We start from the raw sequence: 57,671 nt of genomic DNA, 5'->3' as shown, positions 1-57,671 counted from the left end.
TTAAATCTTCGCCTGTTACATCTTTATTATTTCCCGGCCTTGAATCATCCATCTGACCTCTATACACCAAATCCAGTTTATCATCAAAGAAATAAAAATCCGGTGTGCAAGCGGCATCGTAAGCTTTAGCTACCGCCTGGCTTTCATCAAATAAGTAAGGAAAATCAAATCTTCTTTCAATCTGGAATTCAATCATTTTTTCCGGAGAATCTGCCGGATATTTTTCAACGTCATTGGCATTGATTGCTATGAATTCAATTCCTCTTTCGTTATAATCTTCATATAATTCATTAATCTTATCAATCACATGAAGAACAAACGGACAGTGGTTGCACATAAAGATAACCAATGTTCCTTTTTCTCCTTTCAGTTCTTCCAAAGACTGAAGTTCGTTCGTTTTTGACGGGTTAGGAAGTTCAAAAAACGGTGCTTTTGTTCCTAATGCCAGCATATTTGATGGAGTATTCATATCCTTTTTTTCTTTACTGGCAAAGATAATTATTTCTTTTGTTAATTGAGCCGGGTTCTGAAACAGACATTTTATTTTTGTAGGGTAAGGAAACTGGAAGTTGGAGAAGGGAAGATTTTTAAGCCTCAAAAATAGTTATAGCCAAATTCTATTATTAGATTTATTGACCTCTGAAATAACTTCCAGCTCCCATTCTTTCAGCCTCCAGCCTTTCATTTATTTTTCATCAAGTAGTAGTCCAATCTATAAAAATCATAATATCCTTTGGAAGTTATATCAAAAAGTTTGTAGTTTTGCTAACGCTGTTAGTAAAAAAATATCATGGGTCTACATGAACGCCGTCAACGAGAAAAAGAATCCATCCGTGCAAATATTTTGCAGGCTGCTTTTACTTTGGCTAAAACCGAAGGCTGGGGTTCACTTTCTATGCGTAAAATAGCAGATGCTATTGAGTATAGTGCCCCTGTAGTCTATGATTATTTTGAAAATAAAGATGCCATTCTGTTTGAAATTTCATTAGATGGCTTTCACAAGTTACACATAGAATTGTTAAAAGCTCAGCAGAAACACGACACTCCGGAAGAGCAGCTTGTTGCCATTGTGGATGCGTACTGGAACTTTGCTTTTAAAAATAAGGAATATTACCAGCTGATGTTTGGTCTTGGAATGCAATGTTGTGGAAAAGGACAGATGAAAAAGGAATTTTCATCATTCCAGGAACTGATCTATGAATGTACTTATGAGATTATTAAGAAAAACGGATCCAATCCCGACAATGCCTGTCATATGTCTCATGCTCTGTTTTCTGCCGTTCACGGAATGATCTCTATTATGATGATGCGTACTGTTGATATCCCTTCAACAATGAATAAGACGACTTTGGACGAAACTGTTTCGGCTTTTATTAAGTCTTTGTAAATTTTTTTTGAATTAAAAATTAACACCGTTAGGAAATTTAACACTGAATTAATGTAAATTATTCTGTTATCCTGACTAAAAAATGAAATTATTATGAAGCCATTCATAACATTCAGCTGTTAAAAGTAATCATTTTTTGCTTATCAATTAACACTGTTAGTAAAATTAACACACATACACCTTATCTTATATATAAAAGCAACATTAAAAAATTCAGCTATGGAAACGATTAACCTCATTGCACATTAAAAATTCTGTAATTTTTTTTTGAACTAACCATTAACACTGTTAGGAAAAAAAACAGCATTTATCAAAAGAACTTTACTTAAATCTAACACTTCATTAAAAATTAAACTAACAATGAAAATACCTGGAAAAACAAGGTTTATTGTACTTATTGCAAGTATAATTCTTTTACAGAGCTGCACCAAGGCCGCAGAAGGCACCAATGCCGCGCCGCCAGCTCCGGAACTTCCGGTTTATACCGTTATTACATCACCCGCTACTACATATCAGGAATTCCCTACTGCTTTGGAAGGAAAAAATAATGTTGAAATCAGATCTCAGGTAGACGGTTATCTTGACAGAATCTATGTAGAGGAAGGCTCTTATGTAAGAGCAGGACAGCCATTATTTAAAATAGATTCCAGAAGCTATGGCGAACAGATGAATATGGCACAGGCCAATCTGCAAGCTGCCAATGCCAATATCCAGAAAGCAAAAGTGGAAGTAGACAGACTACAGCCATTGGTTGCTGCAAAAGTAGTTTCTGATGTACAGCTTAAAACCGCAAAAGCCAATTACGAAGCTGCCGTTGCTGCTGCTGCACAAGCCAGAGCTTCTGTAGGAAGTGCCAGAATCAATGTAGGATTTACAACCATTACAGCTCCTGTAAGCGGATATATCGGAAGAATTCCTTACAAAAAAGGAAGTCTGATCTCCAGAACAGATCCTAATCCATTAACATTATTATCTGACATCAGTGAAATCTATGCCTATTTCTCTTTAAGTGAGCTTGACTTTATTGCTTTCCAGAATAAATATCCGGGAGCTACTTTGGAAGAGAAACTGAAAAATATGCCGATGGTAGAACTGGTGATCGCTGATAACAGTACTTATCCTGAAAAAGGGAAACTAAGCATTGTAGACGGGCAGTTTGATAAAACGACAGGAGCCATCAGCGTACGTGCCATATTTCCTAATGCCAACGGAACTTTAAGAACCGGAAACACCGGAAGAGTGCGTATGCCTCAATTGATTTCCAATGCTGTAGTAATTCCGCAGGAATCTACTTTCGAAATCCAGGATAAAACCTATGTCTATGTAATGGGTAAAGACCAGAAGGTAACCGGAAGACCGATCAAAATATCAGGAAAAACAGATAGCTATTATTTTATTTCTGAAGGGCTTAAGCCTGGAGAAAAAATAGTTTACACAGGAATCGGAAACTTAAAAGACGGTGCTTCTATCAAGCCGAAAAATATTTCTTCTGACAGCTTATTAAAAGCGAAACCATTATAATCCTTTCCGAATACAGAAGACTTAAAAAAATAAACTTCTTATGTTAAAACAATTTATAGAAAGACCGGTCCTTTCAACGGTCATCTCCATAATACTCTTATTATTGGGAGCTTTGTCTCTCTTTAATTTACCGATTGCCCTCTTCCCGGACATCGCTCCACCGAGTGTACAGGTAACGGCATTCTATCCGGGAGCCAACGCGGAGGTTGTAGCACGTTCGGTAGCTACCCCGATTGAGGAGGCTGTGAACGGAGTAGAGAACATGACGTATATGACCTCAAACTCCAGTAACGACGGAACCATGACCCTGAGCGTCTTTTTCAAACAGGGTGCTGATGCGGATAACGCCGCAGTTAACGTACAGAACCGTGTATCCAAAGCGATGAGCCAGTTGCCTCAGGAAGTGGTACAGGCCGGAATTTCCACACAGAAGGTACAGAACAGTATGATCATGTTCATGGGATTAACCAGTGAAGATGCAAAACAATATGATGAATTATTCCTTCAAAACTACCTGAAGATTAATGTTATTCCACAGATACAGCGTATCCCGGGGGTAGCACAGGCTCAGGTATTCGGAACAAGGGATTATTCGATGAGAATCTGGCTGAAACCGGATCGTCTGGCTGCTAACAATCTTTCGCCTCAGGAAGTTTTGGGAGCTATTAAAGATCACAACCTTGAAGCTGCTCCGGGCCGTCTTGGACAGGGAAGTAAGGAAACTTACGAATATATCCTTAAATATAAAGGAAAACTGAACAAGGACGAAGACTATGAAAACATCGCCATCAAAGCAAACAGTGACGGTTCTTTCTTAAGATTAAAAGATGTGGCACGAGTAGAATTCGGTTCTTATACGTATACTGCTACCAACAGAGTGGATGGAAAACCGGTTGCCGGATTCGCGATCTTACAGACAGCAGGATCCAACGCCAATGAAATCCTGACAGAAATTGAAAAGCAGGTGAAAGTAATGGAAACCACCCTTCCCAAAGGAGTAAAACCCATCATCATGTATAACTCCAAAGACTTTTTGGATGCCTCTATTCATCAGGTTGTGGAAACTTTAGTAATTGCCTTCATTCTGGTATTTATCGTGGTATACATCTTCCTTCAGGATTTCAGATCTACGTTAATTCCTGCCATTGCAGTACCTGTAGCAATTATCGGGACATTCTTCTTCCTGCAGTTATTTGGTTTCAGTATCAACATGCTTACACTGTTTGCATTGGTTCTGGCCATTGGTATTGTAGTGGATGATGCGATTGTGGTGGTGGAAGCCGTCCACTCAAAAATGGAACAGACAGGAATGCCTGTAGAACATGCTACAATGAACTCAATGAGTGAAATCTCAGGAGCTATTATCTCCATTACACTGGTCATGTGTGCTGTGTTTATTCCGGTTGGTTTCATGCAGGGACCTGCAGGAGTTTTCTACAGACAGTTCGCATTCACATTAGCCATCGCGATTTTAATTTCAGCAGTAAACGCATTGACATTAAGTCCGGCATTATGTGCAATGTTCCTGAATGATCCTCAGGGAGAGCATGGTGAACATGGTCATAAAACAGGTTTTGGAGCAAGGTTCTTTAATGCATTCAATGCCAGCTTCAACAGCATGACCAGAAAATACATCTACAGTCTTAAGTTTTTAATCAAAAATAAATGGGTAGCAATTGGCGGTCTTGTTGTGATTACGGCAGCAAGTATCTTCCTGATCAAAAAAGCACCATCAGGATTTATTCCTACTGAAGACCAGGGATTCGTGTTATATGCGGTGAATACTCCTCCGGGAAGCTCATTGGAAAGAACACACAGAGCAACGGCTCAAATCGACAAGATCATCAATGGTGAAAAGGCAACGAATCACCTTTGGGTAGCCGACGGGATGAACTTTATCAGTAATGCTAACGCTTCTCCATATTCTGCAGGTTTCATTAAGCTTAAAGATTATGACAAGCGTGGTGAAATGAAAGATCCCGATCTGATTGCAGGAACTTTAACAGGAAAGGTAAGCCAGGTAAAAGATGCCAATGCATTCTTCTTCAACTTCCCTACTGTACAAGGTTTCGGTAACGTTTCCGGATTTGAGTTCATGCTTCAGGATAAAACGAACGGTTCTTTCGAACAGTTGGGAACAACCACTCAGCAGTTCATTGGTGAGCTGATGAAAAGACCTGAAATTGCTTTTGCCTTTACCACTTATGCAGCAGGAAACCCTCAGTACACTATTGATGTGGATACGGATAAAGCCAATCAGCTAGGTGTTTCGGTAGCAGAACTGATGCAGACTATGCAGATTTATTTCGGAAGTAGCTTTGTATCGGATTTCAACAGGTTCGGAAAATATTACAGGGTAATGGCTCAGGCTGATATTCCTTACCGTACAGACATCAATTCACTGGAAGGTATCTATGTGAAAAATAAATCAGGAGAAATGGTTCCGGCCAAAACACTGGTTACGTTAAAAAGATCTTTCGGACCTGAAACGGTAACAAGAAATAACCTTTTCAACGCAGTAACGATCAACGGAACTCCAAAACCGGGATACAGTACCGGAGATGCTATCAAAGCGGTAGAAGAAGTTGCCCAGCAGTCGTTACCAAGAGGATATGGATATGAATGGACAGGAATTACCCGTGAAGAGATCAAAACAAGCGGACAGACTGCTTTTATCTTCTTCTTAAGTATTCTGTTTGTATACTTCCTGCTGGCTGCTCAGTATGAAAGTTATGTGCTTCCTTTTGCTATTATTCTTACCATTCCAACAGGGATTTTTGGAGTATTTGCCTTCACAGGGCTGGCAGGAATTGATAATAACATTTACGTTCAGGTAGGATTGATCATGCTTGTCGGACTATTGGCGAAGAATGCCATCCTGATCGTAGAGTTTGCCGTTCAGAGAAGAAAAGCAGGTAAATCATTAATTGAATCTGCACTCCAGGCATCAAGATTACGTTTAAGACCGATCTTAATGACCTCTTTCGCCTTCATCGTGGGAATGCTTCCATTGATCTGGACGCAGGGTGCATCCTCAAAAGGTAATCACTCTATCGGTTATAGTACTGTAGGAGGAATGCTTACGGGAGTACTATTCGGAATCTTTATCATCCCGGTAATGTATGTTATATTCCAGTATCTGCATGAAAAAATGCCGAGCAGAAAAAAGAAAAGACTTCTGAAAAAACAAATGGAGGAAGAACTTTTAGCTGCCAGTCACTAATAAAAAATGAAATACAAAAACTTAGAGAAAATTTTAAGACTATATAAGGATTAACTATTCACCTGCCTGTTCTTAATGGTTTACAAAAGCTAACTATTTTCTCCTACTAAAGACAATTTTGCATCAATAGAAACCTCTCTAAGTTTTGTATTCAATTAAAAGTTTAAAAACTATGAAACGAGTAAAAAATATTATTCTAACTTTTGCGCTGGCTATAGGCTCTGTATCGTGTGTGTCAAAACTGGCATACACGGAGCCTGAGCTGCCGCTTCCTGAAAAGTTTCAGTATACTGCAACTGCCGACACTGCTAGCATCGCCAACCTGGAGTGGAAACAGTTTTTCAGCGATCCTATTTTACAGGAACTGATTGAAAAAGGAATTAAAAATAATTATGACCTTCAGATTGCCTTAAAGCAGGTTGCGGCTTCACAGGAAAAGCTGAAACAGGCAAAATATATGCAATATCCGGATGTAGGTTTCGGAGTAAGCGGACAGATCTCAAGGCCTTCCAAAAACAGCATGAACGGGCAAAGCTTAAATTTATTTTTAGGCTCAAGCCATGTTGAAGATTATAACGCAGCCTTCAACCTTTCATGGGAAGCGGACATCTGGGGAAAAATCAAAAACCAACAGGAGGTTTCAAGAATGCAGTATCTTCAAACGTATGAAGGATCAAAAGCAGTTCAGACTCAGGTAGTAGCTGCCATTGCACAGGGATATTATAACCTGCTGATGCTTGACAAACAACTGGCTATTGCAAAATCCAATCTGGAACTCACCAGCAATACCTTATTAATGACCCAAAAAATGTGGGAAAGCGGCGATAATACTTCTTTGGGAGTACAGCAGGCTGCAGCACAGAAACAGGCAACAGAGCTTCTTATTGCCCAGCTGGAACAGAATATTGCCATCCAGGAAAATGCACTGAGTATCCTGGTGGGAGAGCTTCCCAATAAAGTAAACAGGACGCTCGAAATGTCTGATACGTCATTACCTCAAAACATTTCTGCCGGACTTCCTGCAGCAATGGTAAGCAGAAGACCGGACGTCCGTCAGCAGGAATTGGTTTTATTAGAATCCAATGCCATGGTAGGAATTGCACAGGCCAATATGTATCCGGCATTAAAAATTACGGCTAATGGTGGTGTAAATTCCTTCAAATTCGATAACTGGTTCCAGATCCCGGCTTCGTTATTCGGATCGGTTTTAGGAGGAATTACCCAGCCGATTTTCCAGAAAAGACAATTGAAAACAGATCTGGAAGTAGCTAAAATTCAAAGAGAGAAAAATGTTCTCGCGTTCCGTCAGTCTGTATTGAATGCGGTGGGCGAAGTTGCTGACGCTTTGGTTTCCAATGAGAATTTAAAAGTTCAGGAACAGAAAGCTACAGAACAGGCCACTACACTGAAAGACGGAATTAAAAGTGCACAGCTTCTTTATAAAGGAGGTTCAGCCAATTACCTGGAAGTGATTACAGCACAGGGGAATTCCCTACAGGCAGAGTTGAACCTGGCTTCCATTAAGAGACAGAGATTAAGCAGCATTGTAGATTTATACAGAGCTTTAGGCGGCGGTTGGAAGTAGTAAATTAAATTATATTTGTTTTAAGATGCGGTTCTTTTCAGAGCCGCATTTTTTTGTATGTTTCTGTTTATTACAATATGAATTTAAACTTAGATTCCTACGGAATGACATAGTGTATGGATAAACTAAGCGCCTAGTTTGTCATTCCGTAGGAATCTATATTTTCAAAGCTTCTAAAGTCGTTTAATAATGTAAAAGTATTTACTTTTCAAACTGCTCCGCAATCCATTTTAGCAAATCTTCAAAGTCTTTTTCAGAATATCCTAATTGTAAATAATGAATATCATCTGCCTTTCTGTACCAGGTCAGCTGGCGTTTCGCATACCTGCGGCTGTTCTTTTTAATTTCTGAAACCGCAAAATCAAGATCCCACTCTCCATCAAAATATTTGAACAGTTCAGCATAACCTACCGTATTCAAAGCCGTCAGACCTTTAAATTGTTCAAGCCCCTTCACTTCATCCAGCAATCCGTTTTTCATCATAATATCCACTCTGCGGTTGATTCTGGCATACAGTTCTTCCCTTGGAGCTTCAATTCCGACCCTGATCACATTAAAATCTCTGGAATCCTGTGACACCGCAATTAGTTCTGAATATTTTGTATTGGTTTGCCAGATTACATCAATGGCCCGCAGAAGTCTACGATGATTGTGAATATCCACCACACTGAAATATTCCGGATCGAGCTCCTGTAAAATTTCCTGGAGTTTTTCTATTCCTTCCTGCTCCATCACAGCCTGAAGCTTTTCCTGGTTTTCAGCATTGGCTTCCGGAAGATCATGCAGACCTTCAATTACAGCTTTTTCATACATCATGCTACCTCCAACAAGGATAACAGTGTCATGAGTCCTAAAAAGTTCATTGAGTTTCTGAAGTGCATCTTCTTCATACTGCCCGATGGAGTAATATTCTTCCACAGAAAGGTTTCCTATAAAATGATGAGGTGCGGCAGCCAGTTCTTCTTCTGAAGGAGCAGCTGTTCCTATTTTCATTTCTTTAAAAAACTGACGGGAATCACAGGAAATAATCTCGGTATTGAAATGCCGGGCTAAATCAATTGCCAGCCTCGTTTTACCAATTCCGGTGGGTCCTACTACAGAAATTAAATTTTTCTTTTTCACTGCGCTAATTTACGAAAACATGCTTATTTGAATTTTTATTTTTAAATACAAAAAATTTGCGGATTGTTTTGAACCATTAAGAACATTTAAGCTGTTAAGTTTAATTAAGAAAAAATCCGATAGATTTTCCTTAAGCATTATGCTAAAAGTGAAGCTCCTCTTAATATTCTTAACTTCTTTATCCAAAACTTAATGGTTAAAATAAATTTAAAATTGAATAATCATATATTTTATGTTGAAGTTTCATGGTATTATAGTATAGACTTAAATGTTTATCTTTGTAGAACAATAAAAAACTATGATTTTATCAATGACCGGATTCGGTAGAGCCGAAGATGTTTTTGAAGGAAAAAAAATTACAATTGATATTAAATCTCTGAACAGCAAGAGCTTTGATTTGAATATAAAAATTCCTTTACGTTATAAAGAAAAAGAATTTGAAATCAGAAAAATTCTTAACGATAGAATTATCCGTGGAAAAGTAGACTGCTACGTTAATATTGAGAACCTTGAAGAGTCCAATGATGTAAAAATCAATAAAAATTTAATTGACTCTTATATCAACGAACTTAAAAACATAGCTTCTGACGGTCCCGATTTTGAATACCTGAAAATGGCAGTAAGACTTCCTGATGCCATTACCTCAAGACCTGATGAGCTTACAGAAGGTGAATGGGAAGCGTTGGCAAAAATTGTCAATAATGCCGTTGACAGATTTGAAGAGTTCAGGAAAACGGAAGGCGGTATTTTACATGAAGAATTAAACAGGAATATTCAGAATATTGATAAGTATCTTGGAGAAGTGATTCCTTTTGAGGAAGAAAGAATTGTAAGCGTAAAAGAACGCTATCAGAAATCTTTGAAGGAATTTGAAAATGTTGACGAAATACGTTTTTACCAGGAAATGGCCTATTTCACTGAAAAGCTTGATATTTCTGAAGAAAAGGTAAGACTTGCCCAGCATTTGAAATATTATAAAGAAGTAATGGACAATGAGTCTTTCAACGGAAAAAAACTGGGTTTCATTTCTCAGGAAATCGGAAGGGAGATCAACACACTTGGGTCTAAAGCCAATCATGCAGAAATCCAGAAACTGGTAGTAATGATGAAAGATGACCTGGAAAAAATAAAAGAACAAACGTTAAACGTATTGTAACGCAGGCACGGATTATGAGATACGTGGTTCTTTCTAAGAATGGAACACAAGTCTCCGAACCCGGAACCCGAAACTCAAAAAAATGGATAAAGTAATTATATTTTCAGCACCATCAGGGAGCGGAAAAACTACATTGGTAAAGCATTCACTGAAAACATTTCCAGAACTGGAATTTTCAATCTCATGTACTACGAGACAACCGAGGGGAAGCGAAGTTCATGCGGTAGATTATCATTTTCTGACACCGGATAAGTTCAGACAGAAAATTTCCGAAGATGCTTTTGTAGAATATGAAGAAGTATATACTGACAAATATTACGGTACTTTAAAATCTGAAGTGGAAAAAATCTGGAATCAGGGAAAAGTTGTTATTTTTGATGTAGATGTAAAAGGAGGTATTTCATTAAAAAAATACTTTGGCGAAAAGGCCTTGTCTATCTTTATAGAACCACCTTCCATTGAAGAGTTGGAACGAAGATTGGTTTCCAGAAATACAGATGATGCAGAAACTATAAAAACCCGTGTAGCGAAGGTAGCAGAAGAAATGACCTATGCCAGCGGGTTTGACAAGATCGTGATCAATGAAGATCTTGATACCGCTAAAAAAGAAATAGAAAGTTTAATAAAAAGTTTTATCAGTAAGTAATGGCTGGAAGATAGAAGCCAGAAGATGGAAGTAATCAATACTCTCAAAATCTAACTTCTAATTTCTAACCTCTAGCTTCTGATAATAAAAAATTGAGGTTGATATGAGTACCGAAACATTAGAAAAAGCTAAATCTGCAATTCCTGTAAGAGGATTTCTGGATATAAAAGATATCACTATTCCTCAGGGAGAAGAATTGGTGAAAGCCATTCTTAAACTTAAAGAGGAAAAAAATGCTGTTATCCTGGCCCATTACTACCAACCGGGAGAAATTCAGGATATCGCTGATTTCCTGGGAGATTCTTTACAGCTCGCAAGACAGGCAAAAGAAACCAATGCAGACATGATTGTATTCTGCGGAGTACATTTCATGGCAGAAGCCGCTAAAATTCTGAACCCAACTAAAAAAGTAGTTCTTCCTGATACCATGGCCGGATGTTCACTGGCAGACGGTTGCTCAGGAGAAGGGCTGAGAAAGATGCGTGAGCAGCATCCAAATGCTTTAATTGCCACTTACATCAACTGTAATGCGGAAACCAAAGCAGAAAGTGATATTATCGTAACAAGCTCCAATGCGGAAACAGTTATTGAAGCTCTTCCGAAAGACAGACCAATCATTTTTGCACCGGACAAAAACCTGGGAAGATATTTATCTAAAAAAACAGGACGTGATATGATCCTTTGGGATGGAAGCTGTGTAGTACACGAAGCTTTTTCAATGGAAAGAATTGCACAGCAATTGGCAGACAATCCGGATGCCAAACTGATTGCTCACCCTGAAAGTGAAGAAGCTGTTTTAAAGCTGGCTCATTTTATCGGGTCTACTTCTGCCCTGCTGAATTATGTGGAAAAAGATGATTGCCAGAAATTTATTATCGCCACAGAAGAAGGAATTCTTCACGAAATGAAAAAACGTGCTCCTCACAAAGAACTGATCCCTGCGTTAGTTTTTGACGAAAGCTGTAACTGTTCAGAATGTTTCTACATGAAACGTAATACCATGGAAAAATTGTATCTGTGCATGAAGTATGAACTTCCTGAGATTCTAATCGATGAAGAACTAAGATTAAAAGCATTAAAACCTATTGAAGCCATGCTTGATCTTTCTAAGAGTATAAAATAATTTTTGGTTCATTCCAGACAATTGTTAAAAAAATAAAGCCCTGTTTTTCGCAGTACTTTTTTATTATCTTATTAATACAAATATTAGTTTAGGATACTCCTCCATCCACGCATTCTATGCTTACCAGAACACACATCTTACAGTAATCTGGAAGTCCCTGATAAGCAGCACAGGAATACTGATATCCCGGACCATCTCCGAATGTAGCATTCTGTGGGCATCCAGCACATCTTGACGGGCCTGCTCCATTTATTCTTTCAAGCTCTTTTCTGTTTAATTTCTTTGTATTTTTCATAGTTGTTTTAATTTTTTAAATGATTTAACATACCGATACTTACAGCATGGGTGCATAGCAGGTTCCTCCCGGTTTCAGCCAGCAGCCCCATTGTCCACCTCCGCGGAAACATACAAACTGTTCACCACCACAAGCTTCAATCTGGATATCAGTGAATCCTCCTGTGATGTTTTTCTTTTGTTCACGTGATAATTTTTTAATTGTTTTCATAATATTTTAATTTTAAGATTAGAAATAAGGTTATTATTGTTTATTGATTAAAAATCAATACGGATCAGAACATTCAAAACTGACCAGTACTCTTCCTTTACAGCATTGCGGTAAGGCGTGATAATCGGCACATGATTTGGGCTCACCTGGTCCGTATGGGCCCGGAGGACAATACTCAAAACAATCATTCACATCTCCTCCACTGATGGACTTCAAATTCTTACGGTCTACTTTTTTTAAATTTTTCATGCTTAATTTTATTATGGTTAGAATCCTAAATATAAGATTTTTAATCAATTACAACAAATATATCTCTAAAAAAGGAAATAAATTTTATAGTATTAAAAAGTTGGCCGTTTCAAAATAATTTGTACATTTGTTCCGTTACAATGAATTTTCTAAGAAACATATCTGATATTTCTGCCCTGAAATCACTTATTTCAGGCATATCTACTGTTTCTACATTCACAACTACAACAACTACCCCATAACGGGGTAAATTTTCACATATTATTTCCGGTACCTGTACTCTTTTTTCAAAGAGTAACCACTTCTTTTTATCCAACTTCAAATAAATAATTGATGAAAGTTTTAAAATTCGGCGGAACATCAGTCGCCCATTCTCAGAATATCTTACTGGTGGAAAAAATTATAAAAAGTGAATCTGTAAAAAACAGGGTTGTTGTAATTGTATCAGCGCTTCATAGTGTCACAGATCAATTGATCAAAGCAGCTGAAAATGCTTCTGTAAAAGATGAAAACTATATTCAGATCATTCAAAACATTGAAGAAAAGCATATTAACTTAGTGAAAGAACTTTTTCCAATTGCGGAACAAAGTCAGTGGCTGAGCTTTGTAAAAAAACATTTCAATGATATTGAAGATCTTTGCAACGGAATCTCTGTTCTTGGTGAGCTTACTGCCAGAATCAAAGATAAAATTGCATCTTACGGAGAATTTCTTTCTTCAAAAATTATTGCAGCAAGATTACAGCATGAGGGGTTAGACTGCATTTGGATGGACTCTGCAGACCTTATCAGAACAGACAGCAATTTCACTCATGCCAAAGTAGATTTCAGTTTTACTGAAAAGAATATTGTCAGTTTTCTCAGTGAAAATCAGAACCGTATCATCGTAGGCCCTGGTTTTATTGCCAGTGATGAAAAAAATAACGCCACAACACTGGGAAGAGGCGGTTCAGATTACACGGCTTCTATTATTGCAGCTTCTGCTCATGCGGAAGAGCTTCAGATATGGACGGATGTAAGCGGAATGATGACTGCAGATCCCCGTCTTGCTTCCAATGCCAAGCCTATTTCAGAAATATCTTATCATGAAGCAATGGAGCTGTCACACTTTGGGGCAAAAGTGCTTTATCCACCTTCCATTCAGCCTGTCATGGTGAAAAATATTGACCTGATCATCAAAAACACTTTTGACCCTGATGCTCAGGGAACTTTAATTTCTCATCAGCTGAAATCTTCTGAGAACGGAAGGCAGGTTGCAGTAGGAATTTCAAATATGAACCATATTGCCCTGCTTACACTGGAAGGCAGCGGAATGGTTGGAATTCCCGGTATTTCGCCCAAATTATTCCAATGCTTAAGTCAGGAAAAAATAAATATAATTCTGATTACCCAGGGATCTTCAGAACATTCCATCACTGTTGCTATTGAAGAAAAAGATGCTTTACGTGCTGAATATTCGATCAACAGTTCCTTTGCTGATGATATCAACCTGAAAAGAGTTTTTCCTGTAAAAATTGAGACCGGTCTTTCCATTGTGGCTTTAGTAGGAGAAAATATGAAAAGCAGAAGCGGAGTCAGCGCAAAGATGTTTGGATGTCTCGGAAATAACGGGATCAATATAAGGGCTATTGCACAGGGATCCTCAGAAAGAAATATCAGTATTGTCATTTCAGAAAAAGACAGCAAAAAAGCGGTGAATGTACTTCATGAAGAATTCTTTGAATCTGAAATCAAGCAGATCCATCTTTATATCTGCGGAACAGGGAATGTAGGTTCAAAACTGGTTCAGCAGATTTATAACCAGAATGATTATTTAAAGGAAATTTTTTTAATCAATCTGAGAATTGCAGGAATTTCCAACAGTCGTCATATGCTATTTGCGGATCAGGGGATATCTCAGGAAAATTACCTCACATGGAATCAGCAGGGACAAAAAGCTTCTGCCGGAGAATTTGCTGAAGAAATCATCCGCAGGAATCTGAGAAACTCTGTTTTTGTTGATGTAACGGCAAGTCCTGATGTTCCGGAAATTTATGAAAGCTTATTAAAGAGAAGTGTGAATATTGTTGCCTGTAATAAAATTGCGGCTTCTTCAGATTTTAAACAATATAAAACATTGAAAGATACTGCAAGAAACCACAACTGCAATTTTTATTTTGAAACCAATGTAGGTGCCGGACTCCCGGTTATAGGAACCATTAACGACTTAATCAAAAGCGGAGATAAAATCCAATCTATTAAAGCTGTATTAAGTGGAACATTGAATTTTGTCTTTAATGAGTATGACGGCAGCAGAACATTCTCTGAAGTGGTAGCACAGGCCCAGAAGGAAGGATACACAGAGCCGGATCCGAGGCTTGATCTTTCCGGAAAGGATGTGGCAAGAAAAATTTTAATTCTGGCAAGAGAGGCAGGATATCCGCTTCAGTTTGAAGAAATCGAAAATATCAGTTTTCTGCCGGAGGAATGCATGCAGGGAAGCGTTGACAATTTTTATGAAAAGCTTACAGCGTATGAAGATCATTTTAAAAACTTATTGAATAAAGCCAAAAACGAAGGTAAAATACTAAAATATGTTGCAGAATTTGAAAATGGAAAAGCCAAGGTTGGATTACAGCATATCGCTCCGGATAGTGATCTGTTTCACCTTTATGGCAAAGATAATATTGTCATTTTCAAAACCTTGAGATATTCTGAGCAACCACTGGTTGTAAAAGGAGCTGGCGCCGGAGCTGATGTAACAGCAAGCGGAGTTTTTGCAGATATAATACGTTCTATTTAAAATAATATTATGAAAAAAATAAAATTAAAAGTGCCGGCTACTGTAGCCAATCTGGTTTGCGGTTTCGATATTCTGGGAATGGCCGTACATGATCCTTATGATGAAATGGAATTCAGATTGCTGGACACTCCGGACATTATCATAAAGCATACCGACGCTTTCGGACTTCCGGAAATGTTGCAGGCATCGTCCTGTTAAAAATCCAGGAATATTTTAATCTGAAAACCGGTTTTGAAGTGATCATCCATAAACATATAAAGCCTGGAAGCGGGCTCGGCTCCAGTGCGGCAAGCGCCGCCGGAGCCGCCTTTGGAGCCAATTTGTTATTGGGAAACAAATTAACAAAGGAAGAAATGGTTCATTTTGCCATGTTTGGAGAAGAGCTCGCTTCAGGTGTACGGCATGCAGATAATATTGCACCCTGTATCTATGGAGGGATTACCCTGGTAAAATCAACAAACCCGATTGATATTATTCCGCTGAGCTGTCCTGATCTGTTTGTAACTGCTGTACATCCGCAGGTGGAAGTTAAAACATCAGATGCCAGACAGATTTTAAAGAAAAATATCACTCTAAAAAGCGCTGTTGAGCAATGGGGGAATATTGCCGGACTCATAGCTGGAATTCAGAAAAATGATATCCCGTTAATTGGACGAAGTCTCAACGATGTCATTATAGAGCCTATCCGCAGTATTCTCATTCCGAAATTTGACGATATCAAAGAAATGAGTTTACAGCTGGGTGCTTTGGGAGGAGGAATTTCCGGTTCCGGCCCTTCCATTTTCATGCTGTCAGAACAAAAAGGAACGGCAGAAAAAATGGCTCAGATGATGAAATCAGTCTATGATGAAATTGAAATAGAAAGCTTTGTATATGTCTCAAAAATAAATCCGGCAGGAATTCAAATCATTGAAGAAAAATAAACAGAAATGAAATATTATAACTTAAAAGATTCTCAGGAAAAAATAAATTTCAAAGAAGCAACCATAAAAGGTCAGGGAAAGGAAAAAGGATTATTTTTCCCGGAAAGCATTCCTCAGTTTGACGAAGAATTTATCCGGAATCTTCATCAGTATTACCATGAGGAAATTGCATACAGATGTATGAAAGACTTTGTCGGAGATGAAATTCCATCAGAAATACTCAAAGAAATTGTAGCGGAAACCGTCAGTTTTGAGATTCTCTTGGTAAAGATCAGTGAACAGATAGCCATTTTAGAATTGTTTCATGGTCCTACCCTTGCCTTTAAGGATATCGGAGCAAGATTTATGAGCCGCTGTCTGTCTTATTTTCTGAAGGATGAGCAGAAAAAAGTTACTGTTCTTGTAGCCACTTCCGGAGATACAGGAGGTGCTGTTGCGCACGGTTTTTATAAAATCCCACAAATCAATGTAGTCATTCTTTATCCTAAAAACAGGGTAAGTCCTGTTCAGGAAAAACAGTTGACAGCATTAGGAGAAAATATTTCTGCATTGGAAGTAAACGGAAGCTTTGATGACTGTCAGAACCTTGTTAAACAGGCATTTTCAGACGAAGAAATCAATAGTCAGTTATTTTTGACCTCTGCCAATTCTATCAATGTTGTCAGATGGCTTCCCCAGCAGATTTATTATTTAATCGCCTTAAAACAATGGATACAGCAGTATAAGGAACAGCCCGTAATCTGTGTACCCAGCGGAAACTTCGGAAATATCTGCGCCGGACTTCTGGCTCATTTCAGAGGTTTGTCAGCAAGCCATTTCATTGCTGCCTGTAATGCTAACCAAGTCATTCCGGATTATTTTAAAACTCAGAATTACCAGCCACAAAAAACTGTAGCTACCTTATCCAATGCTATGGATGTAGGCAACCCAAGCAATTTTGTAAGAATTTTAGAACTTTTCGGACATGAATTTGAAACCTTAAAAAATAAAATATCTGCATATTCCATTAATGATGATCAAACGATGAACACCATCACGGAAGTTTATGAGAAATATGGTTATATTCTGGAACCCCACAGCGCGGTTGCCTATGCTGCTATGGCACAGTATCTGCAAGAAAATCCGGAACAGAAGGGATTTATCCTCGGGACGGCCCATCCGGTAAAATTCCCTGCTGCAGTGGAAAAAGCAATCCATACCCGGATTGAAATTCCGGAGTCATTGAACGATTTGATGAAAAAGGAGAAAAAAACTGTAGAAATAAATTCAGATTTTGAAGAATTAAGACGATTTTTGCTTCATAAAATCTGAAACAATGAGTAAGATATATCTTGAAGATGTAAGAATATATGCGTACCATGGCGTACTTCCGGAAGAAAATATTATCGGAACCTATTATATTCTGAACGTAGAACTTCATACCGATCTGTGGAAAGCAGCAGAATCCGATGATTTGCATGACACCATAAGTTATGCCGACATCAACGATATCCTTCATGGCGAAATGAAAATAAAATCCAGGCTACTGGAAAATGTAGCCGGAAGAATGATCACAAAGATTCACAGCAGCTTTCCACAGGTTGATTATATTAAATTAAAAATCACCAAAACAGCTCCTCCTATGCAGGGAGAAATGAAAGGAGCCAGCATTGAGCTGGAAAAGAGTTTTAAACCGGAAAATTAAAATTCTTATTTTCGTTGATTAAAAAAACATACAAATTGAAATTCTTCAAAATATTATTTTTAGTGGCAGGGATCAGCGCTTTTGGTCAGACAGGCGTTGATAATCAGTTGGCGGCTTACAACTTTCCAAAGATAAAGTCCAGCATCACGATGCCCGTGACTATCCCTCTTTCGGAACTGAGCAATATGATAAATGCTTCTGTGAAAGACCTTGTTTATCAGGATGACTCTTATACAGACAATAATAATGATCAGTTTAAGGTAAAAGTCTGGAAAACAAGACCCATCCGCCTGGTAGGTGGAACAAGTCAGAATTTACTGATTGAAATTCCATTAAAAATATGGGCAGAAAAAGGAATTGGTACATTAGGAGTATATACGTATCAGAATACCACTTTTGAAACGGTAATGTCTTTCAATACAACAGTTACTTTTAAAAATAACTGGACTATCACTACAAACACCCGTCCCAATGGCTTCAGATGGGTAACCAAACCTGTTCTTGATTATGGAAGAATACAGATTCCTATTACCGCTCTGGTTGAAAAAAGCTTAAAAGAGCAGCAGGAGAAATTCTGCAAAACAATAGATCAGCAAATGGCGACACAGCTGAACTTCCAGCAATACGCCCTAATGGCCTGGAATACTTTTCTGCAGCCTTTCAATATCTCTGAAGAATACAATACATGGCTGAAGGTAAGCCCGGTAGGAGTTAATATTACCCCTCTGAAATTTTATGGAAATCAGATCAATGCTACGCTTGGTGTTGATATTTACTCCGAAACTTTCACGGGAAGTAAACCGGCTGCCTCTTCCCCTGTAACCAGCGTTGCCAATTTTAATACAACACCTACTGTTGCGGATAAATTTATCTTGCAGACCACAGCCAATATTCCTTTTACAGAAGCAAGCAATATGGCTAGAAAAACTTTCCTGAACAAAGAGTTTGACGTACGTGACTCTAAAGTAAAAGTAACGGATATCAGGGTTTATGGTGTAGATAACAGAGTAGTCATTGAAGCCCAAACAGACGGCTACATAAAAGGAACGTCCATTATTTCAGGAATTCCGGTATATGATGAAGCAAAAAGAAAAATTGTTTTATCAGAAACCAAATTTAAGCTGAAAACCAACAATATTCTGCAGAAAACGGCATCTCTTCTCTTCCAGGGGAAAATCGTAAAAATGATTGAGGAAGAATATGGCATTCCAACCCAGGAACTGGAAGAAACTTCAAGAAAAAGTATTGAAGAAGCCTTTAACAAAGAATATTATAAAGGTTTAAAAATGAACGGAAAAGTTTTTAATCTTAAACCAAGTAAAATTCTACTCAGCAATACAGGAATCACCGCCGTTATTGATACGAATGCTTCATTAAAACTTCTTGTCAACGGATTTTAAAATATCAATAAAAAACAAAACTAAAAAACTAATAATCAACCATGAAAAGAATTCTAAATGTTGTTTAATACAATAAAGCTTCGTCATTGACTAGGCTTGCAAATTATTTTCTTGATCTTATAATACTATATGCTGTTAATTATCTCCTTTCTATCCTTGCTTATTTTCTTTATGAAGTAACTTCAGTTGAGTTTTTCTACTTATATTGTAATGGAAATATATTATGGCAGCTCTTTATTGGAAATTTCAATTATTTTCTTTATTACTTTTTGATGGAAAACAATTTAGATGGAAGAACCGTTGCAAAATATATTACGGGTACTCAAGTAATCAGCACAGACGGTACAAAACCAACCACCCAGCAAATTATTTACAGAAGTCTTTCCAGAATTGTTCCCTTTGACGGCTTATCATTTCTTGGTGTAAACGGATGGCATGACAGCTGGAGTGAAACAAGAGTAATTAACCTCAAAAATTATCAGGCTGAAATTCAAGCAAAAAGAGAAATTGAGGATCTTGGAAAGAAAGAAATTGCTTAAAAGCTTTTGTTCATAAAGAAAATTTACTATATTTGCACACCTGAAAATGGTAAAAATGGTACTTTGGCCGAGCGGCTAGGCAGTGGTCTGCAACACCATCTACAGCGGTTCGAATCCGCTAGGTACCTCAGAAAAAACCTCTAATCATTTAGAGGTTTTTTTGTTTTTTATCCTTTTAATATTTAATTCTCTTTTTCCCAACAATATTATTATGAAAAAACGCATCCCTTTCTTTCTGATTTCATTTGTCTTAGCAGTTTTAAACGGATATTTTTTCAATTATATTAATAATGCTTATTTACATTTTGATGTAAATAACAATAAGTTTCAAAATATCTCAAAAAACGAATTAAATTTTATTGCAATCTTTGTTGCTCCTTTTATAGAGACTTTTATATTTCAATATCTCCCCTACCTGATTTTAAGCAAATGGATAAAGATCAATAATAAAGCATTCTGCATCATCATTATGAGCATAATTTTTTCATCAATGCATTATTATAACTGGCTCTATATTGTTATGACATTTTTTGGCGGCATTATCTTAAATAACCTTTATATTTATTATCACAAACATACTTATAAATACAGCTTTATTCTGACTGTACTTTTCCATTCGCTATTCAATCTGTATGGGTTTCTGTTTATCATGTAGCATTCTTTTTAATAATACAAAACAAGCTCTCCGTTAAAATTGGAAGAGCTTGGTAAATAATGCAAAAAGTGATGATGGATAGAAAATTATCTGATTCAAAGATAGAGGATTTACCAGGGTACGTTTATGAGCAGCGTCATAATCAGGACAAAAAAAATCCCCGGAAATTCCGAGGATAAAAACTAATAACCATGAAAACTCAAATTAAACATGAGTTACATTTCTATATTGAAAAATCGTGCCAAGAATTTCGATTTTAAGAAAAAAAGTTCAATTCTTTACCTGGCACCATTTTTATCAATTCAGCATTTTAAACCAATTATAATGATACTTTAAAAACAGCTTCATAATTACCCATAATAATTTCAGATAAATCTAAAGCTCCCGCAAAAGTATTAAAAAAAAATAATTTACATTTTAATAAAATAAAATTTACATTCAGGACATAAATTTTTTTTAAATAACTAATCGGCCATAAAAAAAATTTTCAGTACCAAATTGGCACACTTTTGTTCTTTAACTAAATAAACCCACCTAAAATTAAATCATCATGGCACAAAAAATTTTTAATAAAGAAGATTTCACAAAGACCAATGAAAAAGAATATCAGTTGGAATATACAATTGGTGAAATAGGTGAAGGGGTTAATCTTATTGTGGAAAGACTAACTGAACAAGGAAAATATGAAATTGTTCAGGCGCCATTACGAAGATCTGACAACAAAATATTTATCATTTGGGATTCCCCGTTTGATGGCAGAATACTCTTTGACATATAAATTAAAGGATCGATTATTATTAAAAAAGCCCCCAGAAATGGAGGCCTCAAAAAACACAAATGATGAAAAAAAATTTTATATCAGAGATAAAAATTATTTATCTATTAATTCTTTATCAAAGATAAATCAGTCTTTTTTTTAATTTTATGAGTACAGTCATAAAATTATTATTTCTTTTAAATATAGGACTTCCGTTATTTATCAAAAAGAGACAATAATCAAAAGATGGAACGACCATTCTCATCATTGGTAATATTTTACAAATTTTCTCCTATTGCTCACCCTATTTAATTCCCCTCGGATAGATACACAGATATAATAAATGGCTTCCCTAAACAAGAAACCATTTTGATAAATATGGAACGAAAATGCTTACAGTAAAAATACGTTTTCCGGACAAACATTTATATGCGTAGAATCATAAAAGGCTATAAAAGAAAAGCCTCCGTTAGGAGGCCTAAAAAACACAAATGATGAAAAAAATCTATTTAGAAAAATCCAAACAGAATATTGTAGAATCATTGCAACACATCTTTATTATTACATTTTCCAATACTGAAAACATATACAATAAGTAAATTGAATGATGAATACTTCTCTAAGAACCAGACTTCATCCTGAAGAAAAACAAATTACATAATTAAAATATATTAGTATTTATTTAATACAAAATATAATCAAATAGGATAAACTAATAGTAATTATGCAAATGAATTAATAATCTTCATTTAAGAACAGGTAAATTTAACTAAATATTTTGGGGTTCACAAGGTCTATTCCTCCCAAATGATCGGAATATACACTGTAATATATCCATCCGAATCTACCTGCGCATCCGAAACAGTAGCAACTACCGTTCCATAGCCTACCCAGCCACCTTGCCCCTGCATGGCAGAAAAAGTGTAGGTTCCTGCAGGAAGACCATCATAGTACTGCGGAACCGATTGGAACCCACCACTATAATAAGTATCATACACTTCTCCTGTAGCCATATTTTCAGCAAGAAAATTTCCTACATCATAATTGCCTGAAAGAATTTTGGTGCCGCTTTTTGAAAGAAGTCCATAGCGGATCTTATAAGTCTGCGTTTTTGGTGCTGTATCAGATAATTCTGCACCGTTTTTATTGTTATCGACTATTTCCGCAGAGGAAAACGAAGTTGCAACAGCCAGCAATCCGATAAATGCTGAAACTGTAAAAATTGATTTTTTCATATTAAAAGTAATTTGGTCTTCAAAAATAAACAACTTATATGAATTTAATAAAAACTATCAGTGAATTAAAATTTACAAATAAGCCTGAAACCCTGCATCAGCAGTACAAAATCAATTACATTCATGAATTATTTCCCTTTTCCGTTATCAATTTTAACATTTATTAACTAAATTTTGGCTTCATAATTGAAAATAGAATTAAAATCAAAGTCATTTGACTTTATTGTTTAAAATTTGAATTATGAGAAAGATAGTATTGGCAGGGTTTTTATCCGTCTTCTTAATGACGGCCTGCAAGAAAGATGACAGCGTTGCCGAGTACGCCAATAACGGAAGCGGTACTTCACAGGGAACTACTCAGAAAAAAGGATGGAGTAAAGCGGCTAAGGGAACTGTCATTGGAACCGTAGGTGGAGCTGCTGTAGGAGCCCTTGTTGCTAAGAAAAACAGAGGCTTGGGTGCTGTAATTGGCGGTGTTGTAGGTGGTGCTACAGGATATACTATTGGTAGATCTCAGGACAGAAAAGACGGAAGGGTACAACCTCGTTAATAATATTTTCACAATAAAGATAAAGATTGCTTATTTTTAAGCAATCTTTTTTTATGTTACTGATTCTGTTTTCTTCAATTTTCATTATTCCGGTCTTAATGGGCTGGGGGAAAATCATGGAAAATTTATCGGGGATTTTATTCCAGGGAATCACCGGGAAGATCCTGTCCGGAATTCTTGCAATAAGCCTGACATGGACAATTATCTCTTTCTTTTTTCCTTTAAACATTTATATAGAAACAGTTTCTATACTCCTGGGGTTACTCATATTCTTTAAGAATAAACTCTACCTGCTCCCTTATCACTTTTCAAAAAAAGATTTTACATTAATTGGGGTTGCAAGCCTCGTCATTCTATTCGCCGGAGCTTTCTATCCTTATATATCGGATCATTTCGGGTATTACATTCCAACGCTTGAATGGCTTACAGAATATGGATTGGTAAAAGGGATTTCCAATGTAGACCTCACCTTAGGCCAGATGTCTGTCTGGCATATTTTTCAGGCTGGATTTTCAAATTTTTCAGATCCGTTTCTAAGGATCAACACAGTACTTCTGATTATTTATGTATTGTATACTGTTGAAAGAAAAAACTGGATCCATCTCTGTTTTCTTCCGGCATTGCTGCTGTTTTCACAATCTCCAAGCCCTGACCTTCCCGGTATTATTTTATCATTGATTATTTTAAATGAACTCATAGCAGGAAATAAAAACACCTCTCTCCTTTTTGCATTTTCAGTATTTGTTTTTGCAGTAAAACCAACGATGATATGGCTGCCGGTTCTGGTTCTCTTAAGCTCTGTCTTTATTTTTAAGAGTACTTCCAAACATCTTCTTTTTGGCATTTTTATTCTTTTTTTATTTTTTATTAAGAATCTGTGGACATTCGGGTACCCCATCTTTCCTGTGGCGATAGGTGATTTGGGACTGTCCTGGAAACCTAATCCGGAAGTTGTAAAAATATCTTCAAAATTTGCAGTCATGAAAACCTATGATATGCAGTATTCTTATGAAGAAATTCAAAAATTTTCTGCTGTGGATCATATTAAAAACTGGTTTTCTCTTAAAGGGATTAAATCAAAAATCAATATCCTTTTTATTCTGAGCCTGGTTATTTTCATACTATTTACAGCGATAAAAAAAAGAAAATTCATCACCTTCATCTGTATTTCAATATTGATAAAAAGTATCTTGGTTTTAGCTTTTTCAGCCCAATACAGATTTTTTCTGGATGTTTTTTTTGTGATATTCTTTGTTCTGTCCTATGAGTATTTTAATCAAAAAAAATCCATAGTTGTTTTTTCTGTGCTCAGCTTATCTTTCATTTCAATGCTCTCTTTTCCGGAAATTATGCAGAAATATATTCCGAGTTTCCGTTCAGGGAGTTTGGCGGCCGGATTTGAAAAAGAACAGCTTTACAAGCCTTCAATCTACAAATACGAAGAGTTTAATACCTTTAAAGTAGGGAATTTCAACTTTAATGTTGTCCATAATTATCCTTATAGCTTTGACACTCCGGTTCCTGCTATAACACCGGCTTATCTTCTGGATGATGCAAAAGCAGGTATTTTTCCACAGCTTTCAGACAAAAATAATGTGAAGAAAGGATTTATCTGGAAAAAAATGTCTTCGGATGAAAAAAGAGAAGTCCAAAAGATTATCAATACTATCAAAAACACATATAAACAGAACTAATCCTGAAACTTTATTATCTGAAGAAAAAACGGTAATTTTGTATCATGTTCAATACATTAGGTAATCTTCTTAGTCTTACAACATTTGGAGAAAGTCACGGAGTGGCTTATGGCGGTATCATCAATAATTTTCCGGCAGGTTTAACGGTAGATCTCGATAAGGTTCAATATGAGCTGAACCGAAGAAAACCTGGCCAGTCAGCAATCGTTACACAAAGAAAAGAAAGTGACACAGTAAAGTTCCTTTCGGGGATCTTTGATGGAAGAACAACAGGTACTCCCATCGGTTTTATCATTGAAAATGAAAATCAAAAATCAAAGGATTATGACCATATTGCAGGCGCATATCGTCCGAGTCATGCTGATTTTACTTATGATCAGAAATTTGGTTTCAGGGATCATCGCGGCGGTGGAAAATCTTCTGCCAGAGAAACTATGAACTGGGTGGTTGCCGGAGCTCTTGCCAAGCAGCTTTTACCGGATATTGAGATCAATGCTTATGTTTCTTCCGTAGGGGATATTTTCTGTGAAAAACCTTATCAGGCATTAGACTTTTCCCAGACAGAAAGCAATGATGTACGTTGTCCGGATGCCGAAACGGCAGAAAAGATGATAGCAAGAATCAAAGAGATCAAAAAAGAAGGAAATACTATAGGAGGAACAATTACATGTGTGATTAAAAATGTTCCTGTAGGAATCGGTGAGCCTATTTTTTCAAAGCTTCAGGCAGAACTGGCAAAAGCAATGCTTAATATCAATGCCTGCAAAGGTTTTGAATATGGAAGCGGCTTCTGTGGAGCTAAAATGACAGGAAAGGAGCATAATGATGCTTTCAATACAGATTTCACTACAAAATCTAATCTTTCCGGAGGTATCCAGGGAGGCATTTCCAATGGAATGGATATTTATTTCCGGGTAGCCTTCAAGCCTGTCGCTACTATTCTGAGACCTCAGGACAGCATTGACAAGGATGGAAATCCTGTAGTGGTAGAAGGAAAAGGACGCCACGATCCTTGTGTAGTTCCAAGAGCGGTACCTGTGGTGGAAAGTCTTGCCGCATTTGTATTGGCAGACCTGTTTCTGATCAACAAAACAAGAAATATCAATAATTTTTAATATAAATCTTTTTGGTAATGAAAAATTACTGGGATAAAGGAATTTCTTTTGAAGAATATCTTCAGATTGCAAAAGAAAGATTAGAGCATCCTGCCAATCAACAGGAAGCTGACTATAAACAATATTATGAGCTGGGTCTTCAGAGAATGGACAGAACGGTAAAGAAATACATTCCGGATGAAGATCAGCTGAAAGAACTTGCTGCCAAAAACTTTGACGGAAAGATTTTAATCATTTCCGAAGCATGGTGCGGAGATGCAAGTGCAACCGTTCCTGCTGTTTTCAGATTTTTTGAAGGGCATAATGAAGTAAGGGTTTTCCTGAGAGACAGTGATAAGAGCTTAATCAATCAGTTTCTGACCAATGGCACGGAATCTATCCCGAAAGTCCTTATTCTTGATAAAGACCTGAATGTAAAAAATTCCTGGGGCCCGCGTCCAAAATACGGATATGAGCTTTTGATGAAATATAAAGCAAACCCTGAAGCGTATCCAAAAGACACGTTCTATAATGATCTGCAGATATATTATGCTAAAAACAGAGGAAAAGATGCTGTTCAGGAAATTTTAGAACTGCTATAAAAAAGAGGTATGAAAAAAAACATCATTTATCTTGTATTAATCGTCATTATCGCTGGTATTGCTTTTATACCGGGAGTAAGAAACTTTCTAAAGGATACATTCTTTCCTGTCGCAACTATTGAAAATGCCGTACATATAAGTGAGGAAGATTATGATATAGAGCTTAAAGGCATTAATGCACCCAGTACAAACCTGAAAAATTTTAAGGACAAAGGTATTTTCCTGAACTTCTGGGGAACCTGGTGCCCACCCTGCAGAAAAGAATGGCCTTCTATTCAGAAACTGTATGATTCCAGAAAAGATCATGTAGATTTTGTACTGATTGCTATGAATGACAAAGAAGAAGATGTAAGGAAATTTTTGAAAGAAAATAACTATACCGTTCCTGTATATATTGCCCAAAGCCCGATTTCTGAGAAAATTCTTCCAAAGGTGTTCCCAACCACTTTCCTGCTGGACAAACATGGAAGAATCCTTATTAAAGAGGATGCTACAAAAGACTGGGACACAGAGACTGTGCATCAGTTCATTGACAATATTATCAAATAATACTTTAACTAAATTTTATAATTTATTGGTACAGGATTTGCGAAATTTATAGCGTTGAAAAATTTATTAAATCCAAACACAAAATGAAATATTCAAAATTAAATCTTGCAAAAGAAGCCATCAGCCACAAGGGCTTTGTAAAAAAAATCCCTGATATTTTCAGAATGGTCAGAATGTGGAGAAAAGGAATTTATCCTATGAAATCCATAGACATTATTCTTCCCTTACTCGGAATTTTATATGTCATCTCTCCTATCGACCTGCTTCCTGAATTTGCCATACCGGTACTTGGAGTAATGGACGACCTGGCAGTATTGTCACTTACCATTCCCAAGCTCATCAAAGAGGTTGACAAGTTTTTGTTATGGGAAGCCGAGCAAAAATACAGAGGCACTCAAGTTATCGATGCTGAGATCATAAAATAATAGTTTATTATATTTTTCACGCCATCCTGGTACATCCGGGATGGTTTTTTATTTACAAATGACCGATAAATTTTTAAGCCTTATTTCAATTCCTTAAATTTGCAACATCTAATAAAAAATAATGGAAAGTAAAAAAGAATTCTTCTTAGAGTGCTACAAACTAGGCATCATCAAATTCGGAAGGTTTACCCTGAAAAGCGGTATTGAAAGTCCTTTTTATGTAGACCTGAGACCTTTGGCTTCAGATCCTAAAATTTTAAAAAATCTTGCTAATTATTTATTGGAAATGCTTCCGTTGGATAATTTTGATTTAATCTGTGGAGTTCCTTATGCTGCTCTTCCTATGGCAACTGCGATGTCTCTGGAAAGCTATATTCCATTAATTATTAAAAGAAAAGAGGCTAAAAGCTACGGTACAAAAAAACTGATTGAAGGAATTTATCAGAAAGGGCAAAACTGTCTGCTGGTAGAAGATGTGATCACTTCCGGAAAATCTTTGCTGGAAACCATTCCTGAAATAGAACAGGAAGATCTTAAGGTTTCAGATATCGTTGTGGTATTAGACAGAGAGCAGGGAGGAAAACAATTATTGGAAAGCAAAGGATATAGAGTACACACTCTTTTCAATATTTCAGAAGTATGCAATATTCTTCAGGAAACCGGAGAATTATCGGATGAAGAAGTAAAAAGAATTCAGGACTTCCTTCAGGGGAACCACATCCAGTTCGAAGAAGAAACCAGATCTTCTTATGAGCAAAAACTTCAGGCTGCACAGCATTCAGTTTCAAAGAAATTACTGGAGACAGCTTTGGCAAAAAAATCAAACCTTATTGCTTCTGCTGACATTACCACAACTCAGGAGCTATTGGAGTTTGCTGAAAAAGTGGGTCCGCATGTGATTGCCTTAAAAACGCATATCGATATTATTTCTGATTTTGAATATGAAAAAACAATCACTCCTTTGAAAGCAATTGCTGCCAAGCACCAGTTTTTACTGATGGAAGACAGAAAATTTGCAGACATTGGAAATACCCAGGAGCTTCAGTTCACAAGCGGAGTTTTCAAAATTACAAACTGGGCAGATTTCGTTACTTCTCAGGTTATCGGAGGTTTTGAATCTTTAGACTGTTTCAAAAATGTAGGAGTCGTAGCGATTGTTGGAATGTCCTCCAAAGGAACATTAACAACAGCAAGCTATCGTGAAGAGGCTTTAAAAGTAGCTTTATCTCATCCCAATGTAATCGGTGGGGTTTCTCAGAATAAACTTCCCGAAGAACTTTTATTATTCACTCCAGGTATCAATCTTGCAGATTCTGGAGACGGAAAGGGACAGCAGTATAACACTCCTGAACATGTTTTCAAAACGCTGCACACCGATTTTATTATTGTAGGAAGAGGAATTTACAAATCCGATGATCCTGAAGCCTCTGCGATCACCTATAAGACAGAGGGATGGAATGCGTATATTAATTCTTTGGAAAAAAAAGCAATTCAGGGTTAAAATGCTATAAAGTAAATACAAAATAAGTTATATTTGGGCTTTATCACGAATATTTGAAAAAGATCAGCATTTGCCTTATTTTGTTATGGGGAGCCGTACAGGTTTCTGCACAGACAGACAGTATATACATTGAAGCTAAACTGTCTGCTGACAAAAAGAATCTTGAAGTCAGCCAGGAAATTGTTTATTACAATCATTCCGGAAAAGACCTGCAAACCATAAAACTTCTGAATTGGGTTTCCGCATACAATAAACGGGGCACCTCTTTAGTCTACAGAAAACTGGAAGACCGTAATAATGATTTGCATTTTGCGAAGAGCAGTCAATTGGGAAAACTTCTTGAACTGAATATTAAAGATTCTGAAAATGAAGTTACCCCTATCAATACGCTCTCAGATGAAAATCTTTTTATTCCTCTGAAAAGTGCACTAAAGCCTGGTGAAAGTGTTTCTTTAAAGTTGCAGTACAAAATGCAACTTCCCGATAAAACTTTTACGGGATACGGAACTTCCGCTCAGAATACTTTATTAAAATATTTCTTTATTGTTCCGGATCATTTTGATCCGGACAATATTTCCAAAAGAAACTACCATGATATTGAAGAACAGGTAAGTTTCAATACTTTCTGGACCATCAACTTTGATATTCCTGTTGATAATTTTGTAGAAGGCAATCTTCCACAGGTTCAGATGAATTCATTTAAGGGATACCTTGATTCAGACCCTGAATTTTTGGTTTCCACAACAGCCTTTCCTTCTATAAAAACCAATGTTGACGGAGAGGAAATAGATATCAAATTTGGATATAATCTGAGACCTGAGGAAAAACAAAACCTGGAATTTTATCTTCCTTTGCAATTAAAGTTCATTAAAGAACGCATAGGATTCCTTCCGAAAAGTATTTTCATTTCAGATAAATTCAGAGCAAAAGAAGACTTTTTCGGAAACAATGATATTACTTTCTGGAAATTCAGGTTCCGTCTATTTACCGATACAGAAAATACAGATCTGGATTATTTTGGGATCATGGCTAAGAAAGTTTTGGATGAAAAGGTAATTGCAGATAAAGAAAAAGATCACTGGTTTAAAAATGGTTTAAAATCTTATCTGGAAATTCAGTATCTCAAAAAATTCTATGCTGATACAAAACTTCTGGGCACACTTCCTGAGACCAGAATATTTGGCCTTAAACCATTAAAATTATTCCATGCTTCCAAGGTAAAGCTTCTTGATCGTTACGGACTTTCCTATCAGTATATCATGCTGCAGAATCTTGATCAGAAGATTGACGAGCATTTTCCTGTTTTGAGTAACTTCAATGATATGGCTGTCAGCAGCTTTGAAACCGGAAGCCTTTTCAACTATTCAGCTGACAAAATGGGATATGACAGCTTTAATGAGATTGCAAAAAATTATATCTCCCGAAACTCAGGAAAGAAAATCAATCCTGAAGAGTTTCTGACAGATCTTTCTGAAAAAAATAAATCAGCGGCCTATCTTTCAGGCTTTTTCAAGCAGAAAAACAGGGTTGATTTTAAACTGAAAAATATCAGAAAAGAAAACGATTCCCTGCAAATAAGAATTGTAAAAAATACAGATATCTCTATTCCGGTAAAATTACAGACAGAAACCAGAGAAGGAGAAAAGAAGGAATACTGGGTAGACACCGAGGAAAATGAACGTATTTCCACTTTATCCCTGCCTGCATCAGAAAATATCTATAAAGTCACTTTAAATAACGGTTATATTTTCCCTGAATCCAATTACCGGGACAACTTTCTGTATGCAAAGGGGCTGTTTTCCAATGCAAAAAAAATTAAACTTAAATTAATAAAAGATATTCCTAACCCGGAATACAATGAAATTTACATCAGCCCAAGAGTACGTTTCAACAATACCTACGATAAATTTCTTTTGGGAATTAATTTAAAAAATCAGTCTTTATTTGATCAGAAGTTTCTGTACTCCGTTACGCCAACCTACAGTACCGGAACAGGAAAATTAACAGGTTCCGGAGCTGTATCCTACTCTTTTCTGCCTGCAGAAAGCATCATCCGGAGTCTGACATTCGGTGTTTCCGGTTCATACTTTCATTATGATTATGATCTGGCGTATAGAAAAACATCCATATCTTCCTCTATCAACTTCAGAAAGAATCCTAGAAGTACGGTAAGCAGAGGTATCGGAATTTCCTATAATTATTTTGAAAGAGACCTGAGTCCTCAAATGATCGCTAATAATGACTACAGCAAATATAATCTCTGGAGTATCGGATACGGCTATAGCGACAGCCAGATGATTCATGAAAAAAGTTTTAGCCTGAGCACCCAGGGAATGGAAGATTTCAACAAAATAACTGCTGAAGGCTTCTACAGATGGGAATTTGCCCCTAAGCAAAAACTCAGTTTACGTTTGTTTGCCGGATATTTCTTAAGAAACAATACCCGGAACAACCTTTTCAATTATGGAATTTCCAGGGTTTCCAACTATTCCTTCTCTTATACTCTTTTAGGGGAAAGTGCCAGCAGCGGCCTTCTTTCACAGCAGTTTATACTGGCTGACGGTGGTTTTAAATCTTTTCTGCCCGGATCGGTAAACCAATGGATCACTTCTGCCAACGTAGATTCTAGTGTATGGAAGATATTCCATGTGTATGCTGATGCGGGAGTGTATAAAAATAAAGATCTTCCAGCCAAATTTATATGGGACACCGGAGTTAAAGTAAGAATCATTCCGGATTTTCTGGAGGTGTATTTCCCGATACAGTCTTCTTTAGGATTTGAGCCTTCATTCAAAGATTATGGAAAACGCATCAGATATACATTGATTCTCAATCTTGGTTCCATTATTAACGCAGCAAGAAGAGGTTGGTATTAACAGTAAAATTATTGCATATTCTGTTGTACATTAAATTAGCAGAAAACACTTATATAAAATAAAAGAACAGCTTATAAATATTTGCTGTTCTTTTTATTAAAAACTAATCTTTTATAATTTTCTGTGAAATCGGAATATTATTAATGGTTCCTGTGACAATGTAAGTTCCTTTTGGAAGCTCTGCAATATCAAGTGCTGAAGCCAGCTTTGTAGGTGATTTTTTAACAACCCGCCTGAATGTATCATATACTTTCACGTCTTTCACCTCAGTTCCGAACACTACTTTACTGTCTTTTATAAAAGGATTCTGTACAAATCCTGATTTTACACTTCCTTCAAGGGAAAAGTCAGCACTGTTATCATCATTTCCTACCAAACTTCTTTTAATAGCAGTGGTAGCAGTAGGGGAAGGAGCCGGCCCATCTCCTTTAAACTGATCTGCATTTGCTCCATATCCCACAAAATCCAGTACATTGGATGCAGAAGGCCCTGTCACCTGTACTATATTTCCAGCCAAAGCAATTTTTCCTGATACACTGGAAATTCTGAGTCCGGAAGATTTATTGGGAGTTCCGTCAAAATTTATAATTGTGGTGGCAATAAAATCCGGGGTCGGAAGATTTTCCACTCCTCCATCGATAGCAGATTCCTGAATCAAATAAGTTTCATCAGGTCCCAGAGTAAGATCCGGCAATGTATGATATTCGGAGAAAGGTCCTATCGCCGGTGCGTATTGAATACTGGCGCCCGTAAGAGAAACCAGGGTATTTCCGATATTTTTAAGGACAATATAATTATTTTTCAATACAGCACCTGAGTTTGCATTACCACCATAGATCTCGTTGATCACAATCTGGGCATTTGAAAAAGAAGTTAATAATGTAAGTCCGAAAAGAGTAAAGATTTTTTTCATCGTTATTATTTTTTAGAATGGGTAATTATAAAACATCAAAAACAATACCACCAAATTAAGAAATATACATCATACAAAAATCTAAAAATCAGTGAATAATCATATAAAAAAACAGCCACTTTATTGGAGTGGCTGTTTTTATTTTTATCTGAAAGAAATTAGTCTTTAAGAACTTTCTGAGAAACCGGCTGGTTGTTTACTGTACCTGTTATGATATAGTTTCCTTTTGCCAATTCAGCAACGCTTACCGCTTCGTTTTGTTTTACAGAAGCTTCTTTTACAAGTTGTCCGAACATATTGAACACTTTTACGTCTTTTATATCAGATCCGAAAACAATTTCGTTGTTTTTAACGAAAGAGTTCTTTACAAAGTTGGCGGATTTTACGTTTTTAGTATCAAGAACAGCTAGAGAAGCAGTAGACGAAGTAACAGTTAAAGAAATATCATCTATCCTCCAGTTAGCCGTACCAGCAGATGGGGTACCTGTACCAGGACTATCACTTCCATAGATTCTTAACATTACCGGAGCCGATTCCGCACCTTCTAAATTAGAACCTGAAAAAGTGATGTTACTTAATGCCCATGTACTGTTGTTATTAACATTTACAGTTCCTATAGCAGTAGCATAGTTATCAATGCTGGAATATACTGTAATCTTTCCCGGACCGGTTGACGTTCCTCTGGATCCTAAGCTTATAGAATTCAAAGTTACTTTATTACCAGCAATAGGGGTAACTGTTACACTAAAATAAGTGCTTGTAGCAGTAGAAAGAGGTTCTTTAAAAGCAGCAGCACCAAAATTACTGGATCCGCTCGCTCCTGTATAACCGGAAGACACTGAAGACGAAGAAATTAAAGCTGTAGTACCATTATTATTACCTTGAGTTGCACTGAATACTACACTTGAAATATTAGCATTTGTTCCGGAAATAGGATTTACAGAAGTACAGTCCCAAAGATATGTTGTTTGTGCAAAGGCAAACGCGCTCATCGCTACTGTTGCGAAAAGAGAATAAAGTTTTTTCATGATTCAAATTTTTTGTTGTTAATAAATTGCTTGCATGACAAAACTACATCTAATTTTTTATTTGGGACAATAAAGAAGTTAAGTTTTTGTTAATTATAGTTGAGCTCTTAATGTTAACATTTTTTAATTATTTTTACGAATTATTTTTAAAAGTTGCGGAATTTTGTCATTCTATTCGTTGTATTCTTCTTAGGCATATTTTCAGGAAATGCTCAGGTATTTTCATGGAAAAATCCCAACGTCCCTGAAGACAGCATCAAAAGAGACAGTATTCTTGCTGCAAAACTGGAACAGGATATCTTCGCAAAAGACACCCTGGATTTTATAAGAACGCACAACAAGATCGTTATTGATGAAGCTGTACTGGCCAAGAATGATAAAAAGAGATTTTTAGGGGAGCTTAATTCAAAAGGTTCCATTATCCGTGGGATTACTTTTGGTAACAACCAGGGACAGTCTGTACAGAGCTCCATGGACCTTCAGATTTCAGGACGATTATCAAAAGACGTTACCATCTTGGCGAGTATTTCAGACCATAACCTTCCTATTCAGGCTGATGGTTATACCCAAACTTTAGAGGAGTTTGACAAAATCTATATGCAGCTTAATATTAAGGAAAAGTCTATCCTCAGAGCTGGCCACCTTGATCTTATAGAAGCCAAGAATTATTTTGCCAAATACCAGAGAAGGAGTATGGGACTTCAGTTCCAGACAGAATTCGGGAAAGAAAACAAGACTTTGGTAGATATTTCTGCCGGAGTTGCCCGAAGTGAATTCCACAGGATCCGTTTTCAGGGGGTTGAAGGTAACCAGGGACCATACCGTCTGACAGGTAAAAACGGTGAACAGTTTATCACCCTGATCTCCGGATCCGAACAGGTCTTCATAGATGGTATCCTGATGAAACGCGGTGAAAACCAGGATTATATTATCAACTACAACACCGGTGAAGTTACTTTTACCAGTTTCCGTCCTATTTTCCAGCAGAATTTCATCACAATTTCCTATAACTACGCCAACAGGAATTATTCAAGATATCTGTTTACAGGAAAACTGGAACATCAGAGAGAAAAATTCAAGGTAGGATTAAACTGGTTCATGGAAAATGACAATAAGAATGCCCCTCTTTCTTTAAGTCTTTCTAAAGAAGACGAGCAGATTTTAGCTGAGGCAGGAAATAATCCTGACCTGATGTATGCCCCTTCAGGAGTGGTTACCGAATATGATGTCAATAAAATCTTATATAAACTAAACCCTGCCGGAAATTTCTATGAATACTCTACTGATTCAAGCTTAACACTTTATCAGGTTTCTTTCACTTATTTCGGAGCTAATCTGGGGGATTATAAAATAGCACAAACCACAAATAACGGACGTGTTTTTCAATATGTAGGGCCTAACGCCGGAGATTACAGAGCTGTAAGAAAACTTCCTTCTCCCCAGAAATCACAGGTATACTCTGTGAATTCCGAATATTTGCTGAATGAAGGTAAAATAGGAGCTGATATTTCCCTGAGTAATTATGATGTCAATTTATTTTCGTCAAAAGATTCTGATCAGAATATAGGATATGCATGGCGTATTTTCGGGAATAAAAGTTTTACAAAAAATACATGGAAAGGGACACCTAGCTTTGAATATCAATACATAGACAGGCAGTTTCATATCCTTGACCGAATTAATGATGTGGAATTCTCCAGGGATTTCAACCTTACACAAGAATTCAATAACAGAACCCAAAACAGATTTATTTTCAGCTTCCTGAATAAATGGAATAACAAGTCTACATTAAATTACCGTATCAATTATCTGAATGAGCAGGATTCTTACAAAGGGATTAAGAATGACCTGGATTTCGGATGGATCACTGGAAAATTTTTCACCAAGGGGAATTTATCGTATCTGAGTACCAATGCTACCCTTCAGGATACTAAATTCATCCGTGGTGGGGTTTCAACGGAGTTTACCGGTAAGAAAGGCAGCTGGGCCATTGGTGGAAGCATGGAGCATAATGAGAAGAAATATAATGACACCCAGCTTATGGATGTGACGAGCTTCAGCTGGAAGGAAATCTTTTTGCAAAAGAAAATCGGAGACAGTACCAGGACCAAATTATTAACAAAAGTATACATGAGGGATAATGATTCGGTACGTGACAACAGACTTCAGAATATGAACAATATCCTGGGGATCATGGCCGAAAGTCAGGTCATTAAAACGGAAAGAACTACCTTAAATGCTTTAATTCATTACCGAAAGTTCTTTTACTCGGGTGCAGAAGGTGAAGTAACCCGAAATAATGATTTCGTGGTCGGGAACATCTTATACAATCAGCAGCTTTTCAGAAACGGGATGCGTCTTCAGGCTTTCTATGAACTTGGAAACGGGCAGGAAGCACAGAGAGAATTCCAATACATTAAAGTGACTGACGGACAGGGTGTCTATAAATGGACCGATTACAACGGGGATGGTGTTCAGCAGCTGGACGAATTTGAAATTGCCGAATATTCCGACCTTGCACAGTACATTCGGGTGTATACAAATTCTGTGAGATACCTGCCATCCAATAAAAATAAATTACAGCTTGCACTATTTGTGAATCCGGCCATTGTTTTTAATTCAGAAAACGGATTTTTAAAGCGATGGAATTTCATTATTTCATTAAATTCCCAAAACTCTTTCTATAAAAAGGATAAGGTTCTTGTTCTGAATCCTTTTGAGAAGAACAGTGACCAGATTCTTAAAAATCAGAATATTCTTGCTTCCGTACAGTTTAATCCAACCGATAAATCAGGCTGGAATGGTAATTACAGGTTTATTACCAACGATAATCTCATCAATGCCAATTTCAGTAATGAAGAACGTGAGCAAACTTCTCATTTCCTGAATATCGGATATTGGTTCAATAAAGAATTTAGGGTAGATTGGGAAAACTCGGTTCACGATATCAAAAACTCTTCACAGTTATTTACAACGAGGGATTACCGACTGAATAATTTTGAGACCAAGCCTAAGGCAACTTATAAGTTTACAGACGCCATTCAGGCTGAATTATCATCTGCTTTCCGACAGAAACAGAGATTGGACGGAGAAGAGCTTCTTAAAGCTTTTGATGTCACGGGAACCATCCAATGGGAACGCAGAAAGACTTCCATTCGCGGAAACTTCTCATTCATCAGCAACAATTTTACAGGGAACAATTTCAGTATTGTAGGAAACCAGATGCTGGATGGTCTGAAGCCTGGAAAAAACCAGGTTTGGAGCGTATTTATTCAGCAGGCTATCAACTCATTTATCCAGCTGAATCTTAATTATGAAGGAAGAAATTCTGGTGACCGTACCATTCATATCGGAAGCATGCAAGTAAAAGCGAGCTTCTAATAACAATAATGATTTTCAAAATAAAAATCCCCGATATCACTATCAGGGATTATTTATTGGTAATAATCTCAATATTATTTTTTAATAATTTTCAGGGACTGTGATCCTTTTTCTGCATTCACTTTTAAGATATAAATACCTGCAGGAGCCCGTCTCATGTCAACAGAACCTTTTTCAGCATTAATTGTCTCAGTAAGAATTCTTTGTCCTGAAACATTATATACTTCAACATCTTTGATTCTGTTGTCATTATTGATATAAAGGTAGTCTGTAACAGGGTTTGGATAAACATTTACCGTATTCTTTTTTGCAGCTTCATTTACTGCTAATACAGTTGCTGTAAATTCGAAGCTTCCAAGATCCGGTGTTACCGCGTTCCTTGTATTGCCATCAGCATCCAATGTTACTTCAGCAACGGGAGTTCCTTTATTGTCAAGCGCTGTATTTCCTGTAGCAGATAAATGGAAATCAGTTGCTGATACAAATACAGGTATTATGTTCAGAGAGTTTACATTTCCACCGAATCCTGCCTGGATATCTGCAAGTGTCGCTTTTGCTGCCCCGCCGATATAGCCAAGATTCGTACCGGTAGAATAGAAATTGTTATAGTTAATAGTGGAAAAAACACTGCTGGCGGCTCCTGCGTAAATAGCGTATCTGTCTCCCGCCTGAGTTTGGGTATTAACAAAAATATTATTTCTCACATCGATACCTCCGGCACCGGTTACTCCACTTGTAATATTTAAAGCAGACGGTCTCCCTGCCACAGTCTGGCTGACGTTCATTACCACAGTGTTATAATAAAGCTTATATCCGCCTCCTGAAGCAATAACAATTCCGTTTCCGTTGTCATTTACCCCTCCGGTTGTTGCATATCCATAACCCGCCACACCACTCACGACATTATTGGAAACTAATGTATTGGAAGTAAGACTTGTTGTTGCAAGATAAATACCCTGGGCGCCATATCCTGATACATTGGTATTTTTAATCCCGTTTATTTTATTGTTATTAATGGTCATACCGGATGTTAAGGTACCTCCTGCATAAATTCCGGCAAAAAGACTTCCCGTCCCACTGGAAGTAAAATTGGAAATCGTATTTCCGCTTACATTAATATTGGCAACAGCGGAAGCACCTGTATTACCAGAGGTTATTGTTATCCCTGAAGCTCCTCCGGCACCAGTTCCTGTATAACCAAGATTGGTAATGGTATTGGAAGTAATGGAAGAATTTACGGTTGCAGTTGCAAACCACACTCCTCTCTTAATCTCAGCATTTGTAGTTTCAAAATTGCCAATTGTATTATTGCTTACAGTTACTCCGTCTGCTCCCTGTACATAAATTCCACAAAGACGAACGGCATCTGTTCCGGCGGCACTCACATCATTTCCTGTCACCAGAGTGTTGCCTCCGTTACCTGCAGCTATTGCAGCAAGCAGATAAATTCCTATGTAAGCTTTCTTCACAGAATTATTCTGGATTGTCACATTATTAAAGAAGCCCCCTGTAGGAGTTGCAGCTCCATCATACATTATAAAAGCAGAAGAGGTATTGATACCGTTTACTATATTCAGGTTTTTAACCGTAATATTCGTATTGGCAGCAGCAGCTGAAGTCGCTATAAATGTAAGTACCTGCGGCGCCGTAACGGAAGTATTGGTAAGGGTAAGATCTCTTGTGGTTCCTGAAGCGGCATTGCTTCCATCCAGGGTAATATTACTGCCCAATATTCTCACTAAAGGTACACTGGCAATATCACCGGAAATAGTAGCCGTAACTCCTGCTGCAGGCTTTATTGCAACGGAGGTATAACTAGCTGTTCCTCCGCTGGCATTCAGACTGGCAGTTGCCGTTTCTGTTGTATTGCCTGTAATACTGATTGTAATGGCGCCCTGATGTGTTCCTGCGTTAATAGCATCAAATGCTCCTTTTAACGTAGTATAAGTTCCTGTAGTGGTTCCTGCCGTTGCAGAAATACTGACTTGTGAATAAAAAGTTGATGAAACCAAAATTGCCATCAAACAAAATAGAATTTTTCTCATGACATTAATTTTTATTATACTAAATATAAAAAATAATTATCAATAAATACTGATAATCAGTTAAATATATTCAATAAAAATCAAACAAAATATCATAAAATCCCTTAAATAAAACAATACAAGTAAAACGCAGTACCACATCTTACTTATAAAAATTTTGTTTTTTAAGAATTTCGTAAATTTGCACCATGATAAAAATAGGCAACATAGAACTGCCGGAATTTCCACTTTTGCTGGCTCCGATGGAAGACGTAAGTGATCCTCCGTTCAGACGTTTGTGTAAAATGCATGGCGCAGATTTAATGTATTCGGAATTTATTTCTTCCGAAGGATTGATTCGTGACGCTATCAAGAGCCGTAAAAAGCTTGATATTTTCGATTATGAAAGACCGGTTGGGATCCAGATTTTTGGTGGAGATGAGGAAGCTATGGCCATGTCTGCAAGAATTGTTGAAACGGTAAATCCGGATCTTGTAGATATTAATTTCGGATGCCCTGTAAAAAAAGTAGTTTGCAAAGGAGCGGGAGCCGGTGTTTTGAAAGATATCGACCTGATGGTTCGTCTTACAAAAGCGGTGGTAAGCTCTACTCATCTGCCGGTAACAGTAAAGACCCGTTTAGGATGGGACAGCACCAGCATTAATATTGATGAAGTGGCAGAACGCCTGCAGGAAACAGGAATCAAAGCCCTTACGATACATGCCAGAACACGCGCCCAGATATATAAGGGTGAGGCAGACTGGGAACACATTTCAAGAATCAAACAAAATCCGAATATTGAGATTCCGATTTTCGGAAATGGTGATATAGACTCTGCTGAAAAAGCATTGGAATACAAGCAAAAGTATGCATGCGACGGTATTATGATCGGACGTGCCGCTATTGGATATCCATGGATATTTAATGAAATCAAGCATTTCTTTAAAACAGGTGAACACTTACCTGAGCCGACAATTTCAGACAGATTATTAGCAGTTCGTCAACATGCGGAATGGAGTGCTGAATGGAAGGGAGAAAGATTAGGATTAGTAGAAATGAGACAGCACTACAGCAACTATTTCAGGGGCATTCCTCATTTCAAGGAGTTCAGAAAAAAATTCCTGGAAGTTTACACCATGGAAGAAATGGACAGTTTGATCAAAGAGACCCAACAATTCTACGAAGAATATCAGGCACAGCTATAAAATAAAAACCATCAGCAAAACTGATGGTTTTTTATTATTTAGAAATATCTACTAATATCCTTCTGATGAAGATTCGTTTTTAATTAATGCCAATGCTGAGGAGGTCCCGATCCTTTTTACTCCCATATTGATCATTTTTTCAGCATCTTCAGGAGTTCTTACTCCACCTGCTGCTTTTACGGGAAGTTTCCCTGCGTTATGGAGCATAATGGCTATTCCTTCAAAAGTAGCTCCGTTTGGTTTTCCCTCAGCAGTCTGGTAGAATCCTGTTGATGATTTTACAAAAATTTTCGACAGTTCGTTTTCAGAGAAGTTCTCTTCTGCCCAGGTAGAAATATTTTTAGTAAGATCTGCAATCTGTGCATCAGTCAAAGCTGCAATTTCAATAATCCATTTTGCAATTTTATGATGCTCAAGAGCTAATCTTGTACATTGTACAAATTCGTCTTTTACCAGTTGTATATTTCCCTGCAGATATGCAGTATAATTAATCACAAAATCAAGTTCGTCAGCTCCATCTTCTATTGCTTTTGAAGCTTCTTCAAGCTTCTCGTCAATAGAATAGGTACCTTCATGAAAGCCTATTACAGTTCCTACTGCAACATTTGAATTTCTTTCCTGGATATATTTTTTGATCTCAGACACATAATCCGGGCGAATCATCACGGCAAAAATTCCATTATCTATGGCCTCCTGTGCAAGTTGCTTATCTTTTTGAAGTGTTTCTTCGTGGGAAATACCTGATTGTTCTGGTGTTTTCAGGTAAGTTGAATCCAAATATTGGGCTATATTCATGTCGTTATACTTTCAATTGTCTGTAAATACCTTGTTCCAAAGATATAAAAGTTTCTGTTCTTGTTACTCCCTTCAGCTTTTGAAGTTTATTAAGAATCTGCATTAAGTGATCATTGTCTTTACAAAGAACTTTCAGGAATATGGTATAGTTTCCTGTAGTATAGTGGGCTTCCACTACTTCGTTGATATCATGCAAAGACTTTACCACATCCGGATAATGGCTTGGCTGATCCAAAAATACACCAATGTAGGAAATTACCTTATATCCTATTTTCTTAGGATTAAGGAATGAAATTGAATTTTCAATAACTCCTGCATGTTCGAGTTTTTTGATTCTTTGATGCACTGCAGTGGTGGAAATTCCGACATTTTTTGAAATGTGGGCTAAAGAAGTTTTAGCATTATCCATCAGCATGTAGATAATTTCCTTGTCAATAGAATCCAAATGATAGCTTGTGTTGCTCGAATTTTTCATTTTCTACTTTTTTTATTATTTATGTTTTTTACTGTAAATTTTTAAATTTTACAAAAACCGGAAAGTGATCGCTGTATCCTCCTAAATACCTTGTACCGGCATAAGTTCGGAAAGGCCGTCCTTCAAAATTCCTGGTCCGGCTGCGGATTTTTTCAGAATTAAATATATGGGCATCCTGAAAAGCCAGCGTCTTATTATCAAGAAGAGATCTTGACATAATGATCTGATCATACAGCAATCCAGATTTATAATGAAAAGTAGAATAATTTCTTGTAGAAAACAATTGCTGAAAAGGGTTCACTAAAACCTTCTCATGCTCATTGTCATAGAGAATCTGTACTAAATTTTCATCATCCGGGTTTTCGTTAAAATCACCACACAATATGACATGCTCTTTATCAGCATCCACTATTTTCATAATCCGTTGCCGGACTTCATTCAATATAAAGGCTCTTTTAGGTTTATTGATATCTTTTTCGCGTTTAGAGGGAAGGTGCGCAATAAAGACATTAATAATTTCCCCTTTATATTTAATTTTTGAAAAAAGTACGTCTCTTGTTGTGTCGTAATTTTCTGTGTTTTTATTTACTATTTCAAAAAAGAAAGTAATGGTTTCTGAATCTATGACCTCTACTTTATTTTTATCATATAACATGGCTACATCCACTTTTCTTTCATCCATGGAATTATAATGTACAATTCCATATTCCGAATTAAAGGGCTCCATTTCCACAAGATCTTCCAAAACTTTCCTTCCGGAAACTTCAGACAATCCTATTACAAATGGCAATACACCATTATCCTCCTTCATAAGCTGAAATACTTGAGAGATTTTGAAAAGCTTATTTCTATATCTCTTTTCATCCCAATTCCTTAATCCTGACCGGGTAGGATCTAATTTATGGACAGGTTTCGGATCGGGCAAAAATAAATTTTCAACATTATAAAAAGAGAACAGCTCCATCTACACTAATTTCTATACTTTTAATTATTATGTTCTTTTTCTTATACAATGTAAATTTATTATTTTTTTTCAAATTTCCTTTGATTTATTTCCAAACAGACAAATCAATTTCCAATAAAAAACAATCCAAATATAGTAAAAAACACCAATGAAATCAGCTATAACAAATTAATTTTTCAATTATTGAAGAGTTTTTATACATTAATCAAAATTGAGACAATATATAAAATCAGGAATAATAGAAATAAAATTTCAATTTAAAACTAGAAATATAAATATTTTTCGCATTTATTAAATTTATAACAAATATTATTCCATTTATTTTTAACAAATGGAATTAAATACATAAATAAGAATTGGGTAAATTCTGGTGATTGTTTACAGTAAATCAGGCCGTTTTTCTTTAGTAATCCTTACCGCTTCATCATGGCGCCACTCTTCGATCTTCCCGAAATTTCCACTTAAGAGGATTTTGGGAACGTCCAGACCTTTGTAGCTCTCAGGTCGTGTATAAATTGGCGGTGAAAGAAGGTCATCCTGAAAACTGTCTGTCAAAGCACTTTGCTCATCATTCAAAACTCCGGGAAGCAGCCTGATTACCGAATCTGCAAGTACGCAGGCAGCAAGTTCTCCCCCAGTAAGTACATAATCTCCGATGGAGATCTCTTTGGTAATATGAAGATCTCTCACTCTCTGGTCTATTCCTTTATAATGTCCGCAGAGAAAGATCAGATTCTCTTTAATGGAAAGCGTATTGGCAATTTTCTGGTTCAAGGTAACACCATCCGGTGTCAGATAAATTACCTCGTCATAATTTCTCTGAGATTTCAGCTCAGAAATACATTTATCCAATGGCTCAACCATCATGACCATTCCTGCTCCGCCTCCGTAAGGTTCATCATCAATCTGCCTGTGTTTATTGGTAGCCCAATCTCTCAAATGATGAAAATGCACTTCCACCAGCCCTTTATCCATAGCTCTTTTCAAAATAGAAGTTTTGAAAGGACTTTCCATCAATTCAGGAAGTACGCTTATTATGTCAATTCTCATTGTAATGTTCCGTTTTTCTTAGTCGGTATAATAATTAATCTTAAAGAAGAATCTTTGTTGATATAGCTCCACATCCAGTTGAAGAATATGGCCAGCTTGTTTCGAACGCTCAAAATTAGCATTAAATGGAGAAACATCCAGAAATACCAGGCCAGAAATCCCTGAAATTTTATAAACGGCAGATCAACAACGGCTCTGTGCTTTCCAATAGTTGCCAAAGAACCTTTATCATCATACTCATATTCTTTCCATTCTCCCTGATTTTTCTTTAATAAATTTTTACCTAAATTTTTTGCCTGATTAATGGCTACGTTCGCTACCTGAGGATGCCCTTGGGGATATTTTGGGGTTTCCATATAGGCAATGTCCCCGATAGCGTAAATGTTATCGTAACCTTTTATTTTGTTATATCGGTCTACAATATATCTGTTTCTTATTAATTTTTCCTCCGGAAAACCTCCTACAACATTTCCTGTAACTCCTGCTGCCCAGATCACATTATTGGATGGGATTTCCTTACCGCTTCTGAGATGCACTTTATCACCGTCATAATCTGTTACCACTTCCCCACTCAGAAAAGTGACTCCAAGATCTTTAAGGTATTTTTCAGATTTTTCCTGCGCTTCACTGCTCATTACTGCAAGCGGCTTTTCTGTGGAACTTACCAGGATAATCTTCAGGTGGTCAAAATTCATATAAGGATAATCTCTTGGAAGGATATCTTTTTTCATTTCGGCAAAAGCTCCTGCTAATTCTACTCCCGTAGGGCCGCTTCCTACAATAACGATATTCCAGTTTCCATCATCGCTTCGGCTTTTTTCAATAATCAGTTTTTCAAAGGTCATCAGAACATGGTTTCTGATGCTGATGGCTTCCTGGGTATTTTTCATCCCGAAAGCTTTACCTTCCAGCTCTTTGTTACCGAAAAAATTAGTTTTACAGCCCGTTGCAATGATGAGTTTATCATAAGTAAATTCTGCTTCGTCGGTAATGACTTTATTATTGGCAGGGTCTATTTCTTTAACCTCTGTCATACGGAACTGTGTGTTTCTGGACTGCTGAAAAATCTTTCTGAAAGGAAAAGAAATATTGGAAGGCTCTATCCTTCCTGAGGCTACCTGATAAAAAAGCGGCTGAAACATATGATGGTTCATCCGATCCAGAACAATGACTTTTTTGTTCTTGTTATTCAATGTTTTTGCAAGCTGCAGCCCCGCAAATCCTCCTCCTATAATGATGATTTTTTCGCGTGTTTCCATAATACACAAATTTACTGATTTTATTTAGCATTTAGCAGTGAAAAAAGTTAGTTTTGCAAAACTTTATGACACCGAGAAAGTACACCAAAAAAACTTCCAAACGAGTCCACAAGTCCCGACGGAAGAAGTATTTTTTCCGCAGGTGGGTGATATTGGCAATATTAATTATAGCATTGATAGGAACCGGTTTTTATTTAAGACAGACCGTTACTTATTATTATGCCCTGTACTTTAATAAATTTAAGCATAAAAAACTTCATAACAGTGAAAAGGAAGCAGCAAGAATCCAAAGAATCTTAGCCAGCAATCTTGATAAAACCTATGGTTTTGACGTTTCCCATTATCAGAACCGGGAGGATATCAAATGGGACAGCCTCAGCATCGGAAATAAGACAATTCCATTGGAGTTTGTGGTGATGCGTGCAACCATGGGAAACCGAAGTGCCGACAAGCATTTTGATGAGTTCTGGGAAAGCGCTAAAAAACATGATCTTATCCGCGGAGCTTACCATTTTTACAGGGCTGATGAAGATCCTGTAATACAGGCCAATAATTTTTTAGAGAATGTAAAGCTTGAAAGCGGTGACCTCCCTCCGATTCTTGATATTGAAAAAATCCCAAAACGTAAAACCAACAAAAAACTGGTTGAAGATCTGAAGGTGTGGTGTAAAATTATAGAAGATGCCTATGGTGAAAAGCCCATTATCTATACTTACTACCATTATTATAAAGATTTTCTGAAAGGTGAATTTGACGGCTATCCCTTATGGCTGGCCAATTATAACGATGTGCCTTCCCCTTCTCCTGATGACCAGTGGGACTTCTGGCAATTTACAGAAAACGGAATTGTACACGGCATCAATGCAAAAGTGGACCTCGATATTTACAATGGCAGCTCGTGGTCGTTAAAAAGAATGGCCCTTGATTAGGAAGAAAATAATGTATGAATCGACTGATAGTTGTCTTCAGGCTGCTCAGGCACATCAGGTATTAATCATTTTCATTCTGATGATCGCTGCCGTTTTTATCCATCTTCACATCAATATTAATGGCTGGTGCGGCAATGGTCATTTTCTGCCAGTCACCATAAAACTCTCTTATAAACCCTGTTCTGAATAATGCTGCACTTATTTTAATCCTGCCGTCAAAAGCTTTTAAAAACTGTATCCCAATAAAGAATTTCCCCTGTACCCAGATATTACGATCATTCACATCCAATGTGTATGTTCCGTTTTTAATCATATCTTCAGTGAGCTCAACTGTAATTTCCTCTTCAAGAATATTCTTGTCCGGAAAACCGTTTTTTTTACTATAAATACTATATCTCATCAAAACAGGCTGTGCAGAGACATAACTGGCGATATTCAGATTGATATTTTTAATTTTGGATCTTTTTTTAGCATTGAATTCTAAGGCCGTTTCTCCAAGAAAACTCTTTTTGTCAAATTCGGGATTAACTGAATAGATAACATTTTTTGTTTTGGTATTGACACCCCAGTTTTTATCTACCAGTTTTTTCGGTTTAATAGTAACCTCTTTAATATTTCTGGTTTTTTCGGTTAAAAATATTTTTTGCTGATGATGCTGTTTAAAACTCTGAACGGTTTCCTGGTAAAGATCATAGCCAGGGACCTCTATTTTTATGGTCTGTTGGGGATCAGCACTGGAAAGATCAATTGAAAAATTTCCTTTTTCATCAGAGATTGTACCTGTTGAAGTTTTTTCTATCCCAACTTTCACATAGGGAATCGGCTGATTTTCATTTTTAGCAATAACAGTTCCGGAAATAACCTGTGCTTTGAGGGCAATAACAGGAATAAGGAAAAATAAAGTATGGAATATTTTCATGTTAAAAGTTTGACGCAAACTTATTTATTTTCAACATTCCGAACTCCCAATACTTTATTAAATTTATTCTCTCTTTAGTTAAAATTATTTTAAAAATTTCCAAAATTTCCACCACCTGAAAATAATTTAATCCTCAGATTTAAAGGATATTCATAATTTCTTCCCAGGAGTGAACCCTTTTGTAAGTTTCGTTTTCGATCAGCTCATTATGAGGCTGGGTGAAGATTAATCTCTGTCCTGAAAAATGGTCCAGGTTTTTAGGATAATCATCAATCATAACGTCACCGGAAACTACTCTCTTACTTCCGCAAAGGACAATCTGCTCCCATGTAATGAATGGAAAATGCTCCGCGAGCCAGTCGTACTTTTCTCTTAAGCTGTTTGGAAATTCCATTCCGGCCGACACAATATAAAGCTCATATTTACCGTTCAGGTATTCCATTGCTTCACGGCTGCCTTTCATTACTGGTAAAGTTCTGAAAAAACCGACTTCATTAACGTGCTTTTTTCCGTTTGGAAAGGCTTCTATTTCCGGCCTTCCCACTAAATCACTGATATTAACTTCTCTTCCGGTATCTCTTTTTTCAAATTGCACCAACTGATGATACACATCTGCCATTACCCCATCCATGTCGACAATTATTTTTTTCATTACTTCAATCAGATTTTGTATTATTATTTTTAAAAACTATTTAAATTGCAGCCAATCAAATTTACTGAATAGTTTTTTCAGTACTCCCCTCAGGTCTATTAAAAAATTATAAATATTGATTTATAAAAGAGGTTGCAGAAAATTTCAGGTACATTTTCGTATTTTTGCGGTTCAATTCAAAATTAAAATCAAACCATTAATTCCCAATGAATTACGTTTCTGTAGAAAATCTTACCAAATCTTACGGCATCAAGGTTTTGTTTAAAAACATTTCTTTTCACATCAATGAGGGAGATAAAATAGCTATTGTTGCCAAAAACGGAAGTGGAAAATCTACCCTTCTGAAAATATTAATGGGTAAAGAAATTGCAGACAGCGGAACTGCGATCATTAATAAAGATATCCAGGTGGTATTATTTGACCAGGAAATCGATTATGACCCTAATCTCAGTATTGAGGAATTTATGATGACCCTTGATTCGGAGCCTATCCTGGCGCTTAAGAATTATCATCAGTCACTCCATTCCACAGATAATGATTTTATTGAAAAAGCATTGGCTGATATGGAAGTCCATAAGGCCTGGGATCTGGAGAATGAAATGAAGCAGATCCTTTCGCAGCTCAAAATTACCGATCTGGATGCCAAAATGGGAACTCTTTCCGGAGGACAGATCAAACGTGTAGCGTTGGCTAAACTTTTAACAGAGACAAGAGCTGAGCACAGACATACACTCCTTATCATGGACGAACCTACCAACCACCTTGATGTGGATATGGTAGAATGGCTTGAAAATTACCTGAACAAAGCAAAAATAACCTTATTGCTTGTAACGCACGACCGATACTTCCTGGACAGCGTCTGTGATATTATCTGGGAGATGGAAGATCAGAATCTTTATGTTCACAACGGTTCGTATGCTACTTATCTTGAGAACAAGATGATTCGTGAGGAGAATCTTAATGCTACGATTGATAAGGCCAACAACCTTTACAGAAAGGAACTGGAATGGATGCGAAGACAGCCCAAAGCCCGAACTACAAAATCAAAAAGCAGAATTGATGCGTTCTATGAAACTGAAAAGGTAGCCAAAACTGATACCAGAAAAGATGGGCTGGAACTGGATTTTGAAATGAAACGTTTAGGAAATAAAATTCTTGAACTCAAACATATTGATAAAAGCTTTGGCCCTAAAGTTCTTTTAAAAGATTTCAGCTATCAGTTTCAACGTGGAGAAAAAGTAGGAATCGTTGGAAAAAACGGTGCTGGAAAATCTACCTTGCTTAATATTATTCAAGGGTATGAAAAAGCTGATAAAGGAGAAATTGAAACAGGAGAGACAATTTCTTTCGGTTATTTCTCACAAAAAGGTCTTACCTATAAAGAGGATGAGCGCGTGATTGATTTCATTAAGGAAATTGCTGAGTTTTATCCTTTAGCCAATGGTAAAAGCTTATCTGCCTCACAGTTCCTGAGATTGTTCTTATTTGATGACCAGACTCAATATTCCCCGATTTCAAAGCTTTCAGGAGGTGAAAAAAGAAGACTCCACCTGATGTATATTTTGTATCAGAATCCTAACTTCCTGATTTTTGATGAGCCTACGAATGATCTTGACCTTCCGACATTAACGGTTCTGGAAAACTTCCTTCAGCAGTTTCAGGGATCTTTGATTATCGTTTCCCACGACAGGTACTTCATGGACAGAATTGTAGATCATGTTCTGGCATTTGAAGGAAATGGAAAAATCAGGGATTTTGTAGGAAATTTCTCAGAATACAGAGAAGCCAGAAGCCGTGAAGAAGCATTAGAAAAAAATATAGCTACAAAGCCTGAACCTGTTAAAGAAACTGTTTCCACAGTGGAAAGTGCCGGCCCTTCGAATACAAAAAGAAAATTAACTTTCAAAGAACAGAGAGAGCTGGAGACCATTGAAAAAGAAATGCCTGAGCTGGAAGAACAGCGTGCTAAAATTCTGGATCAGCTCAACAATGAAGCAGATTATGAGAAAATAGCCAAACTTTCTTCAGAGCTGGAAACCGTTTCGGAAAAACTGGAGAACCATGAGATGAGGTGGCTGGAGCTTCAGGAATTGCTTTAAGAATGAATGAGTTCAAAGAGTTTGAGAGTCGGAGAGTTTGAGAGTGAGAGGGTAATAATTTCTATTCCCGATTACTTTAAACTTTAAACTTTGAACCTTTGAACTCATTCATTATTCATTTATAATTTGATTATTCTTTCTTCTTTTGCACTTTCCAGGGAAGCATCAATAATTTTCATATTCTGAATAACTTCTTTTCCCGGAGATGGTAAGGCATATCCGAACACCATATGTTCATAAATCTTCTGGTAATAATCCATATAATTTCCCGCTTCACTTGAGATAAGAATTCTTTCTGTTTCGGAACCACCATTCAGGTAGTTTAAAATTCCGTCCGGTGCATTCAATGGCCGTGTCCATTCTTTTCCATATGTTGGAACAGCACCTGCTACCAGTTCATTTTCCTGGTTATCTGTTCTTTCCTGCAGAAAGCTCCCTTTGTCACCATGAATGGTGTATGCATAATGACCTTCTTTGCTGAAAACGGAAGACTTCAGTCTTATTCTCAGATCGTTTTTGTAGAATAAAAGGATCTCAAAATAATCATTTGCAAATTCTTTTCCTTTCATAGAAAATACATCTGCAAAAAGTTTTTCAGGATATCCAAAATACTGTACAGCCTGATCTACAAGATGCGCTCCCAGATCATGAAGCGATCCAGCTCCCAGCTGATCAGGGCTTTCTTTATGCTGTTTTCCGCTGGGAGTGGTACGGAACCTGTCAAAACGGATCTCAACCTCTTTAATATTTCCTAATTTTCCTTCATCCAACACTTTTTGAACCTGTAAAAAATCACGGTCAAATCTTCGGTTTTGATATACGCTCAGGAACAATCCTTTTTCTTCAGCCAGCTTTACCAGATCTTCCGCTTCAGAAACATTTACTGTAAAAGGCTTTTCCACAATAATATTTTTGCCCGCCTCCAATGCTTTTTTGGCATATTCATAATGGGTCTGAACGGGAGTATTGATAATCACCAGTTCTATATCTTCCTGCTGAAGCATTTCTTCCACAGAACGGTAAATTGTTGCTTCCGGATACTTCTCCTTCGACTCTTCCTTACTTCTTTCTACCACTGCAGAAATAAAAAATCCCGGATGCTCCTTTAAAAACGGTGCATGGAAAACTTTTCCACTCATTCCAAAGGCACAAAGCCCTGCTTTTACCAATTGCATATTATAATTTTTAACAAATATATTCATAAAAAATTCTCTATTCCCTGATCTAAAGGAGGTATAGAAATAATCCATCTCATGAGCGCTAAAAAAATATGATTTAAATCATGAAATTATTTTTATCTATTCTAAACAAATACTTACATTTGCGCCTTATTTAAAACTGTTCTACATAAAAATAAAATGAAAAGACAATTATTTTCTTTAGGTCTTCTGTTTATCGCTGTTTCGGCTAGTTCACAGTTGAAAAACGTTGAAGCAGATACTATCAGAACTCAAACCATTGAGGATATCAACCTTCATAAAACAGGAAATCCCAACCAGGCAAGGACATTATCGACCAAGTCAAATCTGACGGTAATGGAAAATCCACAGCCAATTGCTATTGTTACCCACGAAATTATTGAGCAGCAGCAGGCAAAACAGTTGAGTGATGTTCTTCAGAATGTCAATGGATTGTATATCACTTCATCCAGAGGAAATTCTCAGGATAGCTTTGGTGGCCGTGGCTTCATTTTGGGAAATGATAATATTTTTAAAAATGGTTCAAGAGTGAACAGCGGTGTCTTCCCTGAAGTAAGCGGTCTGGAAAGAGTAGAAGTTTTAAAGGGAGCGAATGCCATGCTTTTTGGTAATACTGCAGCTGGTGGTGTTATCAATATGATTACAAAAAAACCTAAATTCAATTTTGGTGGAAGCATAGGTCTGAATGGTGGAAGCTGGAACTCCTATAAACCAACGGTTGATATTTATGGCCCATTATCCAAAAATATTGCTTTCAGAGTAAACGGAGCCTATGAGCATACAGAAAGCTTCAGAGATGTTGTAGAATCAGAGAAGTATTATTTCAATCCTTCATTCTTATTTAATTTAAGTGATAAATCTCAGTTAATTGTTGAGGCAGATTATCTTAAAACTAATTTCACTCCCGATTTCGGGCTTGGGTCTATTACTGAAAAAGACCAAAGCTACAGATTGAATGATGCCACTTCAAGAAACATTTTCTTCGGAACTGATTGGCAATATCAAAATGTACAGCAAGCTTCTACGAATGTAACTTTTAATCACCAATTCAACGAAAAATGGTCTTTGAATGCGACTGCTTCTTATCAAAACTATACTAAAGATTATTTTTCTTCCGAAAGAGTACAATGGATATATGACACCAAAGATACAACTGTAGATCCTAACAGATTATCCTGGAAAAGACCTTTTGGCAAAACTTATAACGAACAAAATTATACTTCAGCACAAGTTAACATCAACGGAGAGTTCAATACAGGAAAAATCAACCACAAAGTTTTAATTGGTGCAGATGCTGATTACAGCCAGGCAGATGCATATGCTTATAATATTACAGCACCAAAAAATCTTCTGTATTTAGATGACCCTTCAACATGGGGAAATATTGATATGCCGAATTCTACTCTTAGTACGAAAAACAGAATCAATACAAGAAGGATCGGGATATATGCACAGGATTTTATCAGTTTAACAAAACAATTAAAAGTGATTGCAGGGCTAAGATGGTCTTATATAGAAAACATGCCTACGCTGACAACCCGCTTTACATTAAATGATAAAATTGAAGTACCAAATTCTTCAACTTCTGACAATGCATTTTCTCCAAAAATAGGTTTGGTGTATGCTCCAAATGAAAACCTTTCAGTATTTGCAACTTATACAAATTCTTTCGCAGCAAATGCCGGGTATACTTCAGATCAATTTGGAACAGTAAATACCAATCAACCTGTTACAGATGTTCAAAATCAGTTAACTACTTTATCAAGACAAAGCATAAAGCCTTCAACGGTTGATCAATACGAAATTGGTGTTAAAAAGAATTTCTGGAACAATGCTTTAGCTGTTAACTTAACGGCTTACCAGATTATGTACAACAACTATTATCAAACATACTGGTTCGCTTCTGCTCCAAACGGAGCACCTGTAAATTCAACAGATACCAATCTTAAAGAATTTGCAGGAAATATGAGAAGCCGGGGTGTAGAATTAGACATCACGGGAAATCCTACAGAAAACTTATCTATAATCGGAGGTTTTTCTTATAATAACTCCGTTTATATTGATACTCCTGAAAAAGGATATGTTGAAAAGCAAAGACTCGTAAGAACACCAGCTACAACAGCAAATGCTTCGGTTTTCTATAAATTTACAAACTATCTGAAAGGGTTAAAAATCGGAGCCGGAATCTATTATATTGGAGACAGAATAGCCGGATGGAATGATACAAAATCAACAAACACAAGTAGAAACAACGTGAGCAGAATGTTTGATCTGAAAGATTATACCACTGTTTCCCTTTCAGTAGGATATGAATGGAAAAAATTCTCTATCCAGGGGAAAGTTGGAAACCTGTTTGATGTTGTAAATTACAATGTTCACGAGAATTATTCAGTAAATCCGATCACTCCAAGAAACTACTATTTCACATTGACATACAGACTCTAGAATTTATATAGTAATTCTTTCATGAAAAGTGGAAATTGCATTTGTTGCAGTTTCCACTTTTGAAATTTTAAAATAAAAACAAAACAAGATATGGATAAGATTAAAGATACAAGAAGCTTCATGAGGGTTACACACCGCTATCTGGGTTATTTCCTTGCGGGAATTATGGCTGTATACTCAATAAGTGGAATCCTTCTGGTATACAGAGACACCGACTTCCTGAAAAGCGAAAAGAAATATAAAAAAAACATCGCAGCCAATCTTTCAGAAAAAGAACTGAAAAAGGAACTTAAGATGAAAGGCCTGGAAGTTGAAAAAACAGAAGGAAGTATCCTTTATTTTAAGCAGGGAACCTACGACAGTGCAACAGGAAAAGCGAAGTACACCAAAAAAGAATTACCATTCGTGTTAGATAAAATGGTTTCTCTCCACAAATCTCAGTCTAAAGATGCCATATCGCCCCTAAGTGTATTCTTTGGAGTTTCTCTTTTCTTTTTCGTCATTTCAAGTTTCTGGATGTTTAATCCCAAGACAAAGGCATTCAAACGCGGAATCAGGTTTACCATTGCCGGACTTATTATTTCTTTAATTCTTCTGTTTATTTAACAATAAGAAATTAATGCATTCATGCAATTAATGATCTGCTACCTATTCTTATCATTCTTATTTTAAAAACCTTATTTTATTATCTTTATGATTGTAATATTTTCAACTAATATGTTAAAAAGATAAAATATATCTTACTGACAATGTTAACGTTTATTTAGAAAAATTACGTAAAATTAAGAGAATGGCACATTTATTGTTTTTTCTATAATTCGTGAATAATAAACATTTAATTATTAAAATAATAAATTATGAAAAGACTTATTTTAACAGGGATATTAGCTGTAGCAGGTTTAACAGCAACTGCAAATGCTCAGATTCAGAAAGGTAATTGGATGGTAGGGGGTAACCTTGCAGGGGCTAATTTTGGTTTAAATGAAGGAGCAGGTTATGACTTCTCTATCCAGCCAAAAGGAGCATATTTCATCGAAGACAATATTGCAGTTGGGGGATATGTAGATTTAGGCTTCAAAGGAGCTAAGGATGCACCCACTACTTTTACATATAATGTAGGAGCATTAGGGCGTTACTACCTTAACCCGGGAGAGCAGGGAGTAAACAACCTGCTTCACCACGGAAGATGGTTCTTTGAAGGTAACGTAGGTGTTGGAGGTATGTCAATCTCTAAAGGAGGTTCTTCTTCTAACGGTCTTAACTTCGGATTCGGACCTGGGTATTCTTACTTCATCACTCCAAACATCGGATTGGAAGGTTTAGTGAAATATGATGCCAATGCAGGATTCGGAAGCGGTGGATATACTAACAAAATTACTTTTGGTTTAGGTTTCCAGATCTATCTTCCAACGTCTAAAGCTAAGCAGATCATCAACGACGTTAAGTAATCACTGAAATACTTATAAAAAAATGAAAGCGCCCCGGAAAAAATTTCCAGGGCGCTTTTCGTACAAATTAAAACTAAACTATAAAAAATCAAATAAATCATGTATTGGGTTGAGGGGTGTATCGTAAATACGGTTTTATTTCCGTTACACCTTTCGGGAATATTTTTCGTGCTTCTTCTGTTGAGATGGTGGGAGGAACAATTACGTCTTCCCCATATTCCCAGTTTACAGGTGTTGCCACACGGTAATTATCTACCAATTGTAAAGAATCCAGCACTCTAAGGATTTCTTCAAAATTTCTTCCTGTAGAGGCCGGATAGGTAATAATCAGTCTTACTTTTTTGGAAGGATCAATAATCAGAAGAGAGCGTACAGTAGCTGTAGCCGAAGCATTAGGATTAATAAAATCATACAGCTCCGAAACTTTTCTGTCTTTGTCTGCAATAATAGGAAACTGCACATGGGTATTCTGGGTTTCATTAATATCCTTTACCCAATTCTGATGATCTTCCACCCCATCCACACTCAGGGCAATTACCTTAGTATTTCTGGCTTCAAATTCAGACTTCAGCTTTGCCGTATATCCCAGTTCTGTAGTGCATACCGGGGTATAATCTGCCGGATGTGAAAACAGAATGCCCCAGGAATCTCCCAGATAATTATAAAAATTAATATCACCTACAGATGACTCTGCCTGAAAGTTGGGTGCTGTATCTCCTAATTTAATTGACATAATATTCCGTTTTTATAATCTACAAATTTAGTAGACTTTTTGGAACTGGCAAATTTTTTGATGAAAATTTATATATTTAAATAAAATTTTTATCCATGGAGAAAACCGGACTCAGGTATGTAGATGTTGTTTATAAGGTACTGGAAAATTGGTATATGACCTTTGCCGAACTAACCCCCAAGCTGATTGTCGGAATTCTGGTATTTACCTTTTTTCTTATCAGCAGTAAATATTTAAGTAAAGGTGCCGTAAAATTATTTCATAAATTTTTCCCGAAAAGCCAGAAAGAGAGTTCATTGGTTACGCTGATCAGTATTTTCAGATTCCTGATTATGCTGATGGGTACTTTTATTTCTCTCGAAATTATGGGCTTTAGTGGCTTCCTGTGGAAATTTATCGGGAGTTTGGGAGTGGCCGGGGTTATTGCCGGAGTTGCACTGAAAGATCTTGTTTCAAGTATTTTCTCGGGAATGCTGATAGGAATTGATAAAGCATTTAAAGTAGGAGATTATATTACCATTGGAACCCATTCCGGAACAGTTCAGGAAATTGGTTTTTTAACTACAAAAATTCTTACCGATGACGGAAAGAAAGCTTATATCCCCAACCAGGTTGTTTTCAATGCTCCGTTTTACAATATTACGGCTTCTCCGCAGCGCAGGATTATTTTAAATTTTGAGATTCCTGCTGATGAAGATATCACTAAGGCTCAGAAGGGAATTCTTGATGTAGTAAAAAATCTTGACAATGTGGATAAATTAGATACTGCTGAAGTGATCTTCACAGACCTTAAACAAGGTGCATTTAATCTTCAGGTGAAGTTCTGGATAAAAGTAGGGGCCAATCTTGCACAGGTGAGAAGTAAGGCTTATCTGGATATCAAGGAACGTTTTGATACGGACAAAATCCAGCTGGTAACTCCAACCAGTATAAGCATCACAAATGGAGAAACCATTTTACCCGAAAACCATCAGGATAAGTAACAAAACAGATAAAATAAAGCCACCTCAAAACCGGGGTGGTTTTTTATGGTGATTGCTAAGAAAAAACCTAACAGGTTTTTGAAACCTGTTAGGTTTAGAATTTATACAAAACTTTATTCCTGCATTACCAACAAAAAAAACCGTTCCAAAATTGGAACGGCTTTCTATTTTATTTGAAAATTTCAGCTTACGCTAAAACTTCTTTTACTTTGTTTGCAGCTTCTTCTAAAGTAATTGCAGAGTGAACCGGAAGGCCAGACTCATCAATTAATTTTTTAGCTTCTACAGCATTAGTTCCCTGTAATCTTACGATCAATGGAACCGGAAGACTTCCCATAGCTTTGTAAGCGTCTACAACCCCTTGAGCAACTCTGTCACATCTTACGATACCTCCAAAGATATTGATCAGGATTGCTTTTACGTTCGGATCTCTTAAGATGATTCCGAAAGCAGTCTGTACTCTCTGAGCATCTGCAGTACCTCCTACGTCAAGGAAGTTGGCAGGGTTACCACCTGATAATTTGATGATATCCATAGTTGCCATAGCAAGACCTGCACCGTTTACCATACAAGCAACGTTACCATCCAATTTTACGAAGTTAAGACCAGCTTCACCAGCTTCTACATCCATTGGATCTTCTTCTCTTGTATCTCTTAATTCTGCCAAGTCTTTGTGACGGAATAATGAGTTGTCATCTAAAGTTACTTTAGCATCTACAGCGATAATTTTGTTATCGGAAGTTTTCAACACCGGGTTGATTTCGAAAAGAGATGCATCAATACCTGTGTAAGCATTGTAAAGAGAACCGATGAATTTTACGAATTCTTTGAAAGCATTCCCTTCAAGACCTAGGTTGAAAGCAATTTTTCTAGCCTGGAACCCCTGAAGACCTAAAGCAGGGTCAATGATTTCTTTGTGGATCAAATGAGGTGTTACTTCTGCAACATGCTCAATATCCATACCTCCTTCAGTAGAATATACGATTGTATTTTTCCCTTCAGCTCTATCTAAAAGAATAGAAACATAAAATTCTTTAGTTTCTGACTCACCTGGATAATATACATCCTCTGCAATCAAAACAGAATTTACTTTTTTACCTTCAGCAGAAGTTTGTGGAGTTACCAGCTGCATTCCGATGATGTTCTGAGCGTTTTCCTTAAGTTTATCCATGTTTGGAGAGAACTTTACACCACCACCTTTACCTCGACCACCTGCGTGGATCTGAGCTTTTACTACCCACCCTTGAGCGCCAGTTTCAGCAGTTAGTTTTTCTGCAGCAGCTACAGCTTCTTCTACGTTGTTTGCAACGAAACCACGTTGGATAGCCACTCCGTACTTTGATAAAATCTCTTTTGATTGATACTCGTGAAGATTCATATTATTTTTA

51 protein-coding genes and 1 tRNA gene (1 of these 52 running past the window's edge) are annotated in these 57,671 nt (G+C 36.8%); 33 read left to right on the top strand and 19 right to left on the bottom strand.

The genetic code is table 11. The annotated features are described in order from the left end of the window. A protein-coding gene (locus ACE3RB_RS03105; RefSeq protein ID WP_332385400.1) for a thioredoxin family protein crosses the window boundary here: on the bottom strand, positions 1-469 show its 5' portion. Its footprint begins 86 nt before the window's first position; only the first 469 of its 555 coding nucleotides appear in the window; its start codon is at positions 467-469; its stop codon lies off the left edge, out of view. Between the two features lie 321 nt (positions 470-790). On the opposite strand from ACE3RB_RS03105, the gene ACE3RB_RS03100 reads away from it, so the two are divergent. The 4 genes from ACE3RB_RS03100 to ACE3RB_RS03085 all read left to right on the top strand — a co-directional run bounded on the left by ACE3RB_RS03100 (position 791) and on the right by ACE3RB_RS03085 (position 7,716). After that, positions 791-1,387, top strand: a complete 597-nt coding sequence (locus ACE3RB_RS03100) for a TetR/AcrR family transcriptional regulator (protein ID WP_374462855.1) — start codon at positions 791-793, stop codon at positions 1,385-1,387. Between the two features lie 360 nt (positions 1,388-1,747). Beyond that, the gene (locus tag ACE3RB_RS03095) at positions 1,748-2,908 is read left to right on the top strand and encodes an efflux RND transporter periplasmic adaptor subunit (protein WP_374462853.1); all 1,161 of its coding nucleotides are present in this window, start codon (positions 1,748-1,750) and stop codon (positions 2,906-2,908) included. A gap of 40 nt (positions 2,909-2,948) precedes the next feature. Then, positions 2,949-6,131 (top strand): efflux RND transporter permease subunit, encoded by a 3,183-nt coding sequence (locus tag ACE3RB_RS03090; RefSeq protein ID WP_374462852.1) that lies wholly within the window; start codon positions 2,949-2,951, stop codon positions 6,129-6,131. A 172-nt stretch (positions 6,132-6,303) separates the two neighbouring features. Next, a complete protein-coding gene (locus tag ACE3RB_RS03085; RefSeq protein ID WP_374462851.1) occupies positions 6,304-7,716 on the top strand; it encodes an efflux transporter outer membrane subunit in 1,413 nt (470 codons plus the stop codon). Positions 7,717-7,917: 201 nt separating this feature from the next. Here ACE3RB_RS03085 and miaA read toward each other — a convergent pair whose 3' ends face one another. Continuing rightward, on the bottom strand, positions 7,918-8,838 hold the full coding sequence (miaA, locus tag ACE3RB_RS03080; RefSeq protein ID WP_374462850.1) for a tRNA (adenosine(37)-N6)-dimethylallyltransferase MiaA: 921 nt from the start codon (positions 8,836-8,838) through the stop codon (positions 7,918-7,920). A gap of 298 nt (positions 8,839-9,136) precedes the next feature. Between miaA and ACE3RB_RS03075 the strand changes: the two genes are divergently transcribed. From ACE3RB_RS03075 to nadA, 3 genes are all read left to right on the top strand, one after another. Then, on the top strand, positions 9,137-9,994 hold the full coding sequence (locus tag ACE3RB_RS03075) for a YicC family protein (RefSeq protein WP_374462849.1): 858 nt from the start codon (positions 9,137-9,139) through the stop codon (positions 9,992-9,994). A gap of 82 nt (positions 9,995-10,076) precedes the next feature. Continuing rightward, positions 10,077-10,640: a guanylate kinase gene (gene gmk / locus ACE3RB_RS03070; RefSeq protein WP_374462848.1), complete on the top strand. Its 564-nt coding sequence runs from the start codon at positions 10,077-10,079 to the stop codon at positions 10,638-10,640. A 103-nt stretch (positions 10,641-10,743) separates the two neighbouring features. Next, positions 10,744-11,763 carry a quinolinate synthase NadA gene (gene nadA / locus ACE3RB_RS03065; RefSeq protein ID WP_332385394.1) on the top strand — a complete coding sequence of 340 codons (1,020 nt, stop codon included), beginning with the start codon at positions 10,744-10,746 and terminating at the stop codon, positions 11,761-11,763. Positions 11,764-11,851: 88 nt separating this feature from the next. On the opposite strand, the gene ACE3RB_RS03060 is transcribed toward nadA, so the two are convergent. The 3 genes from ACE3RB_RS03060 to ACE3RB_RS03050 are packed head-to-tail and all read right to left on the bottom strand — an operon-like array spanning position 11,852 to position 12,517. Then, positions 11,852-12,058 (bottom strand): hypothetical protein, encoded by a 207-nt coding sequence (locus ACE3RB_RS03060; RefSeq protein ID WP_374462847.1) that lies wholly within the window; start codon positions 12,056-12,058, stop codon positions 11,852-11,854. A gap of 39 nt (positions 12,059-12,097) precedes the next feature. Then, a complete protein-coding gene (locus tag ACE3RB_RS03055; RefSeq protein WP_332385392.1) occupies positions 12,098-12,268 on the bottom strand; it encodes a hypothetical protein in 171 nt (56 codons plus the stop codon). A gap of 54 nt (positions 12,269-12,322) precedes the next feature. Continuing rightward, positions 12,323-12,517, bottom strand: coding sequence for a hypothetical protein (locus tag ACE3RB_RS03050; RefSeq protein ID WP_374462846.1), 195 nt, complete (start codon positions 12,515-12,517; stop codon positions 12,323-12,325). Positions 12,518-12,850: 333 nt separating this feature from the next. Between ACE3RB_RS03050 and thrA the strand changes: the two genes are divergently transcribed. The 10 genes from thrA (at position 12,851) to ACE3RB_RS03000 (ending at position 21,277) form a co-directional block, all read left to right on the top strand. Beyond that, positions 12,851-15,298, top strand: coding sequence for a bifunctional aspartate kinase/homoserine dehydrogenase I (gene thrA / locus ACE3RB_RS03045; protein WP_374462845.1), 2,448 nt, complete (start codon positions 12,851-12,853; stop codon positions 15,296-15,298). Positions 15,299-15,307: 9 nt separating this feature from the next. Beyond that, positions 15,308-15,496, top strand: a complete 189-nt coding sequence (locus tag ACE3RB_RS03040) for a hypothetical protein (protein WP_374462844.1) — start codon at positions 15,308-15,310, stop codon at positions 15,494-15,496. Beyond that, positions 15,409-16,221 (top strand): homoserine kinase, encoded by an 813-nt coding sequence (locus ACE3RB_RS03035; protein ID WP_374462945.1) that lies wholly within the window; start codon positions 15,409-15,411, stop codon positions 16,219-16,221. Before ACE3RB_RS03040 ends, ACE3RB_RS03035 begins: the two co-directional genes overlap by 88 nt. A 6-nt stretch (positions 16,222-16,227) precedes the next feature. Next, entirely contained in the window at positions 16,228-17,532 is a 1,305-nt protein-coding gene (gene thrC / locus ACE3RB_RS03030) for a threonine synthase (protein ID WP_374462843.1), read from the top strand. A 4-nt stretch (positions 17,533-17,536) separates the two neighbouring features. Beyond that, positions 17,537-17,905 (top strand): dihydroneopterin aldolase, encoded by a 369-nt coding sequence (gene folB / locus ACE3RB_RS03025; RefSeq protein ID WP_374462842.1) that lies wholly within the window; start codon positions 17,537-17,539, stop codon positions 17,903-17,905. 35 nt (positions 17,906-17,940) lie between these two features. After that, complete coding sequence (locus ACE3RB_RS03020) at positions 17,941-19,305, top strand: DUF4403 family protein (RefSeq protein WP_374462841.1); 1,365 nt, start codon at positions 17,941-17,943, stop codon at positions 19,303-19,305. A gap of 86 nt (positions 19,306-19,391) precedes the next feature. Next, positions 19,392-19,844 (top strand): RDD family protein, encoded by a 453-nt coding sequence (locus tag ACE3RB_RS03015; RefSeq protein WP_374462840.1) that lies wholly within the window; start codon positions 19,392-19,394, stop codon positions 19,842-19,844. 57 nt (positions 19,845-19,901) lie between these two features. Then, positions 19,902-19,972: transfer RNA gene (locus tag ACE3RB_RS03010), tRNA-Cys, on the top strand. Between the two features lie 83 nt (positions 19,973-20,055). Further along, on the top strand, positions 20,056-20,499 hold the full coding sequence (locus ACE3RB_RS03005; RefSeq protein ID WP_374462839.1) for a type II CAAX prenyl endopeptidase Rce1 family protein: 444 nt from the start codon (positions 20,056-20,058) through the stop codon (positions 20,497-20,499). Between the two features lie 550 nt (positions 20,500-21,049). Next, positions 21,050-21,277, top strand: a complete 228-nt coding sequence (locus ACE3RB_RS03000) for a glutathione synthase (RefSeq protein ID WP_374462838.1) — start codon at positions 21,050-21,052, stop codon at positions 21,275-21,277. A gap of 773 nt (positions 21,278-22,050) precedes the next feature. Here the strand turns inward: ACE3RB_RS03000 and ACE3RB_RS02995 are convergent. Further along, positions 22,051-22,491: a hypothetical protein gene (locus ACE3RB_RS02995; RefSeq protein WP_374462837.1), complete on the bottom strand. Its 441-nt coding sequence runs from the start codon at positions 22,489-22,491 to the stop codon at positions 22,051-22,053. A 241-nt stretch (positions 22,492-22,732) separates the two neighbouring features. Between ACE3RB_RS02995 and ACE3RB_RS02990 the strand changes: the two genes are divergently transcribed. From ACE3RB_RS02990 to ACE3RB_RS02955, 8 genes are all read left to right on the top strand, one after another. Continuing rightward, positions 22,733-23,041, top strand: a complete 309-nt coding sequence (locus tag ACE3RB_RS02990) for a glycine zipper domain-containing protein (protein WP_374462836.1) — start codon at positions 22,733-22,735, stop codon at positions 23,039-23,041. 116 nt (positions 23,042-23,157) lie between these two features. Beyond that, a complete protein-coding gene (locus ACE3RB_RS02985) occupies positions 23,158-24,735 on the top strand; it encodes a hypothetical protein (RefSeq protein WP_374462835.1) in 1,578 nt (525 codons plus the stop codon). Between the two features lie 44 nt (positions 24,736-24,779). Beyond that, positions 24,780-25,850 carry a chorismate synthase gene (gene aroC, locus ACE3RB_RS02980; RefSeq protein WP_374462834.1) on the top strand — a complete coding sequence of 357 codons (1,071 nt, stop codon included), beginning with the start codon at positions 24,780-24,782 and terminating at the stop codon, positions 25,848-25,850. Between the two features lie 17 nt (positions 25,851-25,867). Further along, positions 25,868-26,431: a thioredoxin family protein gene (locus ACE3RB_RS02975; protein ID WP_374462833.1), complete on the top strand. Its 564-nt coding sequence runs from the start codon at positions 25,868-25,870 to the stop codon at positions 26,429-26,431. A gap of 9 nt (positions 26,432-26,440) precedes the next feature. Then, positions 26,441-26,980: a TlpA family protein disulfide reductase gene (locus tag ACE3RB_RS02970; protein WP_374462832.1), complete on the top strand. Its 540-nt coding sequence runs from the start codon at positions 26,441-26,443 to the stop codon at positions 26,978-26,980. Positions 26,981-27,063: 83 nt separating this feature from the next. After that, positions 27,064-27,405, top strand: a complete 342-nt coding sequence (locus ACE3RB_RS02965) for a DUF1232 domain-containing protein (RefSeq protein WP_332385296.1) — start codon at positions 27,064-27,066, stop codon at positions 27,403-27,405. A gap of 121 nt (positions 27,406-27,526) precedes the next feature. Beyond that, entirely contained in the window at positions 27,527-28,906 is a 1,380-nt protein-coding gene (gene pyrF / locus ACE3RB_RS02960) for an orotidine-5'-phosphate decarboxylase (RefSeq protein WP_374462831.1), read from the top strand. Between the two features lie 53 nt (positions 28,907-28,959). Next, on the top strand, positions 28,960-31,782 hold the full coding sequence (locus tag ACE3RB_RS02955) for an aminopeptidase (RefSeq protein ID WP_374462830.1): 2,823 nt from the start codon (positions 28,960-28,962) through the stop codon (positions 31,780-31,782). A gap of 103 nt (positions 31,783-31,885) precedes the next feature. Here the strand turns inward: ACE3RB_RS02955 and ACE3RB_RS02950 are convergent, their stop codons facing one another. Continuing rightward, on the bottom strand, positions 31,886-32,695 hold the full coding sequence (locus ACE3RB_RS02950; protein WP_374462829.1) for a T9SS type A sorting domain-containing protein: 810 nt from the start codon (positions 32,693-32,695) through the stop codon (positions 31,886-31,888). 158 nt (positions 32,696-32,853) lie between these two features. Further along, entirely contained in the window at positions 32,854-33,723 is an 870-nt protein-coding gene (locus ACE3RB_RS02945; RefSeq protein ID WP_374462828.1) for a T9SS type A sorting domain-containing protein, read from the bottom strand. A gap of 153 nt (positions 33,724-33,876) precedes the next feature. Between ACE3RB_RS02945 and ACE3RB_RS02940 the strand changes: the two genes are divergently transcribed. Next, positions 33,877-37,104 carry a hypothetical protein gene (locus ACE3RB_RS02940; protein ID WP_374462827.1) on the top strand — a complete coding sequence of 1,076 codons (3,228 nt, stop codon included), beginning with the start codon at positions 33,877-33,879 and terminating at the stop codon, positions 37,102-37,104. Between the two features lie 74 nt (positions 37,105-37,178). On the opposite strand, the gene ACE3RB_RS02935 is transcribed toward ACE3RB_RS02940, so the two are convergent. Then, complete coding sequence (locus ACE3RB_RS02935) at positions 37,179-39,149, bottom strand: T9SS type A sorting domain-containing protein (RefSeq protein ID WP_374462826.1); 1,971 nt, start codon at positions 39,147-39,149, stop codon at positions 37,179-37,181. Positions 39,150-39,337: 188 nt separating this feature from the next. Between ACE3RB_RS02935 and dusB the strand changes: the two genes are divergently transcribed. Continuing rightward, positions 39,338-40,333, top strand: coding sequence for a tRNA dihydrouridine synthase DusB (gene dusB / locus ACE3RB_RS02930; protein WP_374462824.1), 996 nt, complete (start codon positions 39,338-39,340; stop codon positions 40,331-40,333). A gap of 51 nt (positions 40,334-40,384) precedes the next feature. Here the strand turns inward: dusB and deoC are convergent, their stop codons facing one another. The 5 genes from deoC to ACE3RB_RS02905 all read right to left on the bottom strand — a co-directional run bounded on the left by deoC (position 40,385) and on the right by ACE3RB_RS02905 (position 44,876). Next, positions 40,385-41,128, bottom strand: a complete 744-nt coding sequence (gene deoC / locus ACE3RB_RS02925; RefSeq protein WP_374462823.1) for a deoxyribose-phosphate aldolase — start codon at positions 41,126-41,128, stop codon at positions 40,385-40,387. A 4-nt stretch (positions 41,129-41,132) separates the two neighbouring features. Then, entirely contained in the window at positions 41,133-41,603 is a 471-nt protein-coding gene (locus ACE3RB_RS02920) for an Lrp/AsnC ligand binding domain-containing protein (protein ID WP_047096673.1), read from the bottom strand. A gap of 28 nt (positions 41,604-41,631) precedes the next feature. Next, positions 41,632-42,567 (bottom strand): endonuclease/exonuclease/phosphatase family protein, encoded by a 936-nt coding sequence (locus ACE3RB_RS02915; protein WP_374462822.1) that lies wholly within the window; start codon positions 42,565-42,567, stop codon positions 41,632-41,634. Between the two features lie 378 nt (positions 42,568-42,945). After that, positions 42,946-43,617 (bottom strand): tRNA (guanosine(37)-N1)-methyltransferase TrmD, encoded by a 672-nt coding sequence (gene trmD / locus ACE3RB_RS02910; RefSeq protein WP_332385287.1) that lies wholly within the window; start codon positions 43,615-43,617, stop codon positions 42,946-42,948. Continuing rightward, on the bottom strand, positions 43,614-44,876 hold the full coding sequence (locus ACE3RB_RS02905; RefSeq protein ID WP_374462821.1) for an NAD(P)/FAD-dependent oxidoreductase: 1,263 nt from the start codon (positions 44,874-44,876) through the stop codon (positions 43,614-43,616). Before ACE3RB_RS02905 ends, trmD begins: the two co-directional genes overlap by 4 nt. A 65-nt stretch (positions 44,877-44,941) precedes the next feature. On the opposite strand from ACE3RB_RS02905, the gene ACE3RB_RS02900 reads away from it, so the two are divergent. Further along, positions 44,942-45,805 carry a glycoside hydrolase family 25 protein gene (locus ACE3RB_RS02900; protein WP_374462820.1) on the top strand — a complete coding sequence of 288 codons (864 nt, stop codon included), beginning with the start codon at positions 44,942-44,944 and terminating at the stop codon, positions 45,803-45,805. Between the two features lie 61 nt (positions 45,806-45,866). Here the strand turns inward: ACE3RB_RS02900 and ACE3RB_RS02895 are convergent, their stop codons facing one another. Next, entirely contained in the window at positions 45,867-46,724 is an 858-nt protein-coding gene (locus ACE3RB_RS02895; protein WP_374462819.1) for a carboxypeptidase-like regulatory domain-containing protein, read from the bottom strand. A gap of 139 nt (positions 46,725-46,863) precedes the next feature. Continuing rightward, entirely contained in the window at positions 46,864-47,376 is a 513-nt protein-coding gene (locus ACE3RB_RS02890) for a 5'(3')-deoxyribonucleotidase (protein ID WP_374462818.1), read from the bottom strand. 206 nt (positions 47,377-47,582) lie between these two features. On the opposite strand from ACE3RB_RS02890, the gene ACE3RB_RS02885 reads away from it, so the two are divergent. Beyond that, positions 47,583-49,475 (top strand): ABC-F family ATP-binding cassette domain-containing protein, encoded by a 1,893-nt coding sequence (locus tag ACE3RB_RS02885; RefSeq protein ID WP_374462817.1) that lies wholly within the window; start codon positions 47,583-47,585, stop codon positions 49,473-49,475. A 119-nt stretch (positions 49,476-49,594) separates the two neighbouring features. Here the strand turns inward: ACE3RB_RS02885 and ACE3RB_RS02880 are convergent, their stop codons facing one another. After that, entirely contained in the window at positions 49,595-50,650 is a 1,056-nt protein-coding gene (locus tag ACE3RB_RS02880; RefSeq protein ID WP_374462816.1) for a Gfo/Idh/MocA family oxidoreductase, read from the bottom strand. Positions 50,651-50,833: 183 nt separating this feature from the next. Between ACE3RB_RS02880 and ACE3RB_RS02875 the strand changes: the two genes are divergently transcribed. The 3 genes from ACE3RB_RS02875 to ACE3RB_RS02865 all read left to right on the top strand — a co-directional run bounded on the left by ACE3RB_RS02875 (position 50,834) and on the right by ACE3RB_RS02865 (position 54,567). Then, entirely contained in the window at positions 50,834-53,119 is a 2,286-nt protein-coding gene (locus ACE3RB_RS02875; RefSeq protein WP_374462815.1) for a TonB-dependent siderophore receptor, read from the top strand. A gap of 90 nt (positions 53,120-53,209) precedes the next feature. Continuing rightward, complete coding sequence (locus ACE3RB_RS02870; protein ID WP_374462814.1) at positions 53,210-53,725, top strand: hypothetical protein; 516 nt, start codon at positions 53,210-53,212, stop codon at positions 53,723-53,725. Between the two features lie 251 nt (positions 53,726-53,976). Next, positions 53,977-54,567 (top strand): hypothetical protein, encoded by a 591-nt coding sequence (locus tag ACE3RB_RS02865; RefSeq protein ID WP_332385281.1) that lies wholly within the window; start codon positions 53,977-53,979, stop codon positions 54,565-54,567. 97 nt (positions 54,568-54,664) lie between these two features. Here ACE3RB_RS02865 and ACE3RB_RS02860 read toward each other — a convergent pair whose 3' ends face one another. Next, positions 54,665-55,300: a peroxiredoxin gene (locus tag ACE3RB_RS02860; RefSeq protein ID WP_374462813.1), complete on the bottom strand. Its 636-nt coding sequence runs from the start codon at positions 55,298-55,300 to the stop codon at positions 54,665-54,667. A 95-nt stretch (positions 55,301-55,395) separates the two neighbouring features. Here ACE3RB_RS02860 and ACE3RB_RS02855 point away from each other — a divergent pair, with 95 nt between their 5' ends. After that, positions 55,396-56,283: a mechanosensitive ion channel family protein gene (locus ACE3RB_RS02855; protein WP_374462812.1), complete on the top strand. Its 888-nt coding sequence runs from the start codon at positions 55,396-55,398 to the stop codon at positions 56,281-56,283. Between the two features lie 187 nt (positions 56,284-56,470). Here the strand turns inward: ACE3RB_RS02855 and sucC are convergent, their stop codons facing one another. After that, positions 56,471-57,661, bottom strand: a complete 1,191-nt coding sequence (gene sucC / locus ACE3RB_RS02850) for an ADP-forming succinate--CoA ligase subunit beta (RefSeq protein ID WP_374462944.1) — start codon at positions 57,659-57,661, stop codon at positions 56,471-56,473. Between the last annotated feature and the right edge of the window lie 10 nt (positions 57,662-57,671).

It is taken from the genome of Chryseobacterium sp. (assembly GCF_041914225.1).
In the GTDB taxonomy this organism is placed as follows: domain Bacteria; phylum Bacteroidota; class Bacteroidia; order Flavobacteriales; family Weeksellaceae; genus Chryseobacterium.
Note: the sequence above shows the minus strand (reverse complement) of the source record. Positions and strands in the feature narration are given on the sequence as shown.

Excerpts from the sequence above, each read along its gene's own strand:
- ACE3RB_RS02945 (WP_374462828.1), bottom strand. The coding sequence starts at position 33,723 with ATGAAAAAACTTTATTCTCTTTTCGCAACAGTAGCGATGAGCGCGTTT.
- trmD (WP_332385287.1), bottom strand. The coding sequence starts at position 43,617 with ATGAGAATTGACATAATAAGCGTACTTCCTGAATTGATGGAAAGTCCT.
- folB (WP_374462842.1), top strand. The coding sequence starts at position 17,537 with ATGAGTAAGATATATCTTGAAGATGTAAGAATATATGCGTACCATGGC.
- dusB (WP_374462824.1), top strand. The coding sequence starts at position 39,338 with ATGATAAAAATAGGCAACATAGAACTGCCGGAATTTCCACTTTTGCTG.
- sucC (WP_374462944.1), bottom strand. The coding sequence starts at position 57,661 with ATGAATCTTCACGAGTATCAATCAAAAGAGATTTTATCAAAGTACGGA.
- ACE3RB_RS02905 (WP_374462821.1), bottom strand. The coding sequence starts at position 44,876 with ATGGAAACACGCGAAAAAATCATCATTATAGGAGGAGGATTTGCGGGG.
- ACE3RB_RS02860 (WP_374462813.1), bottom strand. The coding sequence starts at position 55,300 with ATGTCAATTAAATTAGGAGATACAGCACCCAACTTTCAGGCAGAGTCA.
- ACE3RB_RS03100 (WP_374462855.1), top strand. The coding sequence starts at position 791 with ATGGGTCTACATGAACGCCGTCAACGAGAAAAAGAATCCATCCGTGCA.
- aroC (WP_374462834.1), top strand. The coding sequence starts at position 24,780 with ATGTTCAATACATTAGGTAATCTTCTTAGTCTTACAACATTTGGAGAA.
- thrC (WP_374462843.1), top strand. The coding sequence starts at position 16,228 with ATGAAATATTATAACTTAAAAGATTCTCAGGAAAAAATAAATTTCAAA.
- ACE3RB_RS03040 (WP_374462844.1), top strand. The coding sequence starts at position 15,308 with ATGAAAAAAATAAAATTAAAAGTGCCGGCTACTGTAGCCAATCTGGTT.
- ACE3RB_RS02855 (WP_374462812.1), top strand. The coding sequence starts at position 55,396 with ATGGAGAAAACCGGACTCAGGTATGTAGATGTTGTTTATAAGGTACTG.
- ACE3RB_RS02965 (WP_332385296.1), top strand. The coding sequence starts at position 27,064 with ATGAAATATTCAAAATTAAATCTTGCAAAAGAAGCCATCAGCCACAAG.
- ACE3RB_RS02865 (WP_332385281.1), top strand. The coding sequence starts at position 53,977 with ATGAAAAGACTTATTTTAACAGGGATATTAGCTGTAGCAGGTTTAACA.
- thrA (WP_374462845.1), top strand. The coding sequence starts at position 12,851 with ATGAAAGTTTTAAAATTCGGCGGAACATCAGTCGCCCATTCTCAGAAT.
- ACE3RB_RS02970 (WP_374462832.1), top strand. The coding sequence starts at position 26,441 with ATGAAAAAAAACATCATTTATCTTGTATTAATCGTCATTATCGCTGGT.
- ACE3RB_RS02890 (WP_374462818.1), bottom strand. The coding sequence starts at position 47,376 with ATGAAAAAAATAATTGTCGACATGGATGGGGTAATGGCAGATGTGTAT.
- ACE3RB_RS02990 (WP_374462836.1), top strand. The coding sequence starts at position 22,733 with ATGAGAAAGATAGTATTGGCAGGGTTTTTATCCGTCTTCTTAATGACG.
- ACE3RB_RS03050 (WP_374462846.1), bottom strand. The coding sequence starts at position 12,517 with ATGAAAAATTTAAAAAAAGTAGACCGTAAGAATTTGAAGTCCATCAGT.
- nadA (WP_332385394.1), top strand. The coding sequence starts at position 10,744 with ATGAGTACCGAAACATTAGAAAAAGCTAAATCTGCAATTCCTGTAAGA.
- ACE3RB_RS03085 (WP_374462851.1), top strand. The coding sequence starts at position 6,304 with ATGAAACGAGTAAAAAATATTATTCTAACTTTTGCGCTGGCTATAGGC.
- ACE3RB_RS02950 (WP_374462829.1), bottom strand. The coding sequence starts at position 32,695 with ATGAAAAAAATCTTTACTCTTTTCGGACTTACATTATTAACTTCTTTT.
- ACE3RB_RS03000 (WP_374462838.1), top strand. The coding sequence starts at position 21,050 with ATGGCACAAAAAATTTTTAATAAAGAAGATTTCACAAAGACCAATGAA.
- ACE3RB_RS02885 (WP_374462817.1), top strand. The coding sequence starts at position 47,583 with ATGAATTACGTTTCTGTAGAAAATCTTACCAAATCTTACGGCATCAAG.
- gmk (WP_374462848.1), top strand. The coding sequence starts at position 10,077 with ATGGATAAAGTAATTATATTTTCAGCACCATCAGGGAGCGGAAAAACT.
- ACE3RB_RS02995 (WP_374462837.1), bottom strand. The coding sequence starts at position 22,491 with ATGAAAAAATCAATTTTTACAGTTTCAGCATTTATCGGATTGCTGGCT.
- ACE3RB_RS03095 (WP_374462853.1), top strand. The coding sequence starts at position 1,748 with ATGAAAATACCTGGAAAAACAAGGTTTATTGTACTTATTGCAAGTATA.
- ACE3RB_RS02895 (WP_374462819.1), bottom strand. The coding sequence starts at position 46,724 with ATGAAAATATTCCATACTTTATTTTTCCTTATTCCTGTTATTGCCCTC.
- ACE3RB_RS02935 (WP_374462826.1), bottom strand. The coding sequence starts at position 39,149 with ATGAGAAAAATTCTATTTTGTTTGATGGCAATTTTGGTTTCATCAACT.
- ACE3RB_RS03005 (WP_374462839.1), top strand. The coding sequence starts at position 20,056 with ATGAAAAAACGCATCCCTTTCTTTCTGATTTCATTTGTCTTAGCAGTT.
- ACE3RB_RS02985 (WP_374462835.1), top strand. The coding sequence starts at position 23,158 with ATGGAAAATTTATCGGGGATTTTATTCCAGGGAATCACCGGGAAGATC.
- ACE3RB_RS02900 (WP_374462820.1), top strand. The coding sequence starts at position 44,942 with ATGACACCGAGAAAGTACACCAAAAAAACTTCCAAACGAGTCCACAAG.
- ACE3RB_RS02880 (WP_374462816.1), bottom strand. The coding sequence starts at position 50,650 with ATGCAATTGGTAAAAGCAGGGCTTTGTGCCTTTGGAATGAGTGGAAAA.
- ACE3RB_RS03060 (WP_374462847.1), bottom strand. The coding sequence starts at position 12,058 with ATGAAAAATACAAAGAAATTAAACAGAAAAGAGCTTGAAAGAATAAAT.
- ACE3RB_RS02920 (WP_047096673.1), bottom strand. The coding sequence starts at position 41,603 with ATGAAAAATTCGAGCAACACAAGCTATCATTTGGATTCTATTGACAAG.
- ACE3RB_RS03055 (WP_332385392.1), bottom strand. The coding sequence starts at position 12,268 with ATGAAAACAATTAAAAAATTATCACGTGAACAAAAGAAAAACATCACA.
- deoC (WP_374462823.1), bottom strand. The coding sequence starts at position 41,128 with ATGAATATAGCCCAATATTTGGATTCAACTTACCTGAAAACACCAGAA.
- ACE3RB_RS03075 (WP_374462849.1), top strand. The coding sequence starts at position 9,137 with ATGATTTTATCAATGACCGGATTCGGTAGAGCCGAAGATGTTTTTGAA.
- ACE3RB_RS02975 (WP_374462833.1), top strand. The coding sequence starts at position 25,868 with ATGAAAAATTACTGGGATAAAGGAATTTCTTTTGAAGAATATCTTCAG.
- ACE3RB_RS02875 (WP_374462815.1), top strand. The coding sequence starts at position 50,834 with ATGAAAAGACAATTATTTTCTTTAGGTCTTCTGTTTATCGCTGTTTCG.
- ACE3RB_RS02915 (WP_374462822.1), bottom strand. The coding sequence starts at position 42,567 with ATGGAGCTGTTCTCTTTTTATAATGTTGAAAATTTATTTTTGCCCGAT.
- pyrF (WP_374462831.1), top strand. The coding sequence starts at position 27,527 with ATGGAAAGTAAAAAAGAATTCTTCTTAGAGTGCTACAAACTAGGCATC.
- ACE3RB_RS02870 (WP_374462814.1), top strand. The coding sequence starts at position 53,210 with ATGGATAAGATTAAAGATACAAGAAGCTTCATGAGGGTTACACACCGC.
- ACE3RB_RS03090 (WP_374462852.1), top strand. The coding sequence starts at position 2,949 with ATGTTAAAACAATTTATAGAAAGACCGGTCCTTTCAACGGTCATCTCC.